This window comes from Anaerotruncus massiliensis (ex Togo et al. 2026) (genome assembly GCF_030825285.1).
Taxonomy (GTDB): Bacteria; Bacillota; Clostridia; order Oscillospirales; family Ruminococcaceae; genus Anaerotruncus; species Anaerotruncus massiliensis.
The window spans coordinates 196,582-253,789 of sequence record NZ_JAPJQF010000001.1; the positions used below are offsets into that span (position 1 = coordinate 196,582).

Annotated in this window: 46 protein-coding genes, 1 tRNA gene, 2 other RNA genes and 1 riboswitch (2 of these 50 running past the window's edge); of the genes, 7 read left to right on the top strand and 42 right to left on the bottom strand. The window is 64.3% G+C overall.

The features are described 5' to 3' along the window. From RCI06_RS00905 to RCI06_RS00915, 3 genes are all read right to left on the bottom strand, one after another. Positions 1–1,494, bottom strand: the 5' portion of a protein-coding gene (locus RCI06_RS00905; protein ID WP_306573652.1) for an InlB B-repeat-containing protein. The gene continues 768 nt to the left of window position 1, outside the view; 1,494 of the gene's 2,262 nt are visible here — the first part of the coding sequence; the start codon lies at positions 1,492–1,494; the stop codon falls past the left edge of the window. Positions 1,495–1,939: 445 nt separating this feature from the next. Next, a complete protein-coding gene (locus RCI06_RS00910) occupies positions 1,940–2,791 on the bottom strand; it encodes a tyrosine-type recombinase/integrase (RefSeq protein WP_276874752.1) in 852 nt (283 codons plus the stop codon). 266 nt (positions 2,792–3,057) lie between these two features. After that, entirely contained in the window at positions 3,058–5,976 is a 2,919-nt protein-coding gene (locus RCI06_RS00915) for a hypothetical protein (RefSeq protein ID WP_306573654.1), read from the bottom strand. Between the two features lie 110 nt (positions 5,977–6,086). Further along, a riboswitch (cyclic di-GMP riboswitch) is annotated at positions 6,087–6,169 on the bottom strand. Between the two features lie 248 nt (positions 6,170–6,417). Here RCI06_RS00915 and RCI06_RS00920 point away from each other — a divergent pair. Beyond that, complete coding sequence (locus tag RCI06_RS00920) at positions 6,418–6,948, top strand: putative ABC transporter permease (RefSeq protein ID WP_306573656.1); 531 nt, start codon at positions 6,418–6,420, stop codon at positions 6,946–6,948. Positions 6,949–7,245: 297 nt separating this feature from the next. On the opposite strand, the gene RCI06_RS00925 is transcribed toward RCI06_RS00920, so the two are convergent. The 12 genes from RCI06_RS00925 to RCI06_RS00980 form a co-directional block, all read right to left on the bottom strand. Continuing rightward, positions 7,246–8,697, bottom strand: coding sequence for a GntR family transcriptional regulator (locus RCI06_RS00925; protein ID WP_306573702.1), 1,452 nt, complete (start codon positions 8,695–8,697; stop codon positions 7,246–7,248). A gap of 55 nt (positions 8,698–8,752) precedes the next feature. After that, positions 8,753–11,374 (bottom strand): response regulator, encoded by a 2,622-nt coding sequence (locus RCI06_RS00930; protein WP_306573658.1) that lies wholly within the window; start codon positions 11,372–11,374, stop codon positions 8,753–8,755. 2 nt (positions 11,375–11,376) lie between these two features. After that, positions 11,377–13,329, bottom strand: coding sequence for a 5'-nucleotidase C-terminal domain-containing protein (locus tag RCI06_RS00935; RefSeq protein ID WP_306573660.1), 1,953 nt, complete (start codon positions 13,327–13,329; stop codon positions 11,377–11,379). A 264-nt stretch (positions 13,330–13,593) separates the two neighbouring features. Further along, positions 13,594–13,943: a transfer-messenger RNA gene (gene ssrA, locus RCI06_RS00940) on the bottom strand. A gap of 74 nt (positions 13,944–14,017) precedes the next feature. After that, positions 14,018–14,485 (bottom strand): SsrA-binding protein SmpB, encoded by a 468-nt coding sequence (gene smpB, locus RCI06_RS00945; protein ID WP_101550288.1) that lies wholly within the window; start codon positions 14,483–14,485, stop codon positions 14,018–14,020. A 22-nt stretch (positions 14,486–14,507) separates the two neighbouring features. Further along, positions 14,508–14,906, bottom strand: a complete 399-nt coding sequence (locus tag RCI06_RS00950; protein WP_306573662.1) for a GtrA family protein — start codon at positions 14,904–14,906, stop codon at positions 14,508–14,510. Positions 14,907–14,985: 79 nt separating this feature from the next. Continuing rightward, positions 14,986–15,585, bottom strand: a complete 600-nt coding sequence (gene recR, locus RCI06_RS00955; RefSeq protein WP_101550284.1) for a recombination mediator RecR — start codon at positions 15,583–15,585, stop codon at positions 14,986–14,988. Positions 15,586–15,592: 7 nt separating this feature from the next. Next, entirely contained in the window at positions 15,593–15,940 is a 348-nt protein-coding gene (locus tag RCI06_RS00960) for a YbaB/EbfC family nucleoid-associated protein (RefSeq protein WP_101550282.1), read from the bottom strand. 32 nt (positions 15,941–15,972) lie between these two features. Further along, positions 15,973–17,583 (bottom strand): DNA polymerase III subunit gamma/tau, encoded by a 1,611-nt coding sequence (gene dnaX, locus RCI06_RS00965; protein ID WP_306573665.1) that lies wholly within the window; start codon positions 17,581–17,583, stop codon positions 15,973–15,975. Between the two features lie 60 nt (positions 17,584–17,643). Further along, positions 17,644–17,741, bottom strand: an RNA gene (gene ffs, locus RCI06_RS00970) — signal recognition particle sRNA small type. 85 nt (positions 17,742–17,826) lie between these two features. Then, complete coding sequence (locus RCI06_RS00975) at positions 17,827–18,693, bottom strand: DegV family protein (protein WP_101550278.1); 867 nt, start codon at positions 18,691–18,693, stop codon at positions 17,827–17,829. Positions 18,694–18,814: 121 nt separating this feature from the next. Beyond that, positions 18,815–20,431 carry a penicillin-binding protein 2 gene (locus RCI06_RS00980; protein WP_306573667.1) on the bottom strand — a complete coding sequence of 539 codons (1,617 nt, stop codon included), beginning with the start codon at positions 20,429–20,431 and terminating at the stop codon, positions 18,815–18,817. Between the two features lie 156 nt (positions 20,432–20,587). Here RCI06_RS00980 and RCI06_RS00985 point away from each other — a divergent pair, with 156 nt between their 5' ends. Continuing rightward, positions 20,588–21,346 carry a hypothetical protein gene (locus tag RCI06_RS00985; RefSeq protein WP_306573669.1) on the top strand — a complete coding sequence of 253 codons (759 nt, stop codon included), beginning with the start codon at positions 20,588–20,590 and terminating at the stop codon, positions 21,344–21,346. A 47-nt stretch (positions 21,347–21,393) separates the two neighbouring features. On the opposite strand, the gene RCI06_RS00990 is transcribed toward RCI06_RS00985, so the two are convergent. From RCI06_RS00990 to ruvC, 13 genes are all read right to left on the bottom strand, one after another. Continuing rightward, the gene (locus RCI06_RS00990; protein ID WP_101553202.1) at positions 21,394–23,691 is read right to left on the bottom strand and encodes an ATP-dependent Clp protease ATP-binding subunit; all 2,298 of its coding nucleotides are present in this window, start codon (positions 23,689–23,691) and stop codon (positions 21,394–21,396) included. A 121-nt stretch (positions 23,692–23,812) separates the two neighbouring features. Continuing rightward, positions 23,813–24,361, bottom strand: a complete 549-nt coding sequence (locus tag RCI06_RS00995) for a CDP-alcohol phosphatidyltransferase family protein (protein WP_121586187.1) — start codon at positions 24,359–24,361, stop codon at positions 23,813–23,815. A 39-nt stretch (positions 24,362–24,400) separates the two neighbouring features. After that, positions 24,401–25,114: a CvpA family protein gene (locus tag RCI06_RS01000; protein ID WP_306573671.1), complete on the bottom strand. Its 714-nt coding sequence runs from the start codon at positions 25,112–25,114 to the stop codon at positions 24,401–24,403. A gap of 135 nt (positions 25,115–25,249) precedes the next feature. Then, the gene (locus RCI06_RS01005) at positions 25,250–26,689 is read right to left on the bottom strand and encodes a DUF5711 family protein (RefSeq protein WP_306573673.1); all 1,440 of its coding nucleotides are present in this window, start codon (positions 26,687–26,689) and stop codon (positions 25,250–25,252) included. 25 nt (positions 26,690–26,714) lie between these two features. Further along, positions 26,715–27,449: a tRNA pseudouridine(38-40) synthase TruA gene (gene truA, locus RCI06_RS01010; protein ID WP_306573674.1), complete on the bottom strand. Its 735-nt coding sequence runs from the start codon at positions 27,447–27,449 to the stop codon at positions 26,715–26,717. 16 nt (positions 27,450–27,465) lie between these two features. Beyond that, complete coding sequence (locus RCI06_RS01015; RefSeq protein ID WP_276872052.1) at positions 27,466–28,308, bottom strand: energy-coupling factor transporter transmembrane protein EcfT; 843 nt, start codon at positions 28,306–28,308, stop codon at positions 27,466–27,468. After that, on the bottom strand, positions 28,301–29,170 hold the full coding sequence (locus tag RCI06_RS01020; RefSeq protein WP_101550261.1) for an energy-coupling factor transporter ATPase: 870 nt from the start codon (positions 29,168–29,170) through the stop codon (positions 28,301–28,303). The genes RCI06_RS01015 and RCI06_RS01020 overlap by 8 nt, the downstream gene beginning before the upstream one ends. Next, positions 29,167–30,030, bottom strand: a complete 864-nt coding sequence (locus RCI06_RS01025; RefSeq protein ID WP_306573677.1) for an energy-coupling factor transporter ATPase — start codon at positions 30,028–30,030, stop codon at positions 29,167–29,169. Before RCI06_RS01025 ends, RCI06_RS01020 begins: the two co-directional genes overlap by 4 nt. Before the next feature lie 112 nt (positions 30,031–30,142). Next, positions 30,143–31,009, bottom strand: a complete 867-nt coding sequence (locus RCI06_RS01030; RefSeq protein ID WP_101550257.1) for a class I SAM-dependent methyltransferase — start codon at positions 31,007–31,009, stop codon at positions 30,143–30,145. Positions 31,010–31,013: 4 nt separating this feature from the next. Next, positions 31,014–32,354: a phosphoglucosamine mutase gene (gene glmM / locus RCI06_RS01035; RefSeq protein ID WP_306573679.1), complete on the bottom strand. Its 1,341-nt coding sequence runs from the start codon at positions 32,352–32,354 to the stop codon at positions 31,014–31,016. Positions 32,355–32,388: 34 nt separating this feature from the next. Then, positions 32,389–33,438 carry a Holliday junction branch migration DNA helicase RuvB gene (gene ruvB, locus RCI06_RS01040; RefSeq protein WP_101550253.1) on the bottom strand — a complete coding sequence of 350 codons (1,050 nt, stop codon included), beginning with the start codon at positions 33,436–33,438 and terminating at the stop codon, positions 32,389–32,391. Positions 33,439–33,456: 18 nt separating this feature from the next. After that, positions 33,457–34,059: a Holliday junction branch migration protein RuvA gene (ruvA, locus tag RCI06_RS01045; protein ID WP_101550251.1), complete on the bottom strand. Its 603-nt coding sequence runs from the start codon at positions 34,057–34,059 to the stop codon at positions 33,457–33,459. An 11-nt stretch (positions 34,060–34,070) separates the two neighbouring features. Further along, positions 34,071–34,562, bottom strand: a complete 492-nt coding sequence (ruvC, locus tag RCI06_RS01050) for a crossover junction endodeoxyribonuclease RuvC (RefSeq protein WP_101550249.1) — start codon at positions 34,560–34,562, stop codon at positions 34,071–34,073. A 255-nt stretch (positions 34,563–34,817) separates the two neighbouring features. Between ruvC and RCI06_RS01055 the strand changes: the two genes are divergently transcribed. Further along, positions 34,818–34,893: transfer RNA gene (locus tag RCI06_RS01055), tRNA-Val, on the top strand. Between the two features lie 318 nt (positions 34,894–35,211). On the opposite strand, the gene RCI06_RS01060 is transcribed toward RCI06_RS01055, so the two are convergent. The 3 genes from RCI06_RS01060 to RCI06_RS01070 are packed head-to-tail and all read right to left on the bottom strand — an operon-like array spanning position 35,212 to position 39,296. Then, on the bottom strand, positions 35,212–35,895 hold the full coding sequence (locus RCI06_RS01060; protein WP_101550247.1) for a fructose-6-phosphate aldolase: 684 nt from the start codon (positions 35,893–35,895) through the stop codon (positions 35,212–35,214). Between the two features lie 33 nt (positions 35,896–35,928). Next, positions 35,929–38,331, bottom strand: coding sequence for a glycyl radical protein (locus RCI06_RS01065; RefSeq protein WP_306573682.1), 2,403 nt, complete (start codon positions 38,329–38,331; stop codon positions 35,929–35,931). Positions 38,332–38,345: 14 nt separating this feature from the next. Then, on the bottom strand, positions 38,346–39,296 hold the full coding sequence (locus RCI06_RS01070) for an ROK family protein (RefSeq protein WP_172439194.1): 951 nt from the start codon (positions 39,294–39,296) through the stop codon (positions 38,346–38,348). A 200-nt stretch (positions 39,297–39,496) separates the two neighbouring features. Between RCI06_RS01070 and RCI06_RS01075 the strand changes: the two genes are divergently transcribed. Continuing rightward, entirely contained in the window at positions 39,497–40,396 is a 900-nt protein-coding gene (locus RCI06_RS01075) for a glycyl-radical enzyme activating protein (protein ID WP_306573684.1), read from the top strand. A gap of 44 nt (positions 40,397–40,440) precedes the next feature. Here RCI06_RS01075 and RCI06_RS01080 read toward each other — a convergent pair whose 3' ends face one another. From RCI06_RS01080 to RCI06_RS01120, 9 genes are all read right to left on the bottom strand, one after another. Next, a complete protein-coding gene (locus RCI06_RS01080) occupies positions 40,441–41,199 on the bottom strand; it encodes a DeoR/GlpR family DNA-binding transcription regulator (RefSeq protein WP_101550239.1) in 759 nt (252 codons plus the stop codon). A 122-nt stretch (positions 41,200–41,321) separates the two neighbouring features. After that, entirely contained in the window at positions 41,322–41,849 is a 528-nt protein-coding gene (locus RCI06_RS01085; RefSeq protein WP_101550237.1) for a cysteine hydrolase family protein, read from the bottom strand. Positions 41,850–41,898: 49 nt separating this feature from the next. After that, the gene (locus RCI06_RS01090) at positions 41,899–42,840 is read right to left on the bottom strand and encodes a 1-phosphofructokinase family hexose kinase (RefSeq protein WP_276872034.1); all 942 of its coding nucleotides are present in this window, start codon (positions 42,838–42,840) and stop codon (positions 41,899–41,901) included. A gap of 15 nt (positions 42,841–42,855) precedes the next feature. After that, positions 42,856–44,820, bottom strand: coding sequence for an ATP-dependent zinc metalloprotease FtsH (gene ftsH / locus RCI06_RS01095; protein ID WP_101553201.1), 1,965 nt, complete (start codon positions 44,818–44,820; stop codon positions 42,856–42,858). A gap of 114 nt (positions 44,821–44,934) precedes the next feature. Then, the gene (gene hpt / locus RCI06_RS01100; RefSeq protein WP_242970823.1) at positions 44,935–45,489 is read right to left on the bottom strand and encodes a hypoxanthine phosphoribosyltransferase; all 555 of its coding nucleotides are present in this window, start codon (positions 45,487–45,489) and stop codon (positions 44,935–44,937) included. 2 nt (positions 45,490–45,491) lie between these two features. Next, positions 45,492–46,886: a tRNA lysidine(34) synthetase TilS gene (gene tilS / locus RCI06_RS01105; protein ID WP_101550233.1), complete on the bottom strand. Its 1,395-nt coding sequence runs from the start codon at positions 46,884–46,886 to the stop codon at positions 45,492–45,494. Then, a complete protein-coding gene (gene dnaB / locus RCI06_RS01110; RefSeq protein WP_101553199.1) occupies positions 46,876–48,192 on the bottom strand; it encodes a replicative DNA helicase in 1,317 nt (438 codons plus the stop codon). The genes tilS and dnaB overlap by 11 nt, the downstream gene beginning before the upstream one ends. A 72-nt stretch (positions 48,193–48,264) precedes the next feature. Then, entirely contained in the window at positions 48,265–48,714 is a 450-nt protein-coding gene (gene rplI / locus RCI06_RS01115) for a 50S ribosomal protein L9 (RefSeq protein WP_101550231.1), read from the bottom strand. Between the two features lie 76 nt (positions 48,715–48,790). Next, positions 48,791–50,764 (bottom strand): DHH family phosphoesterase, encoded by a 1,974-nt coding sequence (locus tag RCI06_RS01120; RefSeq protein ID WP_276873283.1) that lies wholly within the window; start codon positions 50,762–50,764, stop codon positions 48,791–48,793. A gap of 182 nt (positions 50,765–50,946) precedes the next feature. On the opposite strand from RCI06_RS01120, the gene RCI06_RS01125 reads away from it, so the two are divergent. Beyond that, entirely contained in the window at positions 50,947–51,429 is a 483-nt protein-coding gene (locus RCI06_RS01125; protein ID WP_101550226.1) for a DUF6530 family protein, read from the top strand. After that, positions 51,429–51,770, top strand: coding sequence for a GIY-YIG nuclease family protein (locus RCI06_RS01130; RefSeq protein WP_306573688.1), 342 nt, complete (start codon positions 51,429–51,431; stop codon positions 51,768–51,770). The genes RCI06_RS01125 and RCI06_RS01130 overlap by 1 nt, the downstream gene beginning before the upstream one ends. A 259-nt stretch (positions 51,771–52,029) precedes the next feature. Here the strand turns inward: RCI06_RS01130 and RCI06_RS01135 are convergent, their stop codons facing one another. Then, positions 52,030–54,243 carry a ribonuclease J gene (locus RCI06_RS01135; protein ID WP_288234159.1) on the bottom strand — a complete coding sequence of 738 codons (2,214 nt, stop codon included), beginning with the start codon at positions 54,241–54,243 and terminating at the stop codon, positions 52,030–52,032. A gap of 251 nt (positions 54,244–54,494) precedes the next feature. After that, positions 54,495–56,816 (bottom strand): sugar phosphate nucleotidyltransferase, encoded by a 2,322-nt coding sequence (locus tag RCI06_RS01140; protein ID WP_306573690.1) that lies wholly within the window; start codon positions 56,814–56,816, stop codon positions 54,495–54,497. A gap of 188 nt (positions 56,817–57,004) precedes the next feature. Here RCI06_RS01140 and rnhA point away from each other — a divergent pair, with 188 nt between their 5' ends. Further along, on the top strand, positions 57,005–57,208 hold the 5' portion of the coding sequence (gene rnhA / locus RCI06_RS01145; RefSeq protein ID WP_101550221.1) for a ribonuclease HI. The gene runs 246 nt beyond the window's last position; the window shows 204 of its 450 coding nt (coding positions 1–204); it begins with the start codon at positions 57,005–57,007; its stop codon lies beyond the right edge, outside the window.

Here is a 57,208-nt window from a genome sequence, read left to right on the forward strand (position 1 = left end):
GGCGTCCTCGAACCTGACGGTGAAGCTGCTCTGGTCCTCGTCGGGGATGCCGTCCCGGTTGAAGTCCTCCTTCCAGATCGGCTTCACGGTGATGGAGGTCCCGGTCATCGTCTGGCTGCCGTCGAAGAGGACTTCCGCCCCGTTATCAAACTGCCAGCCGTCGACGACGTACCATTCCTTCTCCGGGTTTCTCGCGGGCCGGTCGCCCTCGGTAATCGGGTCGCCCATCTCCTTGGGAACGTTCAGGCTTGCGGTCTCGCCCTTTTCATTGAAGCCGTCCGGCCATTTCCCGTCGGCGGGGCTGAAATTGAGGCCTGCGGCCCTCTTCTTCCAGACGCCGTAAATGTCGGTCGCCTTGTTGACAGTAAAGCTGTCGCCCGCCTTATAATAGGTGCCGGTGCCGTCCGTCTTGTCGTTCCAGCCGAGGAAATCGTAGTTGACGCTGCCCGCCACGCCAGAGACGTCCGGCGTGGCGCCGACGACCGCGTTGACGGTGTAGGGCGTTCCGGGGTCGATGCCGGTGTCGCTGGCCTCCACGACGGGGTCGGCGTCGGTCGGGAAGTTTCGGATGTAGCGGACCGTGTAGCCCGACATCATGCGGAAATCGGAGAACTCGATGCGGGTCAGGCTGCTACAGGCATGGCTTTGGTAATCCGCGCCAATGCCGATCCCCGCGCCGGTGTTTTCGATGCCGCCGTCATAGAGCGTCACCGGGGCCTGCGCGACCAGCGAAGTGTTTCCGTCGCCGTCGGAGACCCTCTCGTACTGGGCGTAGGAGGCCAGCAGATGGGTGGGGTCGATCTCCATTTCGATGTGGATTTTGCTGCTGGTGGAGCTCGTATTGTACGCGGGAAGAGACGCCACCCTGCTGACGCCGCTGAAGGAGGTCACCGTGGAGCTCGCGGACATCGCCGCCGCGTTCACCTGCGACGCCTTCAGCAGCTGGACGCTGCTCCCCTTGTTGGCCGGGAAGTAGATGATGTACCCGTCCAGCGTGCCGTTTTCGATCTGCGCGTTGACAAAGATCATCGAACCGGACAGGGTGTGCGCGTCAATCCGCGCAAAGTCCAGGTCGAAGCTGACGACCTTCTTGGCGGAGGAGGCGGAGTGATAGATCATGAAGTCGGCCATCGCGTCCCTGCCGTAGCCGGCGAACATCACGCTGGATGAGTTGGAATCGCCCTTGACCATGATGTGGCGGTCAAAGTTGTGGCAGACCACCAGATCGTTCCCGGACATCACGTCCGTGAAATAGCCCTGCACCCGTTTGCCGTCGGAGTAGCTGTTGTCCGCGGCCTGATAGGGGTGCAGGTCGTCGTTGACCGACCCGTCCCAGTTTGTGCCGTAGTGGTCGTAAACGGTCCAGCTTTCGCCCATGTAATCGGTGGGATCGATCACTTCGGCCGAACCCGCCGCAAAGGCCGGAAGCGAGAAGCCGGTCGCGATCATCGCGGCCGTCAGCGCCAGGGAAATCAGTTTCTTGGTAACTTTCAAGTACAACCCCTCTTTCCTGTTTCGTTTATTTGCATGGGATAGCAAACGATAGACTTCGGGTCCCGCCCCGGCGGCGTGCAAACCGGAATTGCGGCGCAGAAGCGGTAACAAAAGAAAAGCACTACATAATCCGTATTATGTGGTGGTTAAACCGGACCCGTCCGAATTTTCCGAAAAAACGAAGACGGGAAGCGCCAGAAGGCGCTTCCCGCGAGCGTTTTTGCCGTTTTCCCGGACAGGGGCATGGACCGAAAAAGTCACACGAATGTGCTTTTTCGGTCTGTTTTGCGTGCTGAAATCAGCGGATCGTTCGGATCCGCTGATTTTTTCTCTTGCTTTTTACGCGAAAATAGGATAAAATAAAAAAATCGGAGGGGAATTTTGTCAATATATGTATATCATCCACCACATAATACGGATTATGTGGTTTTTTTATGTCGATTTGCTACAACACCAGCCTGAGAGAACTGATCCGCCGCTCATGCTCGTATCCGCTGGTCACAGTATAGATGCGGGTGGTCTCCACGCTGCTGTGCCCCAGAATATCCGCCAGGCGGAAGACGTCCTTATCCACCGCGTAGAATTCCTTCGCGAACAGGTGGCGCAGGTTGTGCGGGAAGACCTTCGTGGACTCCACCCCCGCCGACCGGCAGAGGTTTTTCATGTCGTGCCAGATGTTGCTCCGGTCGAGCGGCCGGCCCGCCCGGGTCGCGAACACCGGCCCCGATTCGATCCCCGACCGCTTCATATACGCCCTGAGCGCCTCGCGCAGCTTCGGCGGGAGGAAAATCCTGCGCCGCTTGCCCTTCGCGGACACCTCGACGAGGTTCGCCGCCACCGCCTGCGCGGTGATCCACCGCAGCTCGCTCACCCGGATGCCGGTGGAGCAGATGGTCTGCATGATCAGGGAGAGGCGCGGCTTGTTGCTTTTTTGCGCCGTCTCGAGCAGCCGCAGGTATTCCTCGCGGGTCAGCTCCCTGTCCGTTTCGCAGAACATCCGGCGCTGCCGCCTCAACAGCTTGACGCGGCAGCCGTCCATGCCCGTCGCCGCGAAGAACTTGTTGAGCGCCGCGAGCTTGGTATTGACGGTCGCCGACGAGCGGTAGGTCTTCACCAGGTGGTCCTTGTAGGCGATCGCCTCCTCCTTATCGACCGGCTCCCCCTTTTGCAGGAAGCCGCAGAAGTCCCGTACGTCTCTCATATACTGCGCGATCGTAAGCTCGCTCTTTTCTTCCGTGACCAGCCGGCGGCGGAATTCATCCAAAAGCTGATCCGTTATTCTGTATCTGCCGATCATTGATCTTCACTCCTCCACTGATGATTTTTACTAGAATGTCCAGTTGTCGGCATGTTATTTCGGCGTTTGATTACAGAATCGTCGGGTTTTTGTCCGTTCGGTTTTTTCTCATTATACCAAGGCCGGTCAAGGCCGCCGCCCGCTGCCGGGCCCGCGCGCGGACAGGATATCGGGGCATCCGCTGCTTCCGTCCGGAGGGCAATGACAGAAAAAGGCGCCCGCCATGGGGGGACCCATGGCGGGCGCCTTCTATGAAAACGCCGCTGTCATCTTCCGGTATTCGGGATTGCCTTTTCCCGCCCGGCAGGCTGTTCCGCGGACGCGGCGGCGGTTCCCGCCGCGTCCTTCAGCTCGTCAAAGGAATAGAACACCTTGTTCCCAGCGACCTCCCCCAACGACGCGCCGTCCAAAACCAGGACGCCGCCGGGATAGCGGAGCTCCAGGATCACCCCGTGCTCCTTCAGCAGACGGATGATCCCCGCCGGCACGGTCTGTTCCGACCGCGCGTTGGCCCGCACCGTCTGCCCCTCGGGCGCGGACCGGATCAGCCGCTCGACGGACGGCCAGATGGATTCCGCCGAGCCGGAGCCGGAGCCGGACGAATGATGCCCGGAGCCGCCGGACGGGCGGGACTCCTCCGATTCGGTGTAGGCCAGCACATAGAGGGAAAAGCGGTCGGTCAGGACGGTGACGGTTTTCGGGTCGTTGTCCGTATCCGGAAGCCGCGTGTAGGAAAGGCTTCCGTCCGGCTGCTCATGCGCGCGGATGACCGTGAACGCACGCTCATAGCCCGCCTGCGGGAGCAGGTCCTCCGGAAGCTCGATAACGAGCGGGATCGGCGCGGTGGTTTCCGGGACGGCCTGCGGGGCCGCGTTGCCGACCTTTTTGAAGAGCTGGATGTCGAGGCTCGCGCCGATCGTCTCCCCCTGGAGGCTGCCCGCGAGTTCCGCCTCCACGCCGGGGGCCAGCGCGGTCTTTTCCACCTTGGGGTAAATCTTCACCGTCGTGCCGTTCTGGACCTGCTCCTGCTCCCTATCGGTCAGGACACTCGAGGCGATGTGGGAAGCCTGCTCCTGCGGCAGCTCCGTCTTCGGCGCGCCGTCGGCGATCTCCGAGTCGATGATCACATCCCCCGAGGCGAGGTTCCCGATCGTCCAGGCGGCCAGGTTTCCCTCCCGGGAAAAGCCGAGGTCGAATCCGCTGCCGGCAAACCACCCCGCGGGAACCGTTTCATTGTCGTCCGCCTCATAGGAGACGGCGACGGCCCCCTCGTTCCAGCCGCTTCCGAGAAGTTCGAGGGAGACCGCGTCGTCGTCGGCTCCCGTCTTTGTGAAAAAGCCCTTCAGGTCGAGCCGGTCGGTCAAGCGGATCGTATCGAAATGCGCCACGCCGACGATCTGGCTGTTTCCTTCATACAGGGTCAGCGACGCGCTTCCGGTCCCCGACGGGACAGGTATGTCTTCCTGCAGGTTTCCGCCGAGGATCATTTCAACCTCGCTGTCCGAAACGGTGATGTCGCAGCGGTCCGTCACCGAGGCGTCGCCGCCCGTGCTGTCGGTCCCGCCGATCACGGTGCAGAAATATTCATTCTCCGGGTAATCCGTGAGATTATGGTCTCCCTTCACGCGGTCCAGGGTCAGCTCGACGGAACCGACGGCCGCGGCCGCTCCGTCGCCCGCATCGCCCCCGCCATAGATGCCGCCCGGAATCAGGCAGTCCTCCAGGAGCATGGTCACGCTCCCCACCGACGCGTCGGAATCCGCCCCCGAGGCCGTTCCGCCGCCGTAAAACACCCCCGCGACAATACGGCCAAATATATCCTTACTAACCGGGGCCTGCGAGCCCGAAACGGTCAGCTCCACCCGGCCGATCGAGGCATTGCCCCCGCGGCCGGCTTCGCCGCCGCCAAGTACATAACCATAAAGATTGGGGCAGTCCTTGATCAGCGTCCGGGCCGTCCCCGATACGGAGGCGTCCCCCTCTCTGGCCTGCCCGCATTCGTAGTTCATCATCTCGGAGGTCCCGACCGTGCAGTCGATGCTTTCCGCCGTCGCGGAGGCGAATGCTCCGTCGGCGTAACCGCCGCTGTAGACCTCCCGCACGTCAAGGCCGGTGAGGTGCATGCTGATGGGGCCGTTCACGTCGGCCACCGCCGCCCCGCCCGACGTCGCGGTCGCGTAGCCGCCTCCGCGAACGAAGTGGGTCGCGCCCCCCTCCAGGACCTTCAGGGAGACGGCGCCGACCGAGGCGTCCGCACGGTTCCTGCTGTTGGAATAGGCGTAGCCGCCTCCATAGACGCTATGGCCGTCTTTCGTGAAGCCCTCCTCCGGTAGGGGGCCGCGGGCCCGGTTCTCGGTGCGCGCCGTCCCCAGGACACGGGCGCTGGCGTCGCCGTTTTTGGCCTCCGCGTAGCCGCCGCCGTATGTCTTCACGATGATGTTCCCGGAGGTATCGATATTTGCGTCGCCGCTCACGTCGGCGGAATGGCTGCCGTCCGAATAACCGCCGCCATAGACGGCGCTCACCGGAACGCCGTCCAGCGTGACGCTGGTGTCCCCGTCGACGTCGCGGTTCTTGCCGCCCCCGAAGACGGTTTTGCCTCCGGGAGAGGGAAGCTCCAGCTTCCCGTCCGTCCCGTAGAAGATGTAGCACACGCCGTCCTCCTTGCGGATGGTGATGGCGGCCCCGTTGGCGTAGACGCGGTTCCCGTCAATTTCCGGGACGGGACCGGCCTCCTCGGAAAGCGCGGCGACCGCGGCTTCCTCCTCCACGGGCTCCAGTCCGTCCTCATCCCCCGGCTGTTCCTCTTCGGGGAGCTCGTCCCCGGGAGTTTCCTCCGGCGGGTCCGTCCGCCCGCTTTCGTCCGGGACTTCCGGGTCCGTCACCGAGTCGGCGGGCCCGCCGTCTCCCGGCGTCTCTTCCCCGCCGTCCCCGGAATCCGCATCTCCCGGGAGTTCGGCGGGCGGGTCCTCTTCATCCGTTTCCGGTTCGCCGGGTTCTTCCGCGCCGCCCGTCTCCGGGACTTCCGTGGTAGGGGGCTCCGGGTCGGGGACCGGGTCCGCCTCCACGGTTTCACGCGGCTCTTCCCCGGGCTGCCCGTCCGCGGCGAACAGGGGGAGGCTGCCTCCCCACAGCAGAACGACTGCCGTAAGAAGCGCCAGAATCCCTTTCATCTTGGTTTTCATACAAACTACCCTCTCTAATAAAATACTGCAAAAAAAATACGCACCTCATTTTTCAATGATAAAATGCGCAGTCATACATAAGCAACGCCCCCGGGCTCCGGGAGCAGATGTGCTGCAACTGGCTGTCATCGCTTACGCATTAGACCCTATAGCTTTGCGTCCCCGCCTTTAGGCAGGTTTGCCCAATATGGAATTGTCACAAATCTTCTTGATATTTTAAACTGACAAATTCTGTGTTACTTATAAATATATACCTTATTTTGCGGAATGTCAACGCGGTTTTTTATGAAAGATCTCCCAAATCGTCCGCCGGGCCCCAATTGGGAAAATTTCCGCCGCGGCTTCCCTTCCCGCCCGGAATCTGTCATAATGGGATTATCTTTCCGTGCTCCCGCCCCGCCCGCAGGGAGGGGCGGGAGCACGCAAAAAAGGAGGGCCGGGATGCTGGTCAAAGCCGAACGGTATTTTCTCTGCTTCCTGTCATATTCCGTCCTCGGATGGCTGTACGAGGTATTTCTCGAGGTCGTCGTATACCGGTGGGGCTTCTCCAACCGGGGCGTCCTCTTCGGGCCCTACTGCCCGATCTACGGGGTGGGCGCCCTGGTGCTGGTCCTCTCCCTGCGAAGGCTGCGGGACCGCGACATCCGCATCGGGAAGCTTCCGGTCACGCCCCTGCTCGTCTTCGCGTCGGCCGGGGCCATCGCGACGGTGATCGAGCTCATCGGCAGCTACGTCATGGAATTCACGACGGGCGGCTGGATGTGGGACTACCGCGCGTACCCGCTGAATTTTCAGGGGCGGATCGCGCTCAATCCGAGCGTCCGGTTTGGGCTCGGCGGCCTCGTTATCCTCCACCTTCTCCAGCCGTTGCTGGAGCGAGCGGCGCGCAGGCTGCCCGGCAGAGCCCTCGCCCTCCTGAGCGGTTCCCTCGCGGGGCTGATGCTTTTGGACGCCGCCGTGACCTTCTTTTGAGGCGGATTCCGGAAGGCGCAGTGAGGGACGCGGCCGGCGCAAACAAAAAAGAGCCATATGAAACGTACCGGATGCGAACCGTACGCTCTCCCGAATGTATCAATATGGTCGTTTCGGTCTTTGATGTTTCGCAGACCGACGGCAAAGAACTCTCCTGGGCGCCTTTGTCTGAGGAACAGCCGCTTGACGCCGGACCGTGCGGTGATGGAATTCTGGCAGCTGATCACCTGCTCCGCCTCCGCCGCCAGGCAGGGAGCCGCCATAGTAAGCGCCGGGTCCGGCGGATCAGCATTTATTTCATGGGTGCACCTCTATCGTATCGGTAATTTCCGGCGAGATATTTTCACCATCTCCAGATGGGGACTGCTTGCAGTAATCGGTCAGGATCATTTCCGCAAGGCGTGCCTCACGGGCCATCAGGGCGCCGAACTTTCCGGAAAATCCCTCCCAGTCCCGGTGTGTCAGGCAGTCCGCGGCCTGCCCGATGGTCTGAGCATATTCGCTTTGCAGGCTGTGATTCCGCAGCCGGTGGACAGTAAAGGGGTATCCCCAGGCCAGAAATTCCTGGAGCGCCCCATAGCACTCCCGCACCATGGCCAACGGGCACCGCTCCGCAATAAAATTCAGAACAATATCAAAGCAGCGGTGGCAGCGGTCCCTTTCACACATCTCATTGAACTGCGCCGTCAAGCTGTCGCTGTCCGCTTCCGGCATCGTCCGCAGCATATGCAGCGAGACCGGTCCGGCCGTCAAGGATAAAAACTGCAGGCTCTCCCAGTAATACCGCAGTCCCTCTTTGATCTCCGGGCGGGAAAATTCAATATCCTCCGCCTCCATACACACCAGCGTCCCTTTGCCATGGAAGGAGCGGGTCACGCCAAGGCTGCTTAAAATACTGAGCGTACGGCGCAGGGTGCGTACAGAGACGTCCAACTCCTCCGCCATCTTCGGCAGCGGCGGCAGGTAGCTCCCAATGGGATAGACTCCCGCCGGAATTTTCCGGATGATCCGGGCCGCCAGCGTATAGCAGAGCTGGCGCCGCTGCCGGTAGATCGTCCAGTGGAACGGGACCTGCTCCTCCGCCGGGTAACGCCCCCGGGCCTCGTGGCAGATGCCGATAATCTGGCGGATCGTGCCGCCGGCGTCATACAAAACCTTATCTGACCGGCCGGCCTCATTATCCCGGTCGTTTTGAAACATTGCGGACGCAACAGCATCATAGGCGTCTGAAACGGAGAGGCATGAGAAGCGGAGATAGCGGTCCACCTCCCAGAATAGATTCAGGATGAGAGAGTTGTTCAAAACGGACAGGAGCAGAGCGCAGAGCCGAATGGCGGGTGAAATAATCTGATCCTTCCGCCCCGCCTCCCAGTTCTCCCGCAGGCGAGTCCGGCAGCTGTCGTCCATCTCCCGCAGCGCGTGAGTCAGAAGCGGCTCCAGCAGATAGGGCGCGGAGCGGCGCAGATCCTGGATCCCGTCACACCGCTGTGCGTAGTAGCGCGCCACAGCCTCCTCACGCGCGGCTCGGTCCGCCTGGTAGGTGACCCAACTGCCCTGTTTTGCCTCCATACGGATATAGCCATCCTCCGCCAGTATTAAAAGAGCGGCCCGAATGGTCTCCGGGGCCAAGTGAAAGGCGTCGGAGAGCTCCAGGATTGAGGGCAGCTTTTCACCATCAGAAAGCAGACCCGTCATAATGCGGGTGCTCAAATAATCATAGACCGATCCGCAGATCAACTTGTCGCTCACTTGCAAATGAAAAAACCTCCAAGTCAGATTCAACCATTCTATTATAACACGTTTTTCATTTTTCCGCCCCCGCATCTGTTTCCCGGCCGAACATAAACCGGTTCATCTGTGCATAGAGCGCCTTGATGTCAAACGGCTTGGAGATGTGGGCGTCCATCCCGGCCTCCCGGCTCTTATCCGCGTCCTCGGCAAAGGCGTTGGCCGTCATGGCGAAGATGGGGACGCTGCGCGCATCGGGGCGCTGAAGCGCCCGGATGCGGCGGGTGGCTTCGTAGCCGTCCATATGGGGCATTTGGATGTCCATCAGGATGAGGTCGTATTGCCCTGGGCCGGAGGTCTTGAACCGTTCCACCGCCTCCACGCCGTCCATGGCGGTATCCACAGAGGCTCCCGTCATCCCGATCAGCTCCGTCGCAATCTCCAGGTTGATCTCATTGTCCTCCACCAGAAGGATGTGCTTTCCATGGAAATCGCAGTCTGCATAACCGCCGCCCGGGCTGGGCTGCTCGCGGTCCTGGCTGAGGCCGGCCAGCGCATCGGCCAGGCTGCTCTCGAAAATCGGCTTGGTGACGATGCCCGCAGCGCCCAGCCCCTCCGCCGCCTGGGCGATGTCCGAGGCGTCGTTGGCGGTAATTATGACGATAGCGGTCTCGCCGCCCACGGCGGCGCGGATGCGGCGGGCCGTCTCCAGCCCGTCCATACCCGGCATCCTCCAGTCCAAAAAGCAGACGTCGAAGTCCTCGCCCCGGCTGTGGGCCTGCTCCACGCGGGCGACGGCCTGGAGTCCGCCGCTCACCGACTCCGAGCGCACCCCCATCTTGCCGAGCACCAGCGTGATGTGCTCACGGGCGTCCGGGTCGTCATCCACAACCAGGGCGCGGAGGTCCTCGTACCGGATCGGTTCCCTGCGTTCCTTCACCCGGCCGAAGGGCAGCTCCACGGTGAAGGCGCTGCCCTCGCCCGGGGTGCTGTCCACCCGGACGCTGCCGCCCATCAGCTCGGAGAATCGCTTGACGATGGCCAGCCCCAGGCCGGTGCCTCCGTACTTGTGGGTCACGTCGGCGTTTTCCTGTTCAAAGGACTGGAAGATCTTATCAAAGTTCTCCGCCGCAATGCCGCAGCCCGTGTCCTGCACCACGAACCGCAGCCAGAGGGTGTCCTTATCCCCCAGCCCGTCCAGCCGGGAGACCCGCAGGCGGATGAAGCCGCCGGCCGGAGTAAATTTCAGCGCGTTGGAAAGCAGGTTGGCGAGAATCTGATTGAGGCGCAGGGAGTCCCCCACCAGGGCCTCGTCCACGTCGCCGAGCAGGGTGGTCTCGCAGTGGATGCCCCTGTCTCTGGCCTGGGTGTAGTAGAGGTTGCCCAGGCTCTCCAGGAAGGAGCGGAAGTCGAACCGTGCCTTGCGCAGCTCCACCTTGCCGCTCTCGATCTTGGACATATCCAGCACGTCGTTGATCAGGGCCAGCAGGTGGTTGGAGGAGAGGGTGACCTTCTTCAGGCAATCGGCCACCTTGGCGTCGTTGCCGATGTTCTGCGCGGCGATGGCGCTCATGCCGATGATGCCGTTCATGGGCGTGCGGATCTCATGGCTCATGCGGCTTAAAAATTCGCTCTTCGCCAGGTTTGCTGCCTCCGCCCGCCTGCGCGCAGCCTCCGCCTCCGTGTTCGCGCGCAGCAGGGCCCGCTCGCTTCTGCGCATGGTTGCGTAGTAATAGAAGAAGACCGCCGACAAAATGGCGAGGATAATCACCAGCACGATGACCGCGTTCCGGTTGAGTCGGAAGGTCAGGTTGCGCACCGTGGTGTCCACCAGCTCATAGGGCGCGATCGTGAGTATAAACCAGTCCGTCTCCGGTACGGGGGCGTAGTGCAGATACCAGTCCCCGCCGTCCAGAGAGAGGGCGGCGATCCCCGCACCGCCGAAGCGGAAATCCGCCTGAAGCTGCTCCAGGGAGTACCCGCCGTCAAAGGCCGCGTACTGCTCCAGGGTGGAGAAGATGTTGGTGCCCTTGGGCACGTCGGCGCTGTACCAGCTGTTGTTAATGATGTAGTTCCCGTTGGGCGCCACGATGCTGGAGTAGGTCCGGGTGTCCTCCTTCTCCAGGGACAGCTGTTGGTTCAATGCCACGGTATCCAGCCCCGCCAGCACCGCGATGAACGTCCGGTCTCCGTAGGCCTGGGGCCGGATGGTGGCGCCCAGCAGTAGTATATCGTCCCCCAGAATTGTCTCGTTGTAGGAGACGAACGTCTCCTCCCCCTCCAGCAGTCTGCCAAGGGAGCTGATCTTGGAGGCCGCCGGAAAGGCGCCCTCCACGCTGTGGTACTCCCCGTGGTCGTCCAAAAAGGCCAAAAAGGTGAAATTGTTGTACTCCTGCACCTGTCTGAGGAAGCCCGACAGCGCCTGCTGATCCTCCAGGTCCTCGTCGGAGAGTGCATTCACCGCGGTGCGCAGCTGGGCGAACTGGGCGCGCAGGCTGGTCTGGAAGTGGCCGACGGTCTGGGAGGTCAGCTCCCGCAGATAGAGCGTACTCATTTCCATGGCGGCCTGCCGGGAGACCGTGTTGGAGAAATGGATCATGCCCAAAAAGCATATGGTACAGGCGAGGATGATCGAGACGAGAAACAGGGCCGTAAAACTGGGCCTTTTCCTCCGCTCATGCGGCTGCAGGTCCTCCATGGTCATCCTTCCCTCCCCACAACGGTGATGCGGCCCTCCAGCCTGGCGGAGATGGGCTCGTCCCGGTGGTTGTAGAAATAGGCCCGCGCCGCATCGGCATAGGTCGCGCCCGTGTCGTCCAGCAGCGTGACGTCTTCTGCGGCAGGCGTGTCGGCGCTGAAGAGGTTCAGCATCGTGTAGCCGTCCCCGTTGTTGTCCAAATATCCGCTAGAGCCCGCCATATAGTTGTTTATGGCCAGCCGATAGCGCCCGTCCGGGTCCAGGGGCGTCCCGTCCGGCAGGGTCGCGGACAGCAGCTCGGCGGGCGTACCGCCGTCCTGCGGCGTATAGGCGTAACGCAGCCCCGACACCTGGAGGAAGCGGCCGCCGGGCACCTCGTCCCGCGCGGTCATGGAGATGCCGTTTTTCAGCATCTCCAGGATAACGCTGCCCCGGGCCTCCACCAGGACGATGGTGTTGGCGTAGGGGCAGACCGCGGCCAGGTCCGCGCCCAGCACGTCGCCCTGATAGAGGCTGGCGCGGATGCCGCCGCCGTTGACCACGGCGATGTCCGCCTCCGTGTACTCCGCCACGGCGTCCGCCATCAGGTTTCCGATGGCCGTCTCCTCCAGGCGGGTGTTGTAGTTTTCATAGAGCAGGTCCTCCGCCACGCTGCCCACCACCGACTGGTCGTAGTCCACCGCCTCGGAGCCGTTGACGCAGTAGTCGTCCACCGCAGCCAGGGCCTCCGCCATCTCCGCCTTTCCGTTCAGCACGGAGATCATGCGTTCCCCGAAGTACTGGATGATGTTGGAGGGCAGCCGCAGATCGTAGATATATCCGCCCTCCACGCAGTCCTCCAGGCCGGCTGGGATCTCGTTTTCCGCATCCTCATACCCGGTGAGGTAGGAGTTGGTGGCCCCGGTATCGGCGATCCAGGCGTCCTGCCCCTCCTGGGTGGAGAGCAGCTCCAAGACGCGCTTGCAGGCGTCCAGCTCCGCCTCTCTGCCCGGTTCGCTGAGCGCCGCGTTGATGTCGATGTAGCCGTCGGGGGAGGAGATGGCCCAAGGGTGGTTTCCCCGGCCGCTCAAAAAGGGCAGCATCACATATTCGTAGGCGTCCGCCTCGCCGCAGAGCTGCGCGAACAGCCGCGCGTTCCCGTAGCAAAACAGCAGCGTGCCGTCCAGCATCCGGTCCTTGACCGGCAGGGCGTTGGTCTGCTTGAGAGAGAGGGCCTGGGCGTTCAGATAGCCCCGCTCCACACAGCTCTCCAGGTCGTCCAGGCAGTTGTCCCACCGCCCGCTGAAGGCGACGGTGCCCTTTTCGACGCCGCCCATCCACCGGATGCCGTCCATCAGGCCGAGGAAGTCCGGCACCTGGGTGCCGATGATGTACGAGCCCACCGCCGCCGTCCCTATGGTGTCGATGCCGAACATGGTCCCGTCCGGTCCGATGCCGACGCCCTGTTCCCTGCCGGCGTCGAGCAGCGCCATCAGCTCCGCGTTGGAGGCGGGCAGCGCGTCCGCCAACCCGTCGGCAAGGGTTTTGTTTAAGATGTAGCCGGAGTACTGCCCGGGCAGGGGCAGGTAGCGCGTCCTGCCCTCGATCATGACCGGGTCCATCACCGTGGCCTGGTAGCCGGTGGAAAAGGCCGTGGCGCTCAGGTCCAGCATATAACCCTTCACGTCGCCGGTGGGCAGGGTGGTGACCACAAGGTCGGTGCCGTGGCTGTTGCGCAGGCGGCGCTCGCTGTCCCCGTTCATCATGGCCGTGGTGGTGGGCTCCACCTGCAGGTCGATGTCCTGACAGGAGGCCTCCACCAGCGCCTCAAAGCGGTTCAGGCCCGATGGGTACATCATGGTGACCACCGTTTTCCCAGAGGAAAGCGCCGCCTCCGGTATCTGCTGCCGGCAGCCGGTACTGCCGAGCAAAAGCGCCAGTCCCAGGAAAAGGCAGATATAACATCTCTTTTTCATTTCAACTGCTCCCTATCGCGCCTTGATTGCCCCACTGGCAGCCAACGGGCTTAATAATCTAAATTTTAATTATCGTAGCATATTCATGGACATAGTTCAAGGCATATCTGATATATTTATGGACAGAGATGCCAGAAAGACAGCCGAAAGCGTGGAGGCGTTATTTAAAAGTATTTTGGCCGGCGAACAATAAAGTGGGTTAATATGTGGGTTATTCAAAACGAAAGGACCGCATGAAACGTACTGTTCATGCGGTCCTTACTATGGTGGAGCCGAGGGGAATCGAACCCCTGTCCGAAAACCAGTCCATACAGGCTTCTCCGAGTGCAGCCGGTCTTTTTAAATTCCCTTGCCGCGCCGCCGTCCGGCAGGCTGCGCAGCTTGGTAGCCCCGAATACAATCCAGCCCTACGAGGCGCTCAGACGGATCGTTCACCACTAATCGACGCTCTGTCCGCGGCCGTGGTACTCCGCGGCAGAACGACGGCTTAATTAAGCCGCAAAAGCTAAATTATTGTTGTCGTCTAATTTAAAAACGTCATACTTTTATAGAGGTGCATGCTCCTCTACTCGCTACCCGTACTTCATGACCCCCGTCGAAACCTTTACGGCCCCGTATCGGTGGGGAAAGCCTTCCCCATGGCCATTTTGTCACGATCTCTATGGGATTGTGCCTATTATACCAGAGTTTACGCCTTTTGTCTATCGCGCAGGGCGCGGTCAATATCCCGCTGAGCGGCTTTCTTGGCCATATCGGCGCGTTTATCGTGCAATTGCTTACCCTTGCAGAGCCCCAGCTGCACTTTCACGCGCGATCCCTTGAAATAGAGGGAAAGCGGGATGAGCGTATAGCCCTGCTGCGCGACAAGCCCGGCCAGCCGGTGGATCTCCCGCCGGTGCATGAGCAGGCGGCGCGGGCGGTAGGGGTCCTTATTAAAGATGTTGCCCTGCTCGTAGGGGGAGATGTGCATCTGCTTGATGTAGAGCTCCCCGTCCACGACGTCGCACCAGCTGTCCTTGAGGTTGCAGGCGCCCTTGCGCAGGGATTTGACCTCGGTGCCGAAGAGTTCGATCCCCGCCTCGAAGCTGTCCTCCACAAAGTAGTCGTGCCGCGCCTTGCGGTTGAGCGTGATGGTTTTGGTGGACGCTTTTTCCACGCCCGCACCCCCTTTTGTCCGGTTACTTCTGTCCTTTAAAAATCCACAGCCGGCTGATGAGGAAATTCACCGCCAGCGTAAAGCAGGTGACGACCAGTTTGGCCGTCAGCTTGCCGAGCCCCAGCTGCACGGTGCAAAGGTTGATGAGCAGTACGCTGAGCAGCAGCACCGCCAGGTTCCCCACGATGAACCGCACGAGCTGGAGGCTGAAAAAGCGATCCCCCGTCCGGAAGGTCCAGCTGCGGTTGACAAGGTAGCTGTTAAGCATCCCCGCCGAATAGCCGCACACCTGTGAAAACGGCACGCTCAATCCAAGCGCGACCGCCAGCAGCGTATAGACGCCGAAATCGATCAGCGTGTTCGCCGCGCCGGTGACCCCGAATTTGATGATCCTTTTAAATTCCTCGCGGTCGAGCCGCATCTTTGATCCATCTCCCCCGGCGGCGGGACAGCCGCTCTTTTAGTATGGTCCGCAAACCGGGAAATAGTCTATGTAGCCGTCAGATTTCGCTGCGCCCCTCGAGCGCGCGGTAGAGGGTCACCTCATCGGCGTATTCGAGGTTGCCGCCGACCGGGATGCCGTAGGCGAGCCGCGTCACCCTGACGCCCATCGGCTTTAGCAGCCGCGCGAGGTACATCGCCGTGGCCTCCCCCTCGACGGTGGGATTGGTGGCCATGATGACCTCTTTCACCTCGCCCGAACCGATGCGCGCGAGCAGCTCCTTGATGTGGAGCTGATCGGGGCCGATCCCGTCCATCGGCGAGATCAGCCCGTGCAGCACATGGTAGAGCCCGTGGTATTCCCGCGTGCGCTCGAACGCCAGCACGTCCTGCGAGTCCTCGACCACGCAGATGACGCTCCCGTCCCGTGCCGAATCGGCGCAGATCGGGCAGAGCTCCCCTTCGGTGAGGCTCTGGCAGACGCGGCATTTCTTGATCTTGTCGTGCGCCTCGGTGATCGCGTCGGCGAACTGCTGCGCCTTTTCGCGCGGCAGGTTCAGCACGTAAAACGCCAGCCGCTGCGCCGTCTTGCGCCCGATGCCGGGCAGCCGCTCAAACTGCTCGATCAGCTTGGTGAGCGGTATTACGTTATATGCCATGATCCGCTCAGAACATGCCCGGGACCTGCAGGCTGCCGGTGATCTTCTCCATCTCGGCGGCCGAGGTGTCCTCCACCGTGCGGATGGCCTCGTTGACCGCGGCCACGATCAGATCCTGCAGCATCTCGATATCCTCGGGGTCGACGACCTCCGGCTTGAGGACCAGCTCGCGCAGCTCCTTTTTGCCCGTCATCGTCACCTCGACCATGCCGCCGCCCGCGGTGGTCTTGAACTCCATCTCCTCGAGCTCGGCCTGCTTTTTCTTCATGTCCTCCTGCATCTTCTGCGCCTGGCGGATCATGGCGTTCATATTCTGCGGGCCGCCGCCCATACCCTGTGGCAGTCTTGCTTTCATGGTTCCGATTCCTCCAACCTGTTGTTTCCTTTTTATTTCAGTTCCACCGGCACGCCCAGGTCGCTCGCCTTTTTGAGAAGCCCGTCAAGCGGGTCGGCGGAGACTTCGGCAACCGCGTGTTTTTTGGCGTTGTAGGGCCCGAGGCTGAACTTCTGCCCCGTCACCGCGAAGATCGCGTCGCGCAGGCTCTCCTTCGCGGCGGGACTCGTGCGCAACAGCGTGCGGAAGAAGTCGCTTTCGCAGTCGATCAGCATGAGGTCGCCGCTCGTGAAGGCGCGCGACCCGGTCATCGCGCCGCAGAGCGCGCCGTTGTGCCTGCCCAGCTCCGAAAGCACCTTCGCCCAATCCCTGAAAGGCGAAACCTCGCTCTTTCCCTCAGCCTTTTCGGCGCGCTGTTCGGGCGCGGGGCGTGCCCCGGCCGTGGGCGCCGCTGCCGCCACGGGCGGCTCCGGCGCCGTCCCGCGCGGCGCGTCCGGTTCCGGCGCGCGCGCCGGGGCCCCGGTCCGTACCGCCCGTTCGAGCTTCTCGAGGCGTTCGCCCAGCGCTTCCAGTCCGCCGCCCATCTGCTCGTCGCACAGCCTTACGACGGCCATTTCGAGCTCGGTGCGTTTGAAGGCGGTGCGGGAGAGCCTGCCCAGCGTGTCGCCAAGCAGGTCGAGGGAATAGAGAATCCGCGTGAGCGGCAGGTCCTTCGCCTGGGCGCGCAGCCGTTCAAGGTCCTCCGGCGTGCCCTGCACGAGGTCGTCCGGTTCGCGGACGGTCTTGACGATCATCAGGTCGCGATAGTGGCCGATAAGCTGTTCGCAGAGGCGGGAAAAGTCGATGGAATTCTCGCTGAGCCTGCCGATGACGGCGAGCGCCCCGGAGGGGTCGCGCCCGTTCACCGCGTCGGCGAGGTCGAAGAGGTGGGACTGCCCGGCAAGCCCGGCGGCCTCGGTGACGGTGGAAAGGGTGATCTCCTTTCCGTAGGAGGCGCACAGGTCGAGCAGCGACAGCGCGTCGCGCATCCCTCCGTCCGACAGCCGCGCGATGAGCAGCGCCGCGTCGTCCGCGAGGGAGAGCGCCTCCTCGCCCGCCACATGGAGCAGACGGTCGGCGATCGTGCGGGATTTGATGCGCTTAAAGTCGAACCGCTGGCAGCGGGAGAGGATGGTCGGCAGCACCTTGTGGATTTCGGTGGTGGCGAGGATAAAAATGACGTGCGCGGGCGGCTCCTCGAGGATTTTGAGCAGGGCGTTGACCGCGCCGGGCGAGAGCATGTGGCACTCGTCGAGGATGTAGACGCGGTATTTGACCGAGGCCGGGAGGAAATACGCCTCCTCCCGGAGCTGGCGGATGTTGTCCACGCCGTTGTTGCTGGCCGCGTCGATCTCGACCACGTCGAGCACCGAGCCGTCGTCGATCCCCCGGCAGGCGGCGCATTCGTTGCAGGGGTTGCCGTCCACCGGGCGCTCGCAGTTGACCGCCTTGGCCACGATCTTGGAACAGGTGGTCTTGCCCGTCCCGCGCGAGCCGGTAAAGAGGTAGGCGTGGGAAAATTTGCCCGCGGCGACCTCGTTCTTGAGGGTCGCGGTGATGTGCTCCTGCCCGACCACCTCGTCGAAGGTCTTCGGCCGCCATTTGCGGTAGAGCGCCTGGTACATCGATTCCCACCACCTTTCCGTAAGAAGAAAAAAACGCAAAACTGTGTGCCCACATATGCGGACATGCAGATTACCTGCGGCACACATCACAACCGCTTAATGCTGCTCGGTTCCCCGCCTGACATGGTTCACGGCGCTCTGTCGCACAGGACCCGCATACCCGCATGTCTGGGCACACAATGTCTTGCGTATGCTGAACTAGGATATTATAGCACGGTATTGGGAAAATTTCAAGATTGGATTTTACTTGTGCTTGGCGTAGAAGAAGAGCGCGACCGTCCCGGGGCCCGAGTGGGCGCCGATGACCGGGCCGACATAGCTGATCGTATAGTCCTTGAGCCCGAACCGCCGGCACACCTCGTCGGCCACGAACTGGGCGTCGTCGATGCAGTCGCCGTGGCTGATGGCAAACCGGTCGCATTTCTCCGGGTCCATCTGGCGCGCCATGCCCTCCACCAGCCCCAGCAGGGAGTTGCGGCGGCCGCGCACCTTGCCGGTGGGGATGAGCCTGCCCGCGTCGTCGACGTGGAGGAGCGGCTTGATGCCGAGCATCGTCCCGAACACGGCGGCCGTCTTGGAGACGCGCCCGCCGCGGTGGAGGTGGTTGAGGTCGTCCACGGTGAAGAGATGCGCCTGGCGGGGGATATCCTCCTTGATCCGCTCGGCGCTCTCGTCGAGGCTGAGGCCCTGCTCCCTGTACATGACGGCGCGCGCCACAAGCATCCCCTGCCCCGCCGACGCGGCGAGGGAATCGAGCACGATGATCCGCTGGGTGGGATACTGGGGCGCGAGCTCCTCGGCAGCGAGGCGGACGCTATTGTAGGTGCCGGAGAGCGCGGAGGAAAACATGATGCAGAGCAGGTCGCTGCCCGCGTCGAGCAGCGGGGTCAGCGCGCGAACGGCGTCCTCGATGTTCACCTGCGCGGTGATCGGCATCTCGCCCGCCCGCACCATGTCGTAGAAGGCGGGGCGGGAAAGCGACGGATCGTTGCAGGGCCTGGTGACGCCGCCGATCGTGTAAGTCAGTTCCAGCTCCACGATGTGGTTCTCGGCCGCAAACCCCGGGACCATATCCGCGCAGGAGTCGGTAACGATGACGTAAGGATTCATGTGTGTACCCTCCCAACAGGAATTGCCAATTTTCCCCCATTATACCACAGTTCCCGCCCCGGTTCCATACGAAAATGCCCATCCCCGGCGATTTTCTTTCAGGGCGGAGGGGATTTCCCGTCTATTTTCCCTGCCGTTGCAGCTCGGTGACCAGGATGCCGTCCGCGATCTTGCGGAAGATGGGGGCGGCGGTGTCCTCGCCCGATTTGCCGTCCTCCACGAGCACGACCACCGCGTATTTCGGGGTGTCCGCCGGGAAGTAGCCCGCAAACCACGCGTGTACGACTTCGCTCTCCTCCACACCCGGCTCCAGGTAGATGCCCGTCTGGGCGGAGGCCGTCTTGCCGCCCGCGCCCACGCCGGCGACCGTCGGCTTGGCCTTGACGCCGCTGCCCACCTCGACGTTGTTGACCAGCGTCTCCCGCAGGATGTCGGAGGTGCGCTTGGAAAAGACGCGACTGGGGGCATAGGCCGCCGTATGCTCATAGTAGGTCTTCCCGTCGTCGGTGAAGCCCTCGACGAGCCGGGGCGTCACCGCGAAGCCGCCGTTGGCCGTGGTGGACACCATCTGCGCGATCTGGATGGGGGTGGCCGTGAGGGAGCCCTGCCCGAAGGAGAGGTTTGCGACGGCCGCGTCGCTCTCGAGCTCCGCGTCGGAGGGCAGGGTCCCGCTCTGGGTGCGGATGTCGTCGGTGAACTGGGCGGCGCGGGTGAATCCGATCTCCCGCGCCATCGAGACGATGTTCTTGCCCCCCGTCTCGAGCCCGAGATGGATGAAGAAGGGGTTGCAGGAGATCTCGATCGCCTTCTTGAGGTCGATGTTGCCGTGCCCGTTGCGCCAGTGACAGTAGAAGATATGCCCGCCGACGTCCGCGTACCCCTCGCAGGTGTACCGCTCGTAGCGGCTCACACCGCTTTCGAGCGCGGCGGCCGCCACCACCAGCTTGAAGGTCGAGCCCACGTTATACTGCGAGAAGGCGCGGTTGACGAACGGGCTGTCGGGGTCCTGCAGGCTTGCCGCGAGGTCGTTCGCGTCGTAGGCCGGCACCGAGACGGACGCCTTGACGTCGCCCGTGGCGACGTCCATCACCACCGCCGCGCCCTTTTCGACCCCCTTCATCGCCCGCTGGGCGATCCGCTGGAAGTCCGCGTCGAGGGTGAGCGCGACGCCCCCCTCGCTCTTGTAGTTGTCCCGCAGCACCTCGGGCGGGTTGAGGGTGAGGGTGTGTCCCGCCGCGTCAAGGGTGTAGCGCAGCTTGAGGCTGCCGTCATACTGCTTGAGCAGGTCGTCGTACGCCATCTCGATGCCCGCCGCGCCGTTCGTCTTTTCCGGGTTGAGGTAGCCGACGATGTGGGGCGCGAGCTGTTCGTCCCCGTAGCGTTCCACCGCGTCGATCATCTCGACCCCCTTGGCGTAGACCTCCTCCTCCACCGGGAGCAGGTAAGGCTTCGTCTGCGAGGCGCCCGCAGGCACCTGCTCCCCCGCCTCGGCAAGCGCGGTGAACGCCTCGGGCGAGGGCTGCACCGCCGCCAGCTTGCGCACCTCCGTGCCCACAAGGGGCTTGAGGTTGCAGTCGTAAATGACGCCGCGCGTGTTGTCCACATCGAGCACGAACGCGCTCTGGGTGTTCGCCGCCGAAGCGAGCGCGCCCCCCATCGAAAGCGCGTACACGCGGCAGATCATCCCCGTAAATATCAGCACCAGCGCCGCATAGACGCCGACCGCCCTTCTTCCCATAAGCCGTCTCCTTTGCCTTTTCGTTACCTCTATTGTTGGCGGGAGACGGCGGATTTTATACGCGCCGCGCCCGCGCGGGAAAATTCCCGGCGGGGCGCAGAAAAACCGGGCTTTTCCGGCACTTCTATGTCAGAAAGATGAAAAGGGGCTGATCCGATGAACCGGACCGTTGCTGTACTGCTCGCATTGACGCTTTTTTTGACCGGCTGCGCCCATCCCGCATCCACGCCGGCCGCGTCCTCCGCGCCGGAGTCCGCCGCATTTGGCGCTCCCTCCGCGCCGCCAGAGCCGGAGGCGCCCGAAGCCGGCTCCGGGACGGACGGCGCGTCGTCGAAAGCGGAGACCTCCGCGCCGGCGGCGGTGACCGACGTGGACGTCCTCCCCTCCGGCATCCGGGGCCTCACCTACGCCGAGGCGCTCGCCGACCCCGATTTCGGCGGCTGCGTCCCGCGGGAGCTTGTCGAGGGGTTTGCCGTGCGTGAGGCCCACCGCGGCGCGGACTCCCTCTTCATCAGCTTTGAGCAGGCGGTCGGCAACGCCGATTACCGCGAGCTCGTCCTTTCGGCCTCCCGCGCGGAGCCGGGCGACGGGGAACGCACCGTCGACGTCGACGCGGTCGAGAGCTACGACGTGCACCTCTACGAAATCCCCTGGGCGGACAGCGTGCCCGAAGAATATTTGGAAACCTTCGACCACCCCCTCTTTCGCGCGGAGGACCTCTCCCCGCAGGTGCTCGCGCGTCGGGTGTATGACCACCGGGAGCTGGGGGACGAACACGTGGCCGCCGATTTCTCGGTGCTCTGCAAAGACGGCGTCACGATCCGCGTTATGGCGCGCAACATCGACGCGCTCGCGCTCTTTGATTTGCTCCAAAGCCTGCCCGCCGTGACCGCCGGGCAGGATGCGGCCGGCTGACGGCAGTCAAAAAGCGGCGCTCACCTTCCGGTGAGCGCCGCTTTTGTTTACTGGTAGATAAGCCTCAGACCGCCGTCCTCGACGGCCAGCTTCATCAGCGCGGGGACGTGGTCGGGGTCGTCGACCAGACGCAGGCTGATGGCGTCCTCGACCTCCTTGCGGATGACGGTGCGCAGGTCGCGCGCGCCGCTGCGCTTGCCGTACGCCTTGTGGGCGATGAGCGCCGCAGCCTCGTCGTCCCAGCCGAACTTGATCCCCTTCTCGGCCAGCGGGTCCTTGAGTTCTCCGAGCATCAGCCCGGCGATCCTGCGGAAATCCCCCTCGTCGAGCGGGCGGAAAACGACCACCTCGTCGACGCGCGCCAGAAACTCCGGCCGCAAAAACTCGGAAAGCGCCTTGAGCGCCTTCTCCTTCGAGGCCTCCCCCTCGGTGCGGTTGAAGCCGAGCGCGCCTTCGCGCCGCTCGCTGCCCGCGTTGGAGGTCATGACGATGACGGTGTTCTCGAACGAGCAGACCCTGCCGTGCGCGTCGGTGATGCGCCCCTCGTCGAGGATTTGCAGCAGGATGTTGAGCACGTCGGGATGGGCCTTTTCGATCTCGTCGAAGAGGACGACCGAATAGGGCTTTCGGCGCACCTTTTCGGTGAGCTGCCCCGCCTCGTCGTAGCCGACGTATCCCGGGGGCGAGCCGACCAGCCGGCTGACCGTGTGCTTCTCCATGAATTCGGACATGTCCAGCCGGATGAGCGGGTCGGCCGAATCGAAGAGCTCCTTGGAGAGCACCTTGACCAGCTCGGTCTTGCCCACGCCGGTCGGGCCGACGAAGATGAAGGAGGCCGGGCGGCGGCGGGCGGAAATCTGCACGCGGGAGCGGCGCACGGCGGCGCTCACCAGCTCGACCGCCTCGTCCTGCCCGATGATCTTCTCCTTGAGCGCGGGCTCGAGCCGGGCCACCCGGCGCAGCTCGGTCTCGCGGATCTTGGCGGCGGGGATGCCCGTCCACAGTTCGATGACGTTGGCGAGGTCGTCCCCCGTCACCGGCTGGGCCAGCGCCCTGGGGCCGACCTCCTTGAGCTTTTCATCGATGACGATCTTTTCCCCGCGCAGCCGCGCGATCGCCTCGTAATCGGGCTCGTCGGTCGACGCCTCGAGCTCCTCGAGCTGCTCGGTCACGTCGCCGTCCTGCTTCATCAGGCGGTCGTACTCCGCGAGGTCGGCGTTGCGCAGCACGGCGGCCGAGCAGGCCTCGTCGAGCAGATCGATCGCCTTGTCGGGCAGGAAGCGGTCGGTGATATACCGCTCGGACAGCACGACGGTCATGCGCGCCAGCTCGTCGCTGACCACCACCCGGTGGTGCTGCTCGTAGTAGCTCTTGATCCCCTTGATGATCTCGACCGACTCCCCGATCGAGGGCTCCTCGATCGTCACCGGCTGGAAGCGGCGCTCGAGCGCGGCGTCCTTTTCGATGTTCTTGCGGTATTCGTTGAAGGTGGTCGCGCCGATCACCTGGATCTCCCCGCGGGAGAGGGCGGGCTTCAAAATATTCGCGGCGTTCATCGAGCCCTCCGAATCGCCCGCGCCGACGAGGTTGTGGACCTCGTCGATGAAGAGGATGACGTTGCCCGCCTCCTTGATATCCTCGACGAGCCCCTTGACGCGGCTCTCGAACTGCCCGCGGAACTGGGTGCCCGCGATGAGCGCCGTCAGATCGAGCAGGTAGAGCTTCTTGTCCGCGAGGCGGAAGGGCACGTCGCCGCACGCCAGCCGCTGCGCAATCCCCTCGGCAACCGCCGTCTTGCCGACGCCCGGTTCGCCGATCAGGCAGGGGTTATTCTTGGTGCGGCGGTTGAGGATCTGGATGACGCGGCCGATCTCCCGGTCTCGTCCGATGATCCGGTCGATCTTCCCCTGCTCCGCCTTGAGCGACAGGTTGTCGCAGTAGGCGTCGAGGTGCTTGTATTTTTTTTCGGGGGCGCCGCGCTTATTGCGCGGGGGCTTGGGCTTCTCGCGCAGCCGCGCGGGCGGCTCCTGCGGAAGCTCCTCCTTTTTCGGCTCCTGCGGCACCAGCCCGCCGCCGAGGATGTTTTGCAGAAAGGGCGGCAGCGCCTGCGCGCCGCCCATCTCAAAGCCGTTCTCGCCGTCCGCGCCGAACATATCCATCATCTGGTCGGAGACGCTGTCCAACTCGTCGTCGGTGATGCCCATCTTCTCCATCAGGTCGCTGACCGGCTTGAGCCCGAGCTCCTTCGCGCAGCGCAGGCAGAGCCCCTCGTTGACCGTTTTATCCCCGTCAAGGCGGGTCATGAAGACCACCGCCAGGCGTTTCTTGCATCTTGTACACATCATATCCATCAGATTTTTCACCTTTTCTCACAAACGGAAATAGAATCTACCAGACTATATTGTATATGCCCGTTGTGAACAACATATTAACGCGTCATAAATAATCATACGATTTTGGTGTAGTTTACCGTTTTTTGGCGGAACGCAGCATCCCCCAGAACATCACCCCGTACCGCAGCAGCGAGAAGAGCATGAAGACGAGCAGCAGCAGGAGCATCACAAGGATGGTCCCGTCGCTCAGCGACGGGAAGGCCACGATCGTGATCATAATGACGTAGAACATAACGGTCGCGAGCTTGCCGAACCACTTGGCCCCCTCGATGGTGACCCGCTTGCGGTGCAGGCGCAGTCCGCCGACCAGCATGAGGAATTCCTTGAGGATGAAGACCGCGTAGAGTGGCCAGAGGTGCGGCTTCGTAATCCACAGCGCCGCGACGACGGAGGCCAGGGTGAGCTTGTCCGCGATGGGGTCGAGGATTTTGCCGAGCTGGGTGATCTGGTTGCAGCGCCGCGCGATATAGCCGTCGAGCGTGTCGCTGAGCGCCGAAACCCCGAGGATCAGCGCCGCCGCGTAGAATTGCAGCTGCGTCTGCGCGGTCAGGAACCGCCACAAAAAGAGCGGGATCAGCACGATCCGCAGGACGGTCAGCGCGTTCGGAACATTCATTTTCATGGCGGTCAACCCTCTCTCTGGCGTCGGAGGCCAAACGGCTTATGCAAGCTGCCCCAGCAGCGTGGGATCGGCGAAATAGCGGAACAGGAAGGTGTGGCCGATCGTGTCGGCGCGGAAGATCCACCAGCCCTCCGGATAGATGCCCAGCAGCCCCCGCAGCAGGAAGGCGAACACCCACACGAGCAGCACCCCCTCGAGGACGCCCACCGCGCCGCCGAGCAGCGCGTTGATCGGGCCGACCACCGGCAGGTGGTTGACGATCCCCAGCGTGGAGAGCAGGATGTTCGCGATGATCGACAGGATGGAGAAGAGCAGCACGAACCCGATCATGCCGATCGCGCTGACCATGAGCGGACGCAGGGTGGCGTCCGCCAGCTCTTCCACGATCCCGTCGGCGAGCGCCTGCGGGTCGAACTCGTCGGGCAGCATCTCCTTCATCGAGTCAAGCCCGCTTTCCAGCGCGCCGAGGCCGTCGTCGAGCGCCGAGAGCATCCCCGCCCGCCCGTAGGAGATGAGGTCCGCTCCGCCGGGTTCGCGCGGCGCCTCCTGGCGGTGGGTAATCATCGGCTCTACCACCCGGTCATAGACGACCGGGGCGGCCGCGCGGCTGAAGAAGGAGGCCGCGAGAATGATCGCGACATAGGCGACCATCTGGATGACCGTGCGCAAAAAGCCCTTTTTCGCCGCCGCGTGCGCGCAATAAACCACGATGGTGACGGCGGCGATATCCAATAAAATGGCTGCAATGTCCATAGATTCCCTTTCCTGCGGCTGTGCGCCCACCGGCGCGGGACGCGCGGCGGGAGCGCCGCAGCAAAAAGCGCTCCGCACAGGCGTCATGGCCGCTGCGGCCATTATACCAAATCTGCCGCAAATTTACAAATCGGTTCAGCCTCCCGGCGCGAGGTCGTCGTAGTTGAGAAGGTCGCCCGACGAGGCGTCCCCGGAAGGGGCCGCGCTTTCGGGGGCGGATTCCGGCTCGGAAGCGCTTTCAGGCGCCGAATCCGGCTGGAGGTTTTCCGCGTCCCCGCCGCTTTCCGAAGGCGCTTCCTCCCCGGACGGCTGCAAAGACGCCTCCCCGGAAGGGCCGTCGTCCTCGTCCGCGGGGGCGCTTTCCTCCCCGGAGGAGGCGGGCGCTTCCTTGCCGGAGGAGGCGGGCGGCGCGATCTCGCCGATGTCGATGACGTTGATCGCCGTGTCGGTCGTGTAGTAGAGCTTGCCGCCGACCGGCTGGATCTGGCTCAAGCTGTTGATCTGCACCGACGCCGCCATCGCGCCGTCGAAGCCGAGGATGTGCAGACGGTCCTTGGCCATCAGGTAGATGTAGTCGCTGTCCGCCTTGACGCCCGAGATGTTGTAGTCGATGGTAAACCGCCCGATCTCGTTGAAATCGCGGTCGAGGGTCACCACCGAGAGGCGCTTCTCCTTGTCGTAGTTGCCAAGCACGAGCACCAGCCTGCCGTCGGGAGAATCGGCGTAGCGGTCGAGCACCGTCTCGCCGAAGGCGAAGGACGCCGTCTCCCGCAGGTCGCCGTCAAAGAGGATGACCCGCTGGTCGGTCAGCGCGCGGATCGCGCTCGCGCTGCGGTAGTCGACCATCAGGAGCAATTCGCCCGGCAGGTCGACCCGGCCGGTGTCCCCCTCCTGGTAGCTGAACTGAAATTTCCGGATGCTCGAGAGGTATTTGCCGTCCGACGCGTCCACGAACCCGACCGCCATCGTATCGCGGTTGTCGGCCAGCGAGATGCTGATGATCGGCGTGTTCCCCGAGAAGCGGAAGATCTCCTCGGCGCCGCGGTTGTAGACGATGACGCGCGCGAGCGCGTCGTTCGCGCCGGTGACGACCGCGAAGTTGCCGTTGGTGGCGAGGTCCGCGGTATGTATCTGGCTGTCGGTCGTGACCGACGAAAGCTGCGCCGACTTGGAGTAGACCGCCAGCTTTTCGGCGCTCGGGTCGTAGAGCAGGATGCGGTCGCGGGCGGTCTTGAGGGTCTGGCTGGCCATGCCGTGCTGCACGCCCAGCATCTGCCCGCCCGAGGAATTGTAGGTGTAGAGGTTGGTGTCGGTGAGCATCACGAGCGCGTCCCCCGCGCTCTCGAGCTCCGTCACCTGCCCGCCCGGCAGAGAGACGGGATATCCGTCGCCCGACGCCATCCCCGCCCGGAGGTCGCTGTAGGCGGTTTTGAGGTCAAGATCGCCCGCCTGGCGGATGACCGTCACGCAGAGGAAGACCACCGCCGCGAAAAGCGCGAGGATGAAGAGGCTCCGCACCATCCGGCGCCGTGCGCGGCGGCGGCGCACCTTTTCAAGATCGGTTAACTGTGCCATCGGTTTTCCTCCCGTGAAGCTGAAATCAGTAGAATACCGCGTCGAGGTAGAGCCCGTGCGGCGGGGCGGTCGGACCGGCCGCGGCGCGGTCGCGGCCCGCGAGGATGCGGGGGATGTCGGAGGGGGCGAGCGCCCCGCGCGAAACCTCCAGCAGCGTGCCCGTCATGATGCGGACCATGTTGTAGAGAAAGCCGCCGCCCGTGACCGAGAAGGTGACGAGCGCCCCCTCGCGCGCGACCGACGCGGCGGTGATGGTGCGCACCGTGTCCTCCACCGAGCCGCCCGCGCTGCAAAACGCCGCGAAGTCGTGCGTCCCGATAAACTGCCGCGCCGCCGCGTCCATCGCATTTTCGTCGAGCGGGTATTTCCAGTGGAGCGCGAGACCGCTCAGGAACGGGTCGCGCACCGGGGAATTGTAGATCTTGTAGAGGTACCGCTTGCCGGTGCAGGAGTAGCGCGGATGGAACTCCTCCGGCACCTCGCGGCAGCCGGTCACGGCGATATCCTCCGGCAGGCGCACGTTCATCGCGCGCACCACCGCGTCGCAGGGGATGCCGCTCTCGGTGCGCAGGGCGAGCGCGAAGCGGTTGGCGTGCACCCCCGCGTCGGTGCGGGAGCAGCCCTTCACGTCGAGCCGCGCGCCGAACACCGCCTCCACCGCGTCCTGTACCACCTGTGCCACGGAAAGCGCGTTTTGCTGCACCTGGAAGCCGTGGTAATTCGTGCCGCGGTAGCGCAGGGTCAAAAGCAGATGGCGCAACCCCGTCACCTCCCCGCTAGACAGAACGAAGCAGCAGGCCCAGCTGCTCCAAAACCCGGGCCCCGTAAAGATTGGAAAGGACGATGAAGACCAGGCAGGCCCCCACGAAGACGGCGCTCCACACGTCGCGCGGGTGGATCTTGAGCTGCTTCATGCGGGTACGGCCTTCTCCGCCGCGGTAGCAGCGGCACTCCATCGCGAGCGCCAGCTCGTCCGCGCGGCGGAACGCCGACACGAAGAGCGGGATCAGGATCGGGATGAGCGCGCGCGCCCGCTGCATGAGCCCGCCGCTCTCGAGGTCGGCGCCGCGCGCCTTCTGGGCCGACATGATCTTGTCGGTCTCCTCGATGAGGGTCGGGATGAAGCGCAGCGCGATCGTCATCATCATCGCGAGCTCGTGCACCGGCAGCTTGAAGCGCTTGAGCGGGTTGCAGAGCCGCTCGATGCCGTCGGTGAGCGCGATGGGCGAGGTCGTGTAGGTCAGCAGGCTGGTGCCCGCGATCAGGCAGACGATGCGCACGCTCATGAATACGGCGGTCTTGACCCCCTCCGCCGTGAGCTTTAAAATCCACCACTGGAAAAGCACCCTGCCGTCGATGAAGAACATGTTGAGGACCGAGGTGAAGACGATGATCGGCACCACGGGCTTTAAGCTCCGCAGGATCATCACCGGCGGGATTTTGGAGATCCCGTAGACGAGCACGAGAAAGAGCACCCCGACCGCGAGCCCCACCGCGTTCTGCGCGGTAAAGAGCAGGATGATGTACGCGACCGTGAGCACGATCTTCATGCGCGGGTCGAGCTTGTGGATGGGGGAGGTCCCGGGGAAATACTGGCCGATCGTGATATCCTTAAGCATGGTTCCCCGCCCCCTTTCCGAGCAGCGAAAGCAGCTCCTCGCGCGCGTAGTCCATCGTGTAGACGCTCTCGCTCACCGGGAAGCCCTCCTCCCGCAGACCCATGAAGATGCGGGTCACCTGCGGCACCGAAAGGCCCATCCTCGTGATCTCCTCCGCGCGGGAGAAGACCTTCGCCACGTCGTCGTACATCGCGACGCCCGAGCGGTTGAGCACGAGCACCTTGCGCGCGTAGCGCGCGATGTCCTCCATGCTGTGGGAGACGAGCAGCACCGTGTTGCCCCGCTCCCGGTGGTAGCGCTTGATCTGTCCGAGGATGCTGTCGCGCCCCTTGGGGTCAAGCCCCGCGGTCGGCTCGTCGAGCACGAGGATGTCCGGGTTCATCGCGAGCACCCCCGCGATCGCCACCCGGCGCTTCTGCCCGCCCGAAAGCTCGAAGGGCGATTTCTGCAAATGGTAGTCGCGCAGGCCGACGAAGTTGGCGGCCTCGCGCACCCGCTCGTCCACCTGCGCGGGCGAGAGCCCCATGTTGACCGGTCCGAACGCGATGTCCTTGTAGACCGTCTCCTCAAAGAGCTGGTATTCGGGGTACTGGAACACCAGCCCCACCTTGAAGCGGTATTCCCGCAGGTTGGTCTCCTTGGCCCACAGGTCGGTCCCGTTGATGAGCACCCGGCCCGAGGTGGGCTTCAAAAGCCCGTTGAAGTGCTGGATGAGGGTCGACTTTCCCGAGCCGGTGTGCCCGATGACGCCGACGAACTCCCCCTGCTCGATCTCGAGGTTCACATGGTCGATGGCCGTCTTCTGGAAGGGGGTGCCGGCCGAATAGGTGTAGGTGAGCTCCTCCGTTTTGATTGCGATCATCTGGCGCCCACCCCCTTTTTGCGCAGCGCGTCCGAGATGGCCGCGACGGCCTCCGCCTCGGTGAGGATGTCGCCCGGCAGGTCGAACCCCGCCTGCCGCAGCTGCCAGCAGAGCTCGGTGGCCTGCGGCACGTCGAGCCCGACCTCCTTGAGCTCCCGCACGTGGGAGAAGACCTCCCGCGGCGGCGCGTCGAAGAGGAGCTCGCCGTCGTTCATCACGACGACCCGCTCCGCCTGCGCCGCCTCCTCCATATAGTGGGTGATCAGCACGACGGTGATGCCGTTTTCGCGGTTGAGGCGCTTGATCACGCTCAAAACCTCGCGGCGGCCCTTGGGGTCGAGCATCGCGGTCGGCTCGTCGAGCACGATGCAGCGCGGGCGCATCGCGATGATGCCCGCGATCGCGATCCGCTGCTTCTGCCCGCCCGAAAGCTGGTGCGGCGCGTGGGTCCTGTACTCGGTCATCCCCACGTCGGAAAGCGACTCGTCCACCCGGCGGCGGATTTCCGCCGGGTCGACCCCCATGTTCTCCGGCCCGAACGCCACGTCCTCCTCGACGATCGTCGCGACGATCTGGTTGTCCGGGTTCTGGAACACCATGCCCACCTGCTGGCGGATGTCGTAGAGCTTGTCCTCGTCCGTCGTGTCGATGCCGCAGACGGTCACCTTTCCCTCGTTCGGGACGAGGATCGCGTTAAAATGCTTGGCCAGCGTGGATTTGCCCGAGCCGTTATGGCCGAGCACCGCCACAAACTGCCCCTCCGGGATGGTAAGGCTCACGCCCCGCAGGACGATATTCAGTTGGTTGTCCTCTTTCGGGTAGCCAAAGACCACCCGTTCCGCGGAAATGATGTCTTCCATTTGGCTGTCTCCTCTTAGATGGTCCGGTTCCCCGGGGGGATACCGGCCGTGTGAGCTTGTCTGTTTCTGCGGGCCGCGCCCGCGATGCGTTATCCGCGCGTCCGGACGGCGGTCACGGTTCGCGCGTCCAGACGGCGGTGCTCCCGCAGGGGAGCACCAGCCCCGTCCGCGTGACCGGCAGGCCGATCTCGTCGGCGGACACCCGCCCGCCGAATCGTTCCCCCACCGTCACCGACAGGATGTACGCCATCACCGACGGGGAGAGCCCTGTCGTATAGGAATTGAGCAGGAAAAATTCCGGCGCGTCCGACAGCGCCCCCGCGCAGAGGCTCACGAGGTCGAAGACGCTGTCCTCCAGCTTCCACACCTCGCCGCCCGGGCCGCGCCCGTAGCTCGGCGGGTCCATGACGATGCCGTCGTACCGGACGCCGCGGCGGATCTCCCGCTCGACGAACTTCTTGCAGTCGTCGACGATCCAGCGGACGGGCCTGTCCGAAAGGCCGGAGCGCGCGGCGTTGTCCCGCGCCCACTGCACCATCCCCTTGGAGGCGTCGACGTGGCAGACCTTCGCGCCCGCCGCCGCGCAGGCGAGCGTCGCGCCGCCCGTGTAGGCGAAGAGGTTGAGGACGCTCAGCTCCCGGCCGGCGTTTTTGACAAGGCCGTCCATCAGGTCCCAGTTGACCGCCTGCTCGGGGAAGAGCCCCGTGTGCTTGAAGCCGGTCGGCCGGATGCAGAACCGGAGCGGTCCGTAGCCGATCTCCCATTCAGCGCGCGGCAGGCGGTTCACCTGCCAGCTGCCGCCGCCGCTCGACGAGCGGTTGTATCGCGCGTTGGCGCGGCCCCACTCCGGACCCTTCGGCGTCTTCCAGATCACCTGCGGGTCGGGGCGGGCGAGGATCACATCCCCCCACCGCTCCAGCTTTTCGCCGTCCGCCGCGTCGAGCAGTTCAAAGTCCTTCCATCCGGTTGCTGCGCGCATGTCATTACCCCTTTATCACGTCCGCGATCTCCCGCGCGATCGCCTCGATCTCTCCGATGTCCTGCCCCTCGACCATGATGCGGATGAGCGGCTCGGTCCCCGACGCGCGCACGAGCACCCGCCCGTCGCCGCCCAGCCGGTCGTTCTGCCGCTCGATCTCCCCCTGCACCCGCGCGTCCTGCGAGAGCGACGCCTTCATTTCCGGCGTCGCGCGGATGTTTAAGAGGGTCTGCGGATAGGTCTTCATGAGCCCCGCCGCCTCGGAGAGGGGCTTGTGGAAGAGCTTTAAAAGGCTCAGCAGCTGGATGCCCGAAAGCTGCCCGTCCCCCGTGGGCATGAAGTCGCGGAAGATGATGTGCCCCGACTGCTCCCCGCCGATGCAGAAGTCCTCGGCGAGCATCGTTTCGAGCACGTAGCGGTCCCCGACCTTGGTGGCCTTGGTCGCGATGCCGTGCTTTTCGGCGAACTTGAAGAGGCCGAGGTTGCTCATCACGGTGGCCACAAGGGTGTTGTTTTTCAGTTTGCCCTGCTCCTTGAGATGGTATGCGAAGAGGGCGATCAGCCGGTCGCCGTCGACCAGCCCGCCGTTCTCGTCCACCGCGAGGCAGCGGTCGGCGTCCCCGTCGAAGGCGAGCCCCGCGTCGAAGCCGCCCGCGCGCACCCGCGCGCAGAGCTCCCCGATGTGGGTGCTGCCGCAACCGTCGTTGATGTTTTTGCCGTCCGGCTCGGCGTGGAGGATGTCGCAGTCCGCGCCCAGCCCCTCAAAGAGCTTTTTCGCCGTGACGCTCGCGCTGCCGTTGGCGCAGTCGAGCGCGACGCGCAGCCCCGAGAGGTCGCACTCCACGGTGGTCTTGAGGTACTCCACATAGTCGTCCACCGCGCTGTCCGCGCGGCGCACCGTGCCGATCTCCGCCGGGGCCTTGATCGAATAGGGCTTCTCGTGGTCGAGCACGATCCGCTCGATCTCCTCCTCCTGCGCGTCAAGCAGCTTGTAGCCCCGGGAGGAAAAGATTTTGATGCCGTTATATTCATAGGGGTTGTGGCTCGCCGAGAGCATCACCCCCGCGTCCGCGCCGTACCTGGTCACCAGGAAGGCGACCGCCGGGGTGGGCACCACGCCGAGCAGCACCACGTCCGCCCCCGCGCTGCACAGCCCCGCCGCCATGGCGGATTCAAGCATGTCGGAGGAGATCCGCGTATCCTTGCCGACCAGGAAGGTCGGGCGGCGTCCGGTCGCCTCCTCCACCACCATGCCGGCCGCGCGGCCGAGGTTCATGGCGAGCTCGGGCGTCAGGTCGCCGTTGGCGACGCCGCGCACCCCGTCGGTTCCAAAAATTCTGCCCATTCGGTCTTTCTCCTATCGTATGTAATCGGTCCGCTCAGCCGAGCGTGAGCTGTCCGGGGGCGTCCTCCCCCGGCATTTTGAGCCCGAGATGCCCGTATGCCAGCGCGGTGGCGCACCGCCCGCGCGGGGTGCGCGCCAGAAAGCCGAGCTGCATGAGGTAGGGCTCGTAGACGTCCTCGAGCGTGATGGCCTCCTCGCCGACCGCCGCGGCCAGCGTGTCCAGCCCCACCGGGCCGCCCGCATAGTTCCTGATGATCGTCTCGAGCATCCGGCGGTCGGTCGTCTCGAGCCCGAGGTGGTCGATCTCCAGCCGGTCGAGCGCGATGGCGGCGATCTCCTTGGTGATCCTGCCGTCCCCCATCACCTGGGCGAAATCGCGCACCCGCTTCAAAAGCCGGTTGGCGACGCGCGGGGTGCCGCGGCTGCGGCGCGCCAGCTCAAACGCCCCTTCGGGGTCGCATTCGACCCCGAGGATCCCCGCGCTGCGCCGCACGATCGTGCAGAGCTCGTCGGCGGTGTACAGCTCCAGCCGCTGGATCACGCCGAACCGGTCGCGCAGCGGCGAGGTGAGCTGCCCCGCGCGCGTCGTCGCCCCGATCAGCGTGAAGTGCGGCAGGTCGATGCGGATCGACCGCGCCGACGGGCCCTTTCCGATGATGATATCCAGCGCGTAGTCCTCCATCGCGGGGTAGAGCACCTCTTCCACTGCGCGGGACAGCCGATGGATCTCATCTATAAACAGTATATCATTTGGCGCGAGATTGGTGAGTAACGCGGCCAAATCGCCCGGTTTTTCGATCGCCGGGCCGCTGGTGACGCGAATATTGACGTTCATCTCGTTGGCGATGATCCCCGAGAGGGTGGTCTTGCCCAGTCCCGGAGGGCCGTAGAGCAGCACGTGGTCGAGCGGTTCCCCGCGGCCCTTCGCCGCCTGGATGAAGACCCGCATGTTCTCCTTGACCTTCTCCTGCCCGATGTACTCCCCAAGCGTCCGGGGGCGCAGGGAGAGCTCGATCTCGCCGTCCGCCGGGGTATACTCCGGCGCGGCGATGCGGTTTTCAAAGTCCATCTCGTTGTCGAACATCCCCGATGCCCCCTCCCGTTATCTGCCGCCCGAAAGCGCCTTGAGCCCGTGCTTGATCAGTTCGTCCACCGGCGTGTCGGCGGCCATGCCCGCCAGCGCGCGCGCCGCCTCCGACTGGCTGTAGCCGAGCACGCACAGCGCGCTGACCGCCTCGCTCATATTGGTCGTCTCGCTGCGGAGCTGCGCGGCGACCTCCTGCATCCCCTCGGCGAGCCCGTCCGTCCCGAGCTTGTCCTTGAGCTCGAGGATGATCCGCTGGGCGACCTTCGGCCCGATGCCCGGCGCGTTGCGCAGGCTCTTCGCGTCGCCCGACGCGACCGCCAGCGAGAGCTGGTCGGGCGTCATGTCCGAAAGGACGGCCAGCGCCGACTTGGGCCCCACGCCGGACACGCCGATCAGCATCTGGAAGGCGGTCCGCTCCGCCTGGGTATAGAACCCGTAGAGGTCGAGCGCGTCCTCCCTTACGTTCAGGTGGGTATAGAGGGTGACCTCCCCGCCCGCCGGCGGCAGGCAGGAGAGGGTCGTCATCGTCGTCATGCACTTGTAGCCCACCCCGCCGCAGCTCACCACCGCGAGATAGGGCTCCACATGGATCAGCTTTCCGGTCACGCAGTAATACATCCCCGCGCCTCCTATCGGTATTTTGCAAGCAGCGAGCCCGCGCAGTGCGCGTGGCAGATGGCCAGCGCCAGCGCGTCGGCGGTGTCGTCCGGCCGCGGGACCTTTTCCAGCCCGAGCAGCCGGCGGGTCATCTCCATCACCTGCTGCTTTTCGGCCAGCCCGTAGCCGACCACCGACTGCTTGACCTGCATCGGCGTATACTCGTATACCGGCACGCCGCGCTGCTGCGCCGCGAGCAGGATCACCCCGCGCGCCTGCGCCACGTCGATGCCGGTGGTCTTGTTGTTGGTAAAGAAGAGCTGCTCGACCGACATCGCCGCGGGCGGGGTCTTGTCGAGCACCTGGCAGAGGTCGCCGTAGATGATTTCCAGGCGCGCCGGAAACGCCATCCCCGCCGGCGTGGTGATCGCGCCGAAGCGGATGGGCGTGAATTTCCCATAGGCATAATCGACCACCCCGAAGCCGACCGTGGCGTAGCCGGGGTCGATTCCCAGAATTACCATGACGCCCTCCTGTACATGCCAAATCAATTTATTATATCACATTCACGCACCGGCGAACAAGTGCTTTTCAGTTGGTTTTGACAGTGCGAAGGGGGCAATTTTTGACAGAACTGCACAATAAATCCCCCGGATTCCCCCCACACTCCTTGTCGATTTCCACGGTTTACAAATTTTTGCGCCAATTTTGAATTTTTCGCTTGCATTTTACCGAGAATTATATTATAATAACAAAGTCGCTGATAGAGACGACGATATGGACGGTTAGCTCAGCTGGTAGAGCACCTGCTTGACGTGCAGGGGGTCAGGGATTCGAGTTCCTTACCGTCCACCAGGGGTGCTGTCCGGGCAATCGCTTGGGCGGTACTTTTTTTGCTCTTTTTTAATTTCCATTTTTCTGGATATCACAATATATTTGATTTTTTCTCCCGATTTTCCACGAATATGACTATATACAGAATTGTAAATTTATGGTATACTAAAGGCGCAATCAAAATAAACCGTTTCCCCACAGAGCGTCCGCCTTTCCCGGCGGGCGTTTTGCTCTTCCCCGCCGTACCGCCCAAGACGCCTCCGCCGGGGCTGGAAAAATTGACCGCGGCGGAAAAAAGCCCGGCTGCCAGAGGCAGCCGGGCTTTTATGATCGTGCGGTTCAGATCGTCGACATCGTCTTGCCCGCGCCGTGGATCGCCTCAAAATCCTTCCGGAAGCCGTCCACCGCGCTGTCGATGCTGGTCATGCCCAGCCCCAGGCGGATGATGTCGGCGCCCACGGTGGCGCCCTGCGCGCCGCTCGCGTAGGCGGAGACGACCTGCGCGGCGTTCTTGAAGCTGGCGGCCAGGATCTTCGCGCCGCTGCCGCTGCCGTCGATGAACGCGCGGATCTCCGCGATGACCCGCGTGGGATCGGTGCAGTTATTCTCCATGCGGTTAAAATAGACCGCGATGTACTTCGCGCCCGCCAGTACGGCGAGCATCCCCTGCATCGTCGAATAGATCGCCGTGGCGGTGACGTTCACCCCCCCGGCGGAGAGCTTTTTGATGGCGGGCAGGCCCGCGGCGCTGACCGGGACCTTGATGAAGGTGTCCTTCCCGAGCTGATCGAGGATGTGGCGCGCCTCCTCCAGGATCGCGTCGGTGGCGGTGGAGACGACCTGCACGTGCAGGCTGCGCTTTTTTCCGCAGAGCGCCTTGATCTCCCGCAGGCGGGCGTAGACGTCGATCCCGCCCTCCTCCTTCAGGATCGTGGGGTTGGAGGTCACGCCGACGACCGGCCAGCTGTCCAGTCCCTCCTTCAAATCTTCCAGATTCGCGGTGTCAAGCATCAGTTCATACATATTGAAAACTCCCTTTCGGTCAATTGATCGGCGTTACAGGGCCTGCTCGGTGCGCTCGATGATGTCGTCCTGCGTCCTGCGCGAGAGGACGTTGAAGAAGGCGCTGTACCCAGCCACCCGCACGATGAGATCGCGGTGGTTTTCGGGGTGGGCCTGCGCGTCGAGCAGGGTGTCGCGCGAGACGACGTTGAACTGCACGTGGTAGCCGTGGAGGCGGTTGAAGAAGGTGCGCAGCAGCAGGACCAGCTTCTCGCGGTTCTCCTCCTTTTGGAGCATCTGCGGGGTGACCTTCTGGTTCAGGAGCACGCCGCCCGTGATCTCCTCGGTGGGCAGCTTGGAGACGCTCTTGAAGACCGCCGTCGGGCCGTTTCTGTCGGCCGCGTGGCTCGGGGAGCACCCCTCGGCCAACGGCTCGCCCGCCCTGCGGCCGTCGGGGGTCGCCAGCGTGCCCGCGCCCTGCGGGACGTTGGCCGAGATCGAGCTGGTGCCCGCGTAGTAGATTCCGCCGATCGGGCCGCGCCCGTACCGGGTGTTGTGGTATTTCTTCATCTCGTCGATGTAGACATTGTAGGCGTCCACAACGAGGTTGTCAACATAGTCGTCGTCGTTGCCGTACTTGGGCGCGGCCTGTAGGAGCGCCCGGATGCGCTCGTTTTCCGGTCCCTCGAAGTTCTGTTCCAGCGCCTCCCACAGGCGCGCCGGGGTGACCGCTGCGTCCTCGAAGACGACCTTTTTGACGGCGGCGAGGCTGTCGGCCAGGTTGGCGATGCCCACCTGCAGGTCGCTGATGAAGTCGTAGACCGCGCCGCCCTCCTTCATGTTGAGGCCGCGCTCGATGCAGTCGTCGGTGAGCGCGCTGCAGAGGATGTCGGCGGTGTTCTCCTCGAGCACCATGTCGCAGGTCGCGTCGATGACCGTGCACTGGCGGCACATCTCGCGGATAACCTTGTCCCAGCAGGCTTTCACCTCGTCGAAGCTCTCCATATCGCGGAAATGTCCCGTCCCCTCGCAGAGTCTGGTGCCCGACGCGGGATCGACGCCGTCGTTCATCGCGATGAGCAGCGCCTTGGGGAAGTTCAAAAAGCTCATGCCGGTGCAGCGGTAGCCCCACTTCCCGGGGACCGCCGTCTCGACGCAGCCGATCGCCGAATAGTTGTAGGCGTCCTCCGGCTTCACTCCCTTGGCGATGAAGGCGGGGATGATCACCTCGTCGTCGTTGAAGGCGGGCATTCCAAACCCGCAGCGCACCACCTCGACGCATTCGCGCATGAATTCGTCGGAAAGCCCCCTGTGGTAGCGCACGGTCAGGTTTGGCTGGGTCAGGCGGCACTGCGCCACGCTCCGGAGGATCAGCCGGCTCATCGGGTTGGTCGCGTCCCGCCCGTCGGGGGTCTGGCCCGCGATCGTCACGTTCTGGTAGAGGGGGCTGCCCGCGCTGAACTGGGTGTGGCTCCACGAGCGGATCTTGTTGATCGTGTAGGTCTTGAGCCAGAGGTTGCAGAGCAGCTCATCCGCCTGCGCCGCGGTGATCCTTCCGGCGGCGAGGTCCGCCTCGTAGTAGGGGTCGAGGTACTGGTCCATCCGCCCGTAGGAGAGGCTGTGGCCGTTCGATTCGATCTGGAGCACGAGATGGGTGAGCCAGAGGGCCTGCACGGCCTCCCGGAAGCTCTCCGCCGGCCCGTAGGGCACCTTGTTGAGGATCCGGCTCATCTCCAGGAGCTCCGCCCGGCGGGCTTCGTCCGGCTCCTCCTGCGCCGTCCGGAAGGCGAGGTCGGCGTACCGCCTGGCGAAGGCGCGCACCGCGTCCACCACGATGACGACCGCGCGGTAGAAATAGCTCTTGTGGATATTGCGGTAGTCGGTCAGGTCGAGCGTGGCGAGCTTTTCCTCCGCGCGGCGCTTATAGTCCCCGAGGCCCGCCCGCAGCATGTCGCCGTAATTGACCGCGCAGTGCGCGTCGCCCGAGGTGATGTTGCCCTCCGACTTGATGATGCCGAGGTCATAGTAGAGCCTCGAGTGGGGCGGGAAGGCCGCGAGGCCCCTGTCGAGCACCGTGTTGTGCTCCCAGAAGGGCGCGATCTCCCGCAGCTTCCGCTTATTCTCCTCCGTGATGTAAAAGACGTCGCCGTCCCGGCGCTCGAACTCGTCGAGCTCGTCGATCACCCACGACATCGCGTACTCGGGGAAGATCGGCGCGCTGCGGTTGCTCGACGCCTGGTTTCCGGCGATCAGCGTCTGCGGCTCGATGAAGATCGACATGCCCGCAAGCACCTCGCGCAGCATGATCGCGCGCTTGAGGGCGAGCGGCTGGTCCTGCCGCTCGCGGTAGACGCGGGTGGTGATCACCGCGCGCTCGACACAGACCTGCGGCTTCGCGTTCAGCAGCTCCTCGCGGAAGGCCGCCATGCGCGGGGTAAGCTCTCCAAAATAACTCATATCGGGTTCTCCTTTCAATAGAACAGCTCGGCCGCGCCGATGACGCCGAAATCGTGTTCAAGCTCCGCCATCTTGAAGTAGACGGGCATATCGTTGTGGTTATAGCCGTCGAATACCTCGCGCACGCGTCCGAAGAGCAGTTCCCCAAAGCCGGTCAGCCCGCCGCCGAAGATGAAGCAGTTGATGTTGAGGGTCACATAGAGGTTATAGAGCCAGATGCCCAAAAACTTCGCCATCTGCCCGAGCGCACGCAGCGCCATCGCGTCCCCCAGCCCGCACGCCTGCCGGAGGTGCACCGCCGTGATCTTTTCCGCCCCGCCCGCCAGCTCGGCCATGACGGTCGGTTCGCCCGCCGCGATCCAGCTTCGGATGTGCCGGACGATCATCGAGCCGGAGCACCAGCTCATGAGGCAGCCGCGGTTGCCGCAGCCGCACTCGATCCCCTCGCCGGGCGTGACGATCATGTGCCCGCTCTCCCCCGACCAGCCGTACCGGCCCCGGAAGAGCCTGCCGTCGATGACGATGCCCGACGAGATGCCGGTGCTCACCGGGCAGTAGACGATGTTCTGGAAGCCGCGCCCCGCGCCGTGGCGGAATTCCGCCAGCGCGCCGGTGTGGGAGTCGTTGTCGAGCAGCACCCGCGCGCCGCCGAGCTTCTCCATCAGGTAGGCGCGCGCCGGGAAGTCGCGGATCTTCGTCAGGTTGGTGGTCTTGACGATCCGCCCCTCCTCGAAGAGGATGAAGGAGGGCATCCCGATGCCCACGCCGCGCAGGTTTCCCGGGGCAATCCCCGCCTCCTCCATCAGCTCCCGCACGTTGGCGGCGACGCCGTCGAAAAACGCCTCGGGGGAAAGAGAATCGTCCGATCGGCAGCGGCGGCGCGCCACGATCTGTCCCGCGCCGTCAAACACGCCGTACGCCGTCTTGGTCCCGCCCACGTCAACGCCGATCACATACTGTTCCATGCGGCCGCTCCTCCCCGCTGTCAAGTTTATTCGTTCGTAAGTCTTTAACCATTCGTTTGCAATTTCATTGTAGCAATCTCCCCAAAGAATGTCAATTGTATTTCTGTACAAAATCTTATAATATTTCATTCGTAAGTTTTCGTTTACTTTTGGGTTTCCCCGTGCTACAATGGAGCCAGACAAACGAGGGGGGCGTTCCCATGGGCGAGAAGTGCCTGATTTTCAATCTCCAGAAGTTCAGCCTGCACGACGGGCCGGGCATCCGCACCGTCGTGTTCTTGAAGGGCTGCCCGCTGCGCTGCGCGTGGTGCGCCAACCCGGAAAGCCAGAGCCCCGACATGCAGATTCTGTGGGACGGCGGGCAATGCCTGCGCTGCGGCGGATGCGCGCGCGCCTGCCCGCGGGGGGCGGCCGCGCTCGGCGCCGAAGGGGTGCGGATCGACCCCACGGCCTGCGTGGGGTGCGGGGCCTGCGTGCGTCAGTGCCCGGCGCGGGCGCTCTCCTGTGAGGGGTCGTGGAAATCCGCGGAGGAGGTGCTGCGCGTCTGCATGCAGGACCAGCCCTTCTACGAGGAGAGCGGCGGCGGGGTGACGCTCTCGGGCGGCGAACCGCTCATGCACCCCGATTTCTGCGCCGCGCTGCTCGGGGCGCTGCGGGAGCGAAAGGTCCACACCGCGATCGAGACGACCGGGTACGCGCCCGCCGCCGACTTCGACCGGGCGGCGGCGCTCGCGGACCTGCTGCTCTTCGACGTGAAGCACTGGGACGAGGCACGGCATGTCGCGGGGACGGGCGTCTCCAACCGCGCAATCCTCGACAACCTGCGGCGGGCCGCCGCCTCCGGAAGCGAGGTGCTCCCCCGGATTCCGGTCATCCCCGGCTATAACGACGCGCCCGCGGACGCGGACGGCTTCCGACGCCTTCTCCGGGAGGCCGGCCTTTCGCGGGTGCAGCTGCTCCCCTTCCACCAGTTCGGCGAGAAAAAATACGCCCTGCTCGGGCGCGCCTACGCCTATTCCGGTGCGGACGCGCTGCACGAGGAGGATTTGGAGGACTACCGGCGGCGGTTCCTCGACGGCGGGATCGACGCCTTCTTCTAACGCGCAAACGCCCCGGGCGGCCAACGGCCGTCCGGGGCGTTTTCTTATTCGTTTGCCGGCACCGTGTGCACCGTGACCGCGCGCGCCTCCAGTTCATGGCGCGCTTCGGGCGGGATGCCGTCGTCGGTGATCACCGTCCGCGCCTTCTCAGCGAGCTGGAGCGGCACCACGCCGTGGCGCCCGAACTTGCTGCTCTCCATCAGCACGACCACCTCCTCCGCCTGCGCGGCCATATCCCGCACCGCCTGCGCCCGCAGGTGGTCGCTGTTGGTGAAGCCGCTGCGGCTCGCGTAGCCGTCGGTGCCGATGAACAGCCGGTCGACGCAGAAGTTTTCCGCGCACTGCCGCACAAGAGGCCCCACCATCACCTGGGCGTCGTTCTGGTAGACGCCGCCCAGCAAGATCACCTTCGCGCCCGGTTTCCTACGCACGTACCCGGCGATGAACGCGCTGTTGGTGATGATCGTCACATCCCGGCCTGCGCCCGTCAGCGCGTCCGCCAGCAGCGCGCAGCAGCTTCCGCTCTCGATCATGACCGTCTCGCCGTCCCGCACCAGCTCCGCCGCGCGCGCCGCGATGCGGCGTTTCGCCTCATAGTGGTAGGCGATGCGCCCGTTGAGGTCGTCCGGACTGCAAAGCACGGCCCAGCCGTGCTCCCGGTGGATGACCCCCTTCTCCTCCAGCGCGTCGAGGTCCTTGCGGACCGTCACCTGCGAAACGCCGATCTCCCGCGCCAGCGCGGCCACTTCGATCCGCTTGCGCTCGGTCAAAAGCTCCAAAATCCGGTATTCCCGCTGTTTCACTGCCGTCACCTCATTTGTTGTTCCATCTTAGCACAACGCGATAACGAAATCAACCCGTTTTTCTTTCAAATGAAGCGGAAAGGGGCGGGCAGCCCTTGGCTGCCCGCCCCTTTTGTCCTGGATTACCGGTTGGTCACGGCGACCTGGAGGCCCTCCATCACGTCGAGCGCCTTTTCGTTCATCGCCGGGTCGGCGCAGGCGGTGCACCGCGCGTCGACCGACACCCGCGCCTCGGGCAGCGCGGCCTTGACGAGCACCGCGTTGGAGATCACGCAGATGTTGGAAACCAGCCCACATAGCTCGACCTCCTCATAGCCCTGCGTCTTGGCGTAGTAGGCCAGCGCCATCGATCCGAAGGCGGGCTTGTGGAAGCAGGGGGTCAGCGCGTCGCAGTAATCGGCCACCCTCCCGTAGAGCTCCCAGCCCGGCATCCCCCGCACACAGTGGGTGACGGGCAGGTTTTTGCCCTCCTGCGTCTCCAGGTAGTCCTCCCCGTGGGTGTCGAAGGTGAACGCCACGTCGTCCCCGCGGGCCTTGTACTCCTCGATCTTGCGGCAGATCGGCTCCTCGAGCGCCTCCGCGCCCGGGAACCCGAGGCTCCCGTTTACAAAATCGTTCTGGTAGTCCACCACAACCAACAGCTTGCTCACTTGCTTGTCCTCCCCTTTGAAAAGGGCCGGATTCCTCCGGCCCTCTTTTTCAGATTTCGTATACGGATACCTGGTTATTGACCATCGCGACCGAGATGCGCCGGGGCGGGTTCGTGCCCTCCACGAGGCAGGAGGCCGTCCCGAAGGCCGCAGCGAACTGCAGCGAGCGCTTGGGGTCGTACTTGTAATCGTGCGCGATGATGAAGCCCGCAAGGGCCGCGTCGCCCGCGCCGATGGTGGATTTGATCTCCGAAAGCTCGGGGACGTCGGCCTTGTATGTAACCTTGCCGTCCCCGTAGACCATCCCCTCCGCGCCCATGCTCGCGAGCACGTGGCGCACGCCGAGATCGGCAAGCTGCTTGACGGCGGCCTTGATCTGCTCGAGCGATTCGAGCGGGCGGCCGACGAGCATGCACAGCTCCTCGAAGTTGGGCTTGATCACCCACGGCTGGATCTTGGCGATGTTTTCCAGCGTGGCGGAGCGGGTGTCCAGCGCGACCGTGCCGCCGCACTCCTTGATGAACATGCAGATTTCGCAGAAGATGTCGTCGGTGACCCCTTCGGGCATCGCGCCCGCCACCACGACCAGCGTCGCCGGGCGGATCTCCTCCGACAGCGCCGTCTCCAGCTCGTCGATCGTGCGCTGGCGGATCTTGGGGCTCTTGCGGATCAGCCGGGTGAAGGTGCCGTCCGGGGTGACGATGCTGATGTTCTCGCGCATCCGACCGGGCGCGAGGATGACCCGCGTCCGGACATGCTCGTCGTTGAGGCGCTCGAAATAGCGCTTGCTGTTCTCCTGTCCGGCCACGATGAGCGCGGTGTTCGCGAGCTCATAGCTTTGCAGCACGCGCGAAACGTCGACCGCCTTGCCCGCCGAATCGTACAGTTCGCTGGTGACGTTGTTCTCGCTGCCCATGATGAACCCGTCCACATAGAGGGTGATGTCCGCCACGGGGTTGAGCGACAGCGTGATGATCTTGTCGAAGAGCATCTTCCTTACCTCCCGCTAAAAGTGATTCCATTCCTCCCCGAACGGCGAATTGTCCGGGTGCTCCGCGGGGGGAGCCTGCCCTCCCGGGGCGGGTTCCTCTTTGGGGGCGGTGTCCTTGGGCGGCTCAGGCTGCCGGCCGGGCGCGGCGCGGTAGAAGGAGGACCCGGAGGTCTCCGGGACCGGCCTGCCCTCCATCATCGCGGCGAACTGGTCCTCCTCCATCTTCTCGTGCTCGAAGAGGTACTGCGCCACCTGGTGCAGCTGATCCATGTGCTCGGTGAGGATTTCGACCGCGCGCTCGAAGGCGGTGTCGATGATCTCGCGGATCTCCGCGTCGATCTCGGCGGCGACGTTTTCCGAATAGCTCGGAGTGCTCGAGAAGTCGCGGCCGAGGAAGATCTCGTTTTCGTCGTGCCCGTAGACGATGGGCCCCAGCTTCTCCGAGAAGCCGTAGCGCATGATCATGTTGCGCGCGACCTTGGTGGCGCGCTCGATGTCGTTGGAGGCGCCGGTCGAGATGTCCTCGAGCACGAGCTTCTCCGCCACGCGCCCACCGAGCAGGGTGACGATCTCCTCGTTCATCTCCCGCTTGGTCATGTAGGATTTGTCCTCGCCCGGCAGCGAAAGGGTGTAGCCGCCCGCCATGCCGCGCGGGATGATCGATATCTGGTGCACCGGGTCCTGCGTGGGCAGATAGTAGGTGCAGACCGCGTGCCCCGCCTCGTGGTAGGCGGTGAGCTTTTTGTCCTTCTCGGTGACCACCCGGCTCTTCTTCTCGGGGCCGGCGATCACCTTGATGGTCGCCTCCTCGATCTCGGTCATCGTGATCGCCCGGAGGTTCTTTTTGGCGGCGAGCAGCGCCGCCTCGTTCGCGAGGTTTTCGAGGTCCGCGCCGGTGAAGCCGACGGTCGACGCGGCGATCGTATGCAGGTTCACGTCGGGCGCGATCGGTTTATTCTTGGTGTGGACGCGCAAGATCGCCTCGCGCCCCTTGATGTCGGGATAGCCGACCGCGATCTGGCGGTCGAAGCGGCCGGGACGCAGCAGCGCCGGGTCGAGGATGTCGCGGCGGTTGGTCGCCGCGATGATGATGACGCCCGTGTTGGTGCCGAAGCCGTCCATCTCGACGAGCAGCTGGTTGAGGGTCTGCTCGCGCTCGTCGTGCCCGCCGCCGAGTCCCGCGCCGCGGTGGCGGCCGACCGCGTCGATCTCGTCGATGAAGACGATGGACGGGGCGTTCTTTTTGGCCTGCTCAAAGAGGTCGCGCACACGCGACGCGCCGACGCCGACGAACATCTCGACGAAGTCGGAGCCGGAGATCGAGAAGAAGGGCACGCCCGCCTCGCCGGCGACCGCCTTGGCAAGCAGCGTCTTACCGGTTCCGGGAGGGCCCATAAGCAGCACGCCCTTGGGGATGCGCGCGCCGAGGGAGTTGAATTTGGAAGGGTTCTTGAGGAACTCGACGATCTCGACGAGCTCCTCCTTCTCCTCGTCCGCGCCCGCGACGTCCTGGAAGGTCACCTTCGGGCCCTCCTCGGGGGCGCGGGGCTTCGCCTTGCCGAAGCTCATCACGCCGCCCGTGCCGCCGCCGCGCGCCTGCTTCATCATCATGTAGTAGAAGAAGACGAGCAGGCCTACGAGCACGAGGGTCGGCAGCAGGCTCACCCACCAGGGGGTCTGCTTGATCGGGAAGTGGTCGTAGACCATCGGGGCGTCGGGGTGCGCCTCGTTGTACTGCCGGACGAAGCTCTTGGTGCCGTCCGGCTTGTCGGAACTGATATCGTCGAGGAAGAGCACGACGTTGGGGACCTTGTAGTCCTTGGTCGTGTCGTCCTGGAAGGTCATCTTCAGTTCGCCGGTGCCCAGGTCGAGGGTGTATTCCTTGACCTCCTGCCGCTGGAAATACCCGAGCACGTCGGAATACTTCTCGGTGACGGGGGTCTGCCGCATCGACGAGAACATCAGCACGGCCATGAGCATCAGCAGCAGAAAGGTCGAAAGCCAGATGCCGATGCCTCTTGACTTTTTGTTCAAATCAGATTCACTCCTGTCAAATCATTGCGCGCCCAAAGCACGCCGCACGGCGGCGCGGGACTACTTTTCGTAGACCTCCGGCTTGAGCACGCCCACATAGGGGAGGTTGCGGTATTTCTCCGCGAAGTCGAGCCCGTAGCCGACCACGAACTCGTCGGGCACCTCGAAGCAGGTGTAGTCCGCCTGGATGTCCGCGGCGCGGCGGGCGGGCTTATCCAGCAGCGTCGCGATGCGGATGTCCGACGCGTGCCGCTGCATGAGCAGCTCCTTGAGGTATTTGAGGGTCAGGCCGCTGTCGAGGATGTCCTCGACGATGAGGATGTTGTAGTCCTGGGGGTTGATGTCGATATCCTTGATTATCTTAACCACTCCCGAGGATTTTACGCCGGAGCGGTAGCTCGAAACAGCCATGAATTCGATCTCGCAGGGGACGGTGATCGCGCGGATGAGATCGGCCATAAAGACGAACGATCCCTTGAGCACGCCGAGCACCAGCAGCTTTTTGCCCGCGTAATCCGCGGAGATTTTCGCGCCGAGTTCCTTTACCTTTTCCGCGATCGCATCTTCCTCGATCAGTACCTTCAGGATGTCGTCCGTCATATTCCCTTTCGCCATGCCTATTCATCCTCCGCTCGTTTGTCCCCCGCCCCGGACTCCGGCGCGAGGGTGATCATCATGATGTTTTTCGTCCCGCGGCCGACCCGCACCCGCTCGTCCACGCCGGCGCCCTCCGCAAAGAAGACCCCTTCGCTGTCGGCCAGCACGCACAGCCGCTCGCGTCCGTCGAGCCCAAGCTCGGAAAAGAGCTTTTTGAGCGTTTTCGTACATCCGCGCCCGGCGGGCTTCATCCGGTCGCCCGCCTGCCGTGAACGTAAAAAAATATCAACATTTATTTTATCATAGTCGGCCGCGTTTTTTAATCCCTTATCCGGAATGTTCTCAAAAATTTCATAATCTGCACAGTTTATAACCGAAAATTCTATTGCTTTTCCACCGTCCAGCGGAATCCGCGCGCCGTCAAGCCGCGCCTTCTCGAGCTGCCGCGGCGCGATCGGCGCGAGGCGCTCCCCGCGCCGTTCCAGCCGCAGCACCCCTTCCCGCACGGTGACGTAGAGCCGCGGCCCGACCTGCATCGTGTGCCTGCGGCTGTTCACCAGCATGCCGGCGACCGCGCCGATCCGCTCGGCCGAGCGTTCGACGCCGCCCTCCTCGAGCAGCGAGGCGATGATGCGGGAGCGGAGCGCCGGGTGCAGCGCCGCGAGCCCCGCCGCGTCGTAGCCGCCCTCCCGGCGGAGCTTCTCCCCCGCCTCCCCCGCGAGCCGCGCGAGGCAGTCGGCGTCCCGCCGCAGAGAGTCGGTCATCCGCCCGACGGCCGCGAGCGCCTCGGGATTCACCCGGAAAAGCTGCGGCAGGACGTTGTGGCGGATGTGGTTGCGGGTGTAGCGGTCGGTCAGGTTGGTGCTGTCGGTGACGTAGCAGAGGCCGTGGGCCGCGCAGTAGTCCTCCGTCTCCCGCCGGGTGCAGCCGATGAGCGGCCGCACGACCGCCCCGCGCACCGGCGGGATGCCGCACAGCCCGGCGATGCCGGTGCCGCGCGCGAGATTCAAAAGCACCGTCTCGGCGGCGTCCGAGAGGGTGTGCGCCGTCGCGATCTTGCAACGGTATTTTTCCGCGAGCTCGTCGAAGAAGGCATAGCGCGCCTCCCTCGCCGCGACCTCGATCGACACGCCCCGCTCCCGCGCGAGCGCCTTGACCTCGACCCGGCGCAGGTCGAGCGGGATTCCATACTGTTCGCACATTGTGCGCACGAGCTGTTCGTCCCGGTCGCTCTCCTCCCCGCGCAGGCAGTGGTTGAGGTGGCAGGCGCGCACCGTCAGGCGAAGGTCGGTGAGCGAGCACAAAAAATCAAGCAGGGCGACCGAGTCGGCGCCGCCCGAAACCGCCGCCGTGACCGTGTCACCCTGCCGGAGCATGGAAAACTCTTCAATTGTCGCCCTCGCCTTACGGTTCATCGCGCCCCAGCTCCAAATTCGTAAATCTCGTGTAACGGTTGTCCCAGCCGAGCTTGACGACCCCCACCTCGCCGTGGCGGTTCTTGGCCACGTCGCACTCGGCGATGTTGCGCTCCTCCGCCTCCTCGCGCGCGTAGTAGTCCTCGCGGTAGAGCAGCAGGACGATGTCGGCGTCCTGCTCGATCGAGCCCGATTCGCGCAGGTCGGAGAGCATCGGCTTGTGGGTGGTGCGGCTCTCCGGTCCGCGGGAGAGCTGGGAAAGGGTGATGACCGGGACGTTGAGCTCCTTGGCCATAATCTTGAGGTTTCGGGTGATCTCCGAGACCTCCTGCACGCGGTTTTCGCTGCGCCGCCCGGTGGACATCAGCTGGAGGTAGTCGATGATGACGAGGTCGACCTTTTTGAGCCGGCGCAGCTTCGCCTTCATCTCCCCCACCGTGATGCCCGGCGTGTCGTCGAGGTAGACGTCCGCCTTGGAGAGCACCTGCGACGCCATCGCGATGCGCACCCAGTCGTCCCCCGTGAGCTCGCCCGTGCGCAGCAGCTGCCCCTCGACCGACGCCTGCGACGAAAGCAGGCGCTGCGCGAGCTGCTCGCTGCTCATCTCGAGGGAGAAAACGGCGACCGTGCGCCCCCCCTTGGTGGCGACGTTCTCCGCGATGTTGAGCGCGAGGGAGGTCTTGCCCATGCCGGGGCGGGCCGCGATAAGGATGAGGTCGGTCTTGTTGAGCCCGGTGATCACCCGGTCGAGCGCCGGGTAGCCGGTCGAGATGCCCTTATACTTGTCCCGGTCCTCGCCCGAGAGGTGCTGGAGCAGCTCGTAGGTCTCGGTGATCGCCGTGCGGATATGCTTGAAGGAGCTCGTGTTGCGCCCCTGGCGGATGTCGAAGATGCTCTGCTCGGCCGAGTCGAGCAGCACGTCGGACTCCGCCTGGGACTCCTGCGCCATGTCGATGATCTCCCGCGAGGCGGTGATCAGCCGGCGCACGTAATATTTTTCGCGCACGATCCTGCAATACGCCTCGACGTTCGCCGACGAGGGCACCACCTGCGCGAGATTGGTCAGGTAGATTTTGGCGTCCTCGTCGGTCTCGAAGATCTGCTCCCCCTTGACCGCGTCGAGGATCGTGATGAAGTCCATCGTCCGGTTCATATTGAACATGTTGGTCATCACGTCGAAGATCTGCTGGTGCTGGGGGCGGTAGAACGCCGCCGACCGCAGGTTCTCCATCACCAGCGCGAAGCAGGAGGGATCGATCAGCACCGCGCCGAGCACACTCTGCTCCGCCTCGAGGCTGTAGGGCATCTGCCGGCCGTATTCCCCCGTATCCAGATTAAATTCCGCCAACGCAGCCCCTCCTTCCCTCACAGCATCCGGTTATTCCGCTTCGCCGACGACCACGTAGACGTCCGCCGCGATGCCCGGGTGCAGCTTTACCTGCACGGTGTAGCTGCCGAACGCCTTAATGTCGGAATCCATGACGATCTTGCGCTTGTCGATCTGCGCGCCGAACTGGCGGGAGAGCTCCTCGGAGATCTCCTTGCTCGTGACCGAGCCGAACAGCTTGCCGTTCGCGCCCGCCTTGGCCGCGATCTTCACCGTCTTGCCGCCGATCTTCCCGGCCATCTCCTGGGCCGCCTGCTTTTCCACCGCGGCCTTGTGCTCGACCGACGCCTGCCGCGCCTTCATCTCGCCGAGCGCCTGGGCGCTCGCCTCGATCGCCAGCCCCTTGGGCAGCAGGAAATTGCGGGCGTACCCGTCGGAAACCTTGACGAGCTCCCCCTTCTTGCCGCTTCCCTTGACGTCCTGTGTCAGAATCACTTTCATTGTTCCGTCTCCCTTCCGGCCCCCTTCCGGGGGCCTGCCAAATGCGATCTCCGTCGGGCGCGGGCGCCTTCCGGGACTAATTTCTGCTGTTTTCCTCGAAGTACTGGTCGATCGCCGCGACCAGCCTGCGGTACGCCTCGTCGAGCGGCATGCCGGAAAGCTGCGCCCCCGCCATCGTGAGGTGCCCGCCGCCGCCCAGCTTTTCCATGATGATCTGGACGTTGAGCTGCCCCATGCTGCGCGCCGAAATCGACACGCCGCCGTTCATCTCAAAGACGAGGAAGGACGCCTGCACGCCGATGATGCCGAGCAGTTCGTCCGCGGCCTGCGCCGCCGTCACCTGGATGTCGGGCGCGTCGCGGTCGGGCGACACGGCGATCGCGCAGCCGCGGTAGACCTCCGCGTTGGCGACCAGCTTGGCGCGGCGCTGGTAGCTCTCCATCGACAGGGCGAACATCCGCCGCACCTCCACCGTATCCGCGCCGATCTTGCGCAGGTAGGCCGCGGCCTCGAAGGTGCGCACCCCCGTCTTGATGATGAAGTTCTTGGTGTCGAGCATAATGCCCGCCAGCAGCGCCTCGGCCTCGGGGCGGCCGAGCCGCAGCTTGTCGCCGAAATACTGCACCAGCTCGGTGACCATCTCCGACGCGCTCGACGCGTAGGGCTCGTGGTAGAAGATGACGGCGTTGTCGATGTGGCCGACCATCTTGCGGTGGTGGTCGACGACGACGACGTTCTTGCAGGCGTCGAAGACCGCCTCCGACTCGAGGATGTGCTTGACGTGGGTGTCGCAGATGACGAGCAGCGTCTTGCGGGTGATTCTGGGCAGCGCGTCCTCCGGCTCGAGGAACATCCCCTCGAATCCGTTCTGGAGCAGCCGCTCATATTCGAGCGTCACGAGGTTGGTGCTCCTGCGGATGACGACGTAGGCGTCCTTGCCCATGAGGCGGGCGGCTTTCATGATGCCCACCGACGCGCCGAAGCAGTCGAGGTCGGCGGCGCGGTGGCCCATGACGAGCACGTTGTCGCTGCCGGAGATCAGCTCGGCGAGCGCGGTCGCGACGATGCGCGTCTTGACCTTGGTGCGCTTCTCCATGCCGCTCGAGACGCCGCCGAAGAACTCGTAGCCCGACGCACCCCGCACCGCGGCCTGGTCGCCGCCGCGCCCGAGCGCCATATCGAGCGCCTGGCGCGCGAACCGCTCGCTCTCCTCCAGGGTGGCCGCGTCGCGGCCGACGCCGACCGACAGGGTCGGGACCATCTTGGTCTCCGTCTCGATCGCGCGCACCTGCTCGAGCAGGGTGAACCGCGCCGAAATGACGCCGCGCAGGCTTCGCTCCTCCATCACCGCGGTGAACCGGTCGCGCTCGGTCTTGAGCAGCAGCCCGCCGCTGTCGGTGACGAACTTGCTCACCGCGTATTCGATCTGGCCCATCACCCGCGCGCGCTCGTTGTCCTTCATGTTCTGCTGGAGCTCCTCGTAGTTGTCCACCAGGATCAGCATGACCGACGGGCGGGTCTCAAAGTATTCGCGCGCGTAGCGCTTGAGCTCGGTGTTCTCGAAGAAGTACACCATGTAGAGCTCTTCCTCTTCGCTGACCGCGCGCGCCACGTAGGCGGCGTAAAACCGCCCCTTGTATTCGGTGTCGTAGCCGCCCTCGGGACAGGTCCGGGTGATGTCCACGCCGGTCAGGATGGTGTAGATGCTCTTGCCGTAGCAGTTCTCCTCCCCGAGGATCTCCTTCTGCCCGAGGCGGTTGCACCAGACGATCTCCCCCTCCCCGCTGCACACGAACACCGGGATGGGGAACCCCGTCAGCGCGTCCTGCTGCACGGTGGTCAGCGTCTGCCCCATCGTGACCAGGAAGCGGCTGATCTGCCGCTTGGCAAGCTGGACCTGCCACACGAGCAGCACCGCGCACGCCACCGTGACGAACGCGCAGATATAAAACAGCCGGATATTGAAGAACAGCGTGGCCACCGTGACGGCCGCGCAGCACCCGATTGCGATCAGCAAAAAGGATTGGAACGGATGATTACTTTTCTTCACTTCAAAACCTCGTTTGTAACGATGTTGTCGGTTTCCCAAGCGGGACCGGCCCACTCATACATAGACTATTATATCACGTCCACCCGTCTGTTGCAATCCACAACCTGCCGCTTGACAGGCGAGGGCGCCTCTGCTATAATTCAAATTAGTAAATGACTAATTTAGTAAATGGAGGATTTCCCATGAACATCCCAACAACGTTAAAACATAAACCCGTCATCGCGGTCGAGGACTACGAGGCGATCGATGAGCACCGCTTCCCCGGAACCGACGCCAAGGGCCTCTCCCTCGGGCTTGCCCAGTGGAACGACCGCGGGAAGCTCGACATCTCCGCCAAGGTGTGGCGCCACACGGGCGGCAAATGGTCCCGCCAGTCGGAGGAGCTGCCCCTGCACCGGGTGCTCGACCTGGCCATCCTCACCGCCCGCGCCTGCCAGTTCTTCCGCGAGGAGAGCTACCGCCACCCGGAATTCTACGACCCGGAGCACCCGGTCATCGACCGGGTGGGGCTCGAGGGGGACGCGATGACCGTCTCGGTCTGCACCGAAAACCCGATGATCGGGGAGGACATCAAGCTCTTCAGCCAGGCCCTCTCCGACGAGGGGGAACGCCTCGGCGAGCGGTTTTCCGTCCTCGCGCGGCTCTTAAAGGAGATGGGATACTGATGGACGCGCATAAAAAGGAGCTGCTGAACGCCTACAAGAGCCGTCCCCTTTCGGGCGGCGTCTACATCATCCGCAACACCCAGAACGGCCGCTACCTGCTGGCCGCCGAAACGAACCTCTCCGGCTCGAAGGGCAAATTCGAGTTTTCCCAAATGACCGACTGCTGCAACTGGCACAAGCTCTCCGCCGACTGGAAGGCGTGCGGCAGGGACGCCTTCGTCTTCGAGGTGCTCGACGAGCTCACCCAGAAGGAGACCCAGACGCCCGATGAGTTCCGCGCCGACCTCGCCGCGCTCGGCGAGCTGTGGGCGGAAAAGCTCGACCCCGCCCTCGCCTATTAGCTCCCGCCGATCCGGTCCTCCCCCGCCCATTCGTCCCTTTATCTAAATCTTCCGACCACGCAACAAAGCGGCCGCCCAATCGGGCGGCCGCTTCTGCATGCAGTTCATCAGGGGGTGGTCCATGGAGGGGGACGACCCGGCCCCCTCCATGAGGCGCGCCGGGCGGGCGTCGGCGCAGAGCGCCGCCCCGGCCCATCGGGCCGGGCAGTCCCGCCCCTCCTTAACGTGCTTTTGGTCGGGAGCCAAAAGCACGCGCGCCCTAGACCTCCTGGATGACCGGCAGGATCATCGGGCTGCGCTTGGTGCGGCTGTAGAAATAGGAGGAAAGGGAATCGCGCACCTGCGTTTTGAGGTTGCCCCAGTCGCTGACATGCTTTTTGGTGCAGCCTTCGATCGTCTGCTTGGCGACGGTGCGCGCCTCGGCGAGCATATCCTCCGCCTCGCGCACGTAGACGAAGCCGCGCGAGATGATGTCCGGGCCCGCGACGATCTGGCCGTTGGTCCCGTCGATGGTGGTGACCACCACGATGAGGCCGTCCTCGCCCAAATGCTTGCGGTCGCGCAGCACAATGCTGCCGACGTCGCCGACGCCGAGGCCGTCGACGAGAATGCGCCCGGACGGGACGATCTCTCCCGTCTTGACCGACACGCCGTCGAGCTCGAAGACGTGGCCGTTCTCGCCGATAAAGATGTTTTCGGGCGGGATGCCCATCGCCAGCGCGAGGCCGGCGTGGCGCTTGAGCTGCTTATACTCGCCGTGCACCGGGAAGAAGAACTTCGGCTTGGTGAGCGCGAGCATGATCTTCAGCTCCTCCTGGCAGGCGTGGCCCGAGACGTGCACCTCGTACATCCGCTCGTAGATCACGTCGGCGCCCAGCCGCATCAGGTCGTTGACGACGCGGCCGACCGTCTTTTCGTTGCCGGGAATGGGGTTGGCGCTGATGATGATGAAGTCGTTCGCAGTGACCGACACCTTGCGGTGGTCGCCCGACGCCATGCGCGAAAGCGCGCTCATCGGCTCGCCCTGGCTGCCCGTCGTGATGAGGACGACGTCCTCGGGGCGGTAGCGGTTGATGTCGTCGATGTCGATCATGACGCCCTCGGGGGGCTTGAGGTAGCCGAGCTCGGTCGAGACGAGCACGGTGTTGACCATGCTGCGGCCGGAGACGGCGACCTTGCGGCCGTATTTCGCGGCCGCCTCGCAGACGAGCTGCATGCGGTGGATGTTGGACGAGAAGGTCGCAACAATGATCCGCTTATGCTCCGCCTGCTTGAAGAGCTTGTCGAAGCTCTCGGCGACCGTCACCTCGGTGGGGGTGAAGCCGGGGCGCTCGGCGTTGGTCGAATCGGACAGCAGCGCAAGCACGCCCTTGCCGCCCAGCTCGCCGAACCGCGCGAGGTCGATGATGTCGCCGATGATCGGCGTATAGTCGATTTTGAAGTCGCCCGTCTGGATGATGACGCCCGCCGGGGTGTGGATGGCCAGCGCGACCGCGTCGGGGATCGAGTGGTTGACGCGGATGAACTCGACCTCGAAGCAGCCAAGCTTGATCGTCTCCTGCGGAGCGATCTGCACGAGCTTGACCTTGCCGTAGAGTCCGTGCTCGCGCAGCTTGTTCTCAATGAGCCCGAGGGTCAGCCGGGTGGCATAGACGGGGACGTTTAGCTGCTTGAGGAAGTAGGCCAGCGCGCCGATGTGGTCCTCGTGGCCGTGGGTGATGACGATGCCGCGCACCTTGTCGCGGTTTTTCATCACATAGGTGAAGTCGGGCAGCACGAGGTCGACGCCCAGCATGTTTTCATCCGGGAAGGTCATGCCGCAGTCGACGAGGAACATGTCATCCATACACTCGTAGACCGTCACGTTCTTGCCGACCTCCAGAAGGCCGCCCAGAGGGATGACGCGCACCGGGGTCTTGCGCTGTTCCTTCTGGCCCTTGCGCCTGCGGCCCTGCTGTTTGGCCGCGTCCTGGCGCGCCTCGGCCGCCTGGCGGGCCTTGCCCGGCTCGGAAAGCTCGATCGTCGCGCCGACGACCACCGGAGCCTTTTTGCCGCCCCTGGAAGGCTTTTTCGGCGCCTTCGGCGCCTGCTTGGCAGCCGCGGCCTTTGGGGCCGCGGGCTGTTTCGCGGCCTGCTTGGGAGCCTGCTGCTTCGGGGCCTGCTGTTTGCCCGCCTGCTGCTTGGCGCCCTGCTTGGGCTGCTTCTGCTGTTTCTGGGGCGCGTCCTGTTTTTCATTCTGCGCCCTGGCGGCGCCGTTCCCCTGCTTCTCAGCGGATTTGGGCGCGGCTTTTTTCGGCGTCTCCGCTTTGGGGAGCGCCTTCTGGATCAGCTTGGCCGCGGCCTCTTTCACCGGCTGCCGGGGCTTTTTCTTCTGCGCGCCGCGTTCGACGACCGAACGCTTTTCGAGCGCGTCAAGCCCAAGGCCGAGCTGTTCGTCGGTCAATTTACCACCGACTTTTTTTTCATCTGTCACAAATGTACCTCCATGTTTTATGCAATTAGCAACTGCTCTTATCAAAATCCGGCAGAAAAGATCACAAAATCAGAACCCATCCTCCAACTGCTTACCCGGTCATGCCCAATCCACGAAACGGGTCAGCATCCCCGCCGGAAAGGACATCAATCGCAGTGAGAGAATAGGCGATGAAATTCCGTCAGCCGAATTCTTCTACCATCAAACGCATTGTGAAAATGCGTAAACCGAACACATGATTATTATACATTTTACCCGATTTCCCCCTCTTTGTCAAGCAAGCCCTCCAGCCGCCTGGTAAAATCTGCACAGAGCTCCTCCGCGATCTCCCAGCTCGCGGCCTCCGCGAAGACGCGGATGGCGCCGCCGTTTTTGCGCGGGCGCAGCAGCACGACGCCGCGGTCGCCCCGCACGACGACCCCCTCCCCCGCGCGTTCCCCGGCAAACTGCCCGAGCGCGCGCGCGGGCGGCGTCCGGATGGGCACCATCCGTTCCGCCTCGGCAAAGGGCGGGAGCTGCCGGTCGAGCTCGCGCAGCGAACCCCCCCCGCGCTTCATGAGCGCGAGCAGCTGCACGGCGAGCATCAGCCCGTCGCGCGCGCACTGCTGGCGCGCCGCGAGCTTCCTGCCCTGCGCGTCCGAGCCGTCCGCCGGACAGAGCAGGTAGCGGTAGACCCGCCGTCCCCGCTCGCCGGCCAGCGTGTCGAGCGCCCGCGGAAAGTCGTTTTCCACCGCGACGTCCTCCTGCTGCTCGAACTGCGCGAGGCACCACGCCGCCACCGCCCGGTGGCACCCGAGCTTCGTCTCCCCCTCCGAGAGCTCCAGCCGCCGCCCGTCCTCCGAGAGGGTGAGCTGCAGCGCCGCCGCCTCCGCGATCTCGCAGCCGAGCTTCGTCAGCACGTCGGAGAGCAGCCGCCCCGCGGCGGCGTTGCCGCAGGCGACCCGCGCGCGCATCCCGTCGAGCCCGTCGGGGGCCTGCCGCAGCAGCTCGGTCAGGTACATGACCCCGATGCCGCTCATGTCCACGCAGTCGCCGAACCCGTCCGCCCCCGCGCGGGCGAACTCCCCGCGCGAAAGCGCCAGCTCGATCTCCCGCTCGACCCGGCGGGTGGCGGGCAGCCCCGCCTCGCAGAGCACCTTGATCGCGTTCTGCTCCCCGGCGCAGAGGTAGACCCCCAGCGTCAGGGCATTGTAGCCCATCGCGAAGCCGAAGAGCGCCTCGAAGACGCTCCCGAAGTCGAGCACCGGCGCGCCGGTCGAGCGCACCCCCGCGATGAGCGCCGCGCCGAGCACCTTGGCGCACCGCGCGTCCCCCGTCGCCACGCCGACCGGGCGGCCCTTGGCGAGGGTGCCGACCGCGCAGCCGATCCGCACGGCAAGCTCGGGGGTCAGCTCCACGCCGACCTCGCCGCACATCCCCTCGTCGTCGAAGGCGCAGGCCGCGCCCCCCTTTGCCGAGAGATGGTCGGAGACGGCCGCGCCGTCCGGGACCTTCACGCCGCCCGCGACCCGGATGCCCGCGCGGATCTCCGCGCCCGCGCCGACGGCGGCGCCTTCGCCGACCGCCGCGCCCTCCCCGAGCCGGGCGCGCGACTTGACCGCCGCGCCGGGGCAGAGGACCGCGCCTTCGGCGGCGGCGTGCTCGCCGAGCACGCTGCGGGGCAGCAGCACGCTCCCCCGCACCTGCGCGCCCGCGCCGACGGTGCAGCCGTCGTCGAGCACGCTGCCCTCCCCGACCTGCGCGTTGCCGCCGATCCGCACCCCTTCGCCGACCCACACGGGCGGCGTCAGCTCGTAGCGGCCGGCGGGCCGCCTGCCCGCGAAGTAGTTGCCGGCGGCGTCCCGTTCCCCGCGCAGACGGCAGCGCACCCGCCCCGCGAGCAGGTCCGCCTGCGCGCGCCGGTAGGCCCCGAGATCTCCGATGTCGCACCAGTAGCCCGACAGGGTGCAGTTTTTGAGAAGCATCCCCCGCTCGAGCATCGCGGGGAAGAGATCGGATGCAAAGTCGAATTTCCGGCCCTCGGGAATCATATTGACCGCCTCGGGGGACAGGATATAGATGCCGGTGTTGGCAAGCTCGCTCGTCGCCTGCGCGTAGGAGGGCTTTTCCACGAAGCCGGTGATCCGGTCGGTTTCGTCCGCCACGACCAGCCCGTATTCACGCGGGTCGTCCACCTTCGCGGTCACGATGGTGACCGCCGCGCCGCTCTCCCGGTGCGCCTCCGCCGCCTGACGCAGCGGGAAGTCGCAGAGCGCGTCGCCGCTGATGACGAGCGCGGGGCCGTCGGGCGCGCCGAGCGCGTTTTTGACGCTGCCCGCCGTGCCGAGCGGCGCCTCCTCCTCGCAGAAGGAGAGCTTCACCCCCGCGAACTCCGCGCCCTCAAAATGGCCGGTGAGCCGCTCGGGCAGGTACTGCAGGGTGAGCACGCTCTCAAAGATCCCGTTTTCCGCGAGCAGCTCGAGGATGTATTCCACGACGGGGCGGCCGCACAGCCGCGTCATCGGTTTGGGGACGTTTTCCGTGAGCGGGCGCAGGCGCGAGCCCTGTCCGCCCGCCATAATGACCGCTTTCATCAGATGGGGAACCCTCCGTATAAACAGATTTACCGCTAGTATGGACGAAATCCCCCATCTTTACACTTTCCCGGCCGTCCGGGCGCAAAAAAACGGCCGCGCCCCTTGTAAAAAAGAGCAAAATCGTCTACAATATTTTCCGGTGTCTATCGCCGGGAAACCGGCAGTTTCACGGCACGGAGGAATGGATGCGTAAACAGGTCGAAATCTTTACCGACGGCGCCTGCTCGGGCAACCCCGGCGCGGGCGGCTGGGGGGCGGTCCTGCGGTTCGGGCGGCACGAGAAGGAGCTCTCGGGCGGCGAAATGCAGACCACCAACAACCGCATGGAGCTCACGGCGGTGATCATGGCGCTATCGGCGCTCAAGGAGCCCTGCACTGTCACGATCACC

What these genes read in the sequence shown, in the direction of transcription:
- RCI06_RS00910 (WP_276874752.1), bottom strand. Translation starts at nt 2,791, where the DNA reads ATGATCGGCAGATACAGAATAACGGATCAGCTTTTGGATGAATTCCGC.
- RCI06_RS00915 (WP_306573654.1), bottom strand. Translation starts at nt 5,976, where the DNA reads ATGAAAACCAAGATGAAAGGGATTCTGGCGCTTCTTACGGCAGTCGTT.
- RCI06_RS00920 (WP_306573656.1), top strand. Translation starts at nt 6,418, where the DNA reads ATGCTGGTCAAAGCCGAACGGTATTTTCTCTGCTTCCTGTCATATTCC.
- RCI06_RS00930 (WP_306573658.1), bottom strand. Translation starts at nt 11,374, where the DNA reads ATGGAGGACCTGCAGCCGCATGAGCGGAGGAAAAGGCCCAGTTTTACG.
- RCI06_RS00935 (WP_306573660.1), bottom strand. Translation starts at nt 13,329, where the DNA reads ATGAAAAAGAGATGTTATATCTGCCTTTTCCTGGGACTGGCGCTTTTG.
- RCI06_RS00950 (WP_306573662.1), bottom strand. Translation starts at nt 14,906, where the DNA reads ATGCGGCTCGACCGCGAGGAATTTAAAAGGATCATCAAATTCGGGGTC.
- recR (WP_101550284.1), bottom strand. Translation starts at nt 15,585, where the DNA reads ATGGCATATAACGTAATACCGCTCACCAAGCTGATCGAGCAGTTTGAG.
- RCI06_RS00960 (WP_101550282.1), bottom strand. Translation starts at nt 15,940, where the DNA reads ATGAAAGCAAGACTGCCACAGGGTATGGGCGGCGGCCCGCAGAATATG.
- dnaX (WP_306573665.1), bottom strand. Translation starts at nt 17,583, where the DNA reads ATGTACCAGGCGCTCTACCGCAAATGGCGGCCGAAGACCTTCGACGAG.
- RCI06_RS00975 (WP_101550278.1), bottom strand. Translation starts at nt 18,693, where the DNA reads ATGAATCCTTACGTCATCGTTACCGACTCCTGCGCGGATATGGTCCCG.
- RCI06_RS00980 (WP_306573667.1), bottom strand. Translation starts at nt 20,431, where the DNA reads ATGGGAAGAAGGGCGGTCGGCGTCTATGCGGCGCTGGTGCTGATATTT.
- RCI06_RS00985 (WP_306573669.1), top strand. Translation starts at nt 20,588, where the DNA reads ATGAACCGGACCGTTGCTGTACTGCTCGCATTGACGCTTTTTTTGACC.
- RCI06_RS00990 (WP_101553202.1), bottom strand. Translation starts at nt 23,691, where the DNA reads ATGATGTGTACAAGATGCAAGAAACGCCTGGCGGTGGTCTTCATGACC.
- RCI06_RS00995 (WP_121586187.1), bottom strand. Translation starts at nt 24,361, where the DNA reads ATGAAAATGAATGTTCCGAACGCGCTGACCGTCCTGCGGATCGTGCTG.
- RCI06_RS01000 (WP_306573671.1), bottom strand. Translation starts at nt 25,114, where the DNA reads ATGGACATTGCAGCCATTTTATTGGATATCGCCGCCGTCACCATCGTG.
- RCI06_RS01005 (WP_306573673.1), bottom strand. Translation starts at nt 26,689, where the DNA reads ATGGCACAGTTAACCGATCTTGAAAAGGTGCGCCGCCGCCGCGCACGG.
- RCI06_RS01015 (WP_276872052.1), bottom strand. Translation starts at nt 28,308, where the DNA reads ATGCTTAAGGATATCACGATCGGCCAGTATTTCCCCGGGACCTCCCCC.
- RCI06_RS01020 (WP_101550261.1), bottom strand. Translation starts at nt 29,170, where the DNA reads ATGATCGCAATCAAAACGGAGGAGCTCACCTACACCTATTCGGCCGGC.
- RCI06_RS01025 (WP_306573677.1), bottom strand. Translation starts at nt 30,030, where the DNA reads ATGGAAGACATCATTTCCGCGGAACGGGTGGTCTTTGGCTACCCGAAA.
- RCI06_RS01030 (WP_101550257.1), bottom strand. Translation starts at nt 31,009, where the DNA reads ATGCGCGCAGCAACCGGATGGAAGGACTTTGAACTGCTCGACGCGGCG.
- glmM (WP_306573679.1), bottom strand. Translation starts at nt 32,354, where the DNA reads ATGGGCAGAATTTTTGGAACCGACGGGGTGCGCGGCGTCGCCAACGGC.
- ruvB (WP_101550253.1), bottom strand. Translation starts at nt 33,438, where the DNA reads ATGTTCGACAACGAGATGGACTTTGAAAACCGCATCGCCGCGCCGGAG.
- ruvA (WP_101550251.1), bottom strand. Translation starts at nt 34,059, where the DNA reads ATGTATTACTGCGTGACCGGAAAGCTGATCCATGTGGAGCCCTATCTC.
- ruvC (WP_101550249.1), bottom strand. Translation starts at nt 34,562, where the DNA reads ATGGTAATTCTGGGAATCGACCCCGGCTACGCCACGGTCGGCTTCGGG.
- RCI06_RS01060 (WP_101550247.1), bottom strand. Translation starts at nt 35,895, where the DNA reads ATGTATGAACTGATGCTTGACACCGCGAATCTGGAAGATTTGAAGGAG.
- RCI06_RS01065 (WP_306573682.1), bottom strand. Translation starts at nt 38,331, where the DNA reads ATGAGTTATTTTGGAGAGCTTACCCCGCGCATGGCGGCCTTCCGCGAG.
- RCI06_RS01070 (WP_172439194.1), bottom strand. Translation starts at nt 39,296, where the DNA reads ATGGAACAGTATGTGATCGGCGTTGACGTGGGCGGGACCAAGACGGCG.
- RCI06_RS01075 (WP_306573684.1), top strand. Translation starts at nt 39,497, where the DNA reads ATGGGCGAGAAGTGCCTGATTTTCAATCTCCAGAAGTTCAGCCTGCAC.
- RCI06_RS01090 (WP_276872034.1), bottom strand. Translation starts at nt 42,840, where the DNA reads ATGCTCTTCGACAAGATCATCACGCTGTCGCTCAACCCCGTGGCGGAC.
- ftsH (WP_101553201.1), bottom strand. Translation starts at nt 44,820, where the DNA reads ATGCTCATGGCCGTGCTGATGTTCTCGTCGATGCGGCAGACCCCCGTC.
- hpt (WP_242970823.1), bottom strand. Translation starts at nt 45,489, where the DNA reads ATGGCGAAAGGGAATATGACGGACGACATCCTGAAGGTACTGATCGAG.
- tilS (WP_101550233.1), bottom strand. Translation starts at nt 46,886, where the DNA reads ATGAACCGTAAGGCGAGGGCGACAATTGAAGAGTTTTCCATGCTCCGG.
- dnaB (WP_101553199.1), bottom strand. Translation starts at nt 48,192, where the DNA reads ATGCCCTACAGCCTCGAGGCGGAGCAGAGTGTGCTCGGCGCGGTGCTG.
- rplI (WP_101550231.1), bottom strand. Translation starts at nt 48,714, where the DNA reads ATGAAAGTGATTCTGACACAGGACGTCAAGGGAAGCGGCAAGAAGGGG.
- RCI06_RS01125 (WP_101550226.1), top strand. Translation starts at nt 50,947, where the DNA reads ATGAACATCCCAACAACGTTAAAACATAAACCCGTCATCGCGGTCGAG.
- RCI06_RS01130 (WP_306573688.1), top strand. Translation starts at nt 51,429, where the DNA reads ATGGACGCGCATAAAAAGGAGCTGCTGAACGCCTACAAGAGCCGTCCC.
- RCI06_RS01140 (WP_306573690.1), bottom strand. Translation starts at nt 56,816, where the DNA reads ATGAAAGCGGTCATTATGGCGGGCGGACAGGGCTCGCGCCTGCGCCCG.